Below are 53579 nucleotides of genomic sequence, written 5' to 3'. Positions count from 1 at the left end.
GTCGGCAGCGCGCCCTTTCGGCGCATTCGCGCCATTGCCTCACTCGGAGGATTGCTGCTCTGACGCCTCGTCCTCTGCGGCGCCGCTTGCATCGAGGTCGTTGCTCTCGGTCGAGCCTTCGACGGTACCGGTGTCGTTGCCGCCGGGCTCGTAGCCCTCTTCCTCGTAACCCTCGAGCGCCTCTTCGGTCTCCATACCTTCCTCGACCGTCTGGACGGTGTCGTCGCCACCGGGCTCTCCGGTATCTTCCTCGCCGCTGGCGAAGACCCAGACGATGAGACCCAGGAGCAGGATCGCCGCATAGATCAGGGACGCCCGGATGCCGAGCAGGGCCGGACGGTGACGCTTTTCTTCCTTCTCGGTGTTGGTATCGGGTGCAGACATTGAAACTGGCCTTCCTTCGCTTGCGTCGTGCCGCATGGGGCACGTTGCAATACGTTGCGACCCGGCGGCAGGTTGCATAACACGGTAGGCCAGAGCGCCCCCACGGCAACCGGACCGGCGCGGGGCCGCCGAACCATCGGAGCGAAGGAGCCGACGCCCGTGAAGGATGCGAGCCCGCAGACCGTCTACCTCAAGGATTACACGCCGTTCGGCTTTGTCGTGGAGCGCGTGGAGCTGACATTCCGGCTCTCGCCGCTGGCCACGCGGGTCGTCAGCCGCATCCGCTTTGCCCCCAACCCGGACGCATCCGACCGCACGTTTTTCCTGCACGGGGAGGACGTGGCGCTGCTCTGGGCGCGGATCGACGGCGCCGAGGTCACGCCGGACGTGACCGACAAGGGGCTGACCTGCGAGGTGCCGGACGCGCCCTTCACCTGGGAGGCGGAGGTGGAGATCGCACCAGCGCGGAATACCGCGCTCGAAGGGCTCTACATGTCGCCGCTTGCCGCCGATGTCGGCGACGCGTTGCCCGAGGGCGCGATGTTCTGCACCCAGTGCGAGGCCGAGGGCTTTCGCAAGATCACCTATTATCCTGACCGCCCCGACGTGATGGCGCCGTTCGACGTGCGCATCGAATCGGACCTGCCGGTGCTTCTGTCCAACGGCAATCCCGGCGCGCGGGGCGAGGGGTTCGCCGAATGGCACGATCCCTGGCCGAAACCCGCCTACCTCTTCGCGCTCGTCGCCGGGGAGCTCGAGGCGCGCTCGGACCGCTTCACCACCCGCTCGGGGCGCGACGTGGTCCTCAACCTCTGGGTCCGGCCCGGCGATCTGAACAAGACCGAATGGGGCCTAGAGGCGCTGGTGAAATCCATGCGCTGGGACGAAGAGGTCTATGGCCGCGAATACGATCTCGACGTGTTCAACATCGTCGCGGTGGACGATTTCAACATGGGCGCGATGGAGAACAAGGGGCTGAACATCTTCAACTCCTCGGCCGTGCTCGCCTCGCCCGAAACCTCGACCGACGCCAATTTCGAGCGCATCGAGGCGATCATCGCGCACGAGTATTTCCACAACTGGACCGGCAACCGGATCACCTGCCGCGACTGGTTCCAGCTGTGCCTGAAGGAGGGGCTGACGGTCTTCCGCGACAGCCAGTTCACCGCCGACATGCGCTCTGCCCCGGTCAAGCGGATCTCGGACGTGATCGACCTGCGCGGGCGCCAGTTCCCGGAGGACCAGGGCCCGCTGGCGCACCCCGTGCGGCCCGAAAGCTTCCAGGAGATCAACAACTTCTACACCGCCACCGTCTACGAGAAAGGCGCCGAGGTGATCGGCATGCTCAAGCGGCTGGTTGGGGACGAGGCCTATGCCAAGGCGCTCGACCTCTACTTCGAGCGGCATGACGGAGAGGCCTGCACGATCGAGGACTGGCTGCGCGTCTTCGAGGATGCGACCGGCCGCGACCTGTCGCAGTTCAAGCGCTGGTACAGCCAGTCCGGCACCCCGCGCCTGACGCTTGAGGAAAGCTTCGCGGATGGCACCTACACGATGACCTTCCGCCAGCACACGCCGGCGACGCCTGGGCAGGACGACAAGGCGCCGCAGGTGCTGCCCATCGCCGTGGGCCTTCTGTCGCCCAACGGCGACGAGGTGGTGCCGACGACGCTTCTGGAGATGACCGAGGCCGAGCAGAGCTTCACCTTCGAGGGGCTCGCATCGCAGCCGGTGCCGTCGATCCTGCGCGGCTTCTCGGCGCCCGTGGTGCTCGACCGCGACGGCGGGCCGGAGGAGCGCGCGTTCCTTCTGGCCCACGACACCGACCCGTTCTGCCGCTGGGAGGCCGGGCGCAGCCTCGCCCGCGCGTCGCTGATGGCGACCGTGACAAACGGGGCCGCGCCGGATACCGCCTATCTCGACGGGCTGAAGCGGCTGGTCACGGACCCGTCGCTCGACCCCGCCTTCCGGGCGCTGATGATCGGCCTGCCCTCGCAATCGGAGATCGCGCAGGCGCTCCACGAGGCCGGCACGACGCCCGACCCCGACGCCATCCACGCCGCGCAGGAAGGTCTGTCGCAGACGATGGCCGAGCGCTGGCAGGACGTCCTTCCCGACCTGGCCCATCAGGCCAGCGTCGACGCCCCCTATGCCCCCGATGCCGAGCAGTCGGGGCGCCGCGCGCTCGGCGGGGCGGTGCTGCGGCTGCAGACGCATCTCGACGGCGGCGCGGCGGCGCGCGCGCAGTTCGCGGACGCGGACAACATGACCCTGTCGCTGTCGGCGCTCGGATGCCTCGTGCGGGCGGACGCGGCGGAGGACGCGCTGGCCGCCTTCGAGGCGCGCTGGCGCGGCGACCGGCTGGTGATGGACAAGTGGTTCGGCATCCAACTGATGCTCTGCCCCCCGGACAAGGCGGTGGACCGGGCCGAGGCGCTGACCGCGCATTCGTCCTTCGACTGGACCAACCCAAACCGCTTCCGCGCGCTGATGGGCGGGTTCACCGCCAACCATGCCGGGTTTCACCGCGCCGACGGGGCGGGCTACCGCTTCCTCGCCGGGTGGCTGGCGCGGCTCGACGCCAAGAACCCCCAGACGGCGGCGCGCATGGCGACGCCCTTCCAGACCTGGCGGCGCTATGACGATGCCCGCCAGCGCCATATCCGCGCGGCCCTGCAGGATCTGGCGGCGCAGCGTGATCTGTCGGGCGACATGGCCGAGATGGTCGGCCGGATGCTGGGATGAGCGGGCCCCCAAATGGTGATCGGGGGGAACCGGGACGACACCCGGGCGTTGACACGTATCCCTCAGTGCGCCACGTCAAGAGGTGCCGAGGCAAGGCCACGACCTGCCGTTCCCGCGATCGCGGGGGCAGCGCGTCATGGGACTTTTACGAAACCGTGACTTGAGTGCCGGACATGAAAGATCGCATCGACCCGCTCATCGCCGAACGCGCGCCGTGGCTTTTTTCCAACCGCCTCTTCACGGTGAAGGCGCGGCGCGTGCTCAATGCGATGCTGGGCTACGAGCGGACGCTCGAACTGGCGGAGACGTTCCGTGATGCGCCCTCCTCCGAGATCATGTCGACCATGGGATCGCTCCTGGCCCGCGACGTGGAAATCAAGGGCCTCGACCGGATTCCGCGCAACGGACCGGCGCTGGTGGTGGCCAACCATCCCACCGGGATCGCCGACGGGATCATCCTGCACCACCTGCTGTCGCCGCTGCGTCCCGATGCTTACTACTTCGCCAATCACGACATCCTGCGCGTCGTGCCGCAGATGGAAGACATGATCGCCCCTGTCGAGTGGCGCCCCGAGAAGCGCAGCCACGGCAAGACGCGCGAGACCATGGCGTACACCCGCCGCGCGGTCGACGAGGGGCGGCTCGGCGTGATCTTCCCCGCGGGGCGGCTGGCCAAGCGCCGCGGGCTCAGCCTGCACGAACGGCCCTGGATGGCCTCGGCCGCGATGATCGCGCGCAAGTTCGAGCTTCCGGTGATCCCGGTGAACATCCGCGCGCGCAACTCGGCGCTGTTCTACCTCTTCGACTTCATCCACCCGACGCTGCGCGACATCACGCTGTTCCACGAGACGCTGAACAAGGCGCGCCAGCCCTACCGGGTGACGGTGGGCGAACCGATCTCGGCCTCCGCCCTGCCCAAGACCTCCGAAGAGGGGATAGAGCTTCTCCGCCGCGCGACGCTCGCGCTCGGCGGGCGCCGGGCGCCGGCGGTGTCGCTGATCGACAATTCGCGCCGGCCGTCCTGGCTGAAGGCGATGTGAGGGCGGCGCGCAGCGGCTTTCCAGAGCAATCCGGTGGACCAACGCGCCCGCTTCAGCGGGCGTAATAGCGTCCTTGCGTGCTCAGCACCGGCCCGTCCGGAGCCGGGTGATGCGGCGCGCGGGCCATGACCGGCGCCTCCCAGCGGTCGGGCCGCAGCTCCGGACGAGTCCCCGGCACGACCTTGCAGAACGCCTGGTTGCGCGTGTAGGCCATCATGTCCGCCCGCTTGGTGCGTGAATGGAACGGCCCCCAATCGGCGGCGACGCCACGCATTCCGGCCGACACGACCCCGTCACGGCGCACTGTCTTGGCCATGATCCTGAGCCCGCAGGACAGGTTCGGCGGCCCCGACAACAGCGCCGATCCGCTCTGCGCCCGGCACCCGTATAGCCGCGCGGTCGACGGCAGGATCTGCAGGAGGCCGTGCCAACGCCCGCCGCCGCCGACGACCGTCGGGCGCCACGTGCTTTCGTGCTTGGCGAGCGACGAGACGAGACCGACCCAGAACGCCTCGCGCAGGCGGTCGTTGTTCTGCCGATAGGCCGGGCACCAGTCGTCGATGTCGCGCGGGACCGTGTCGACCAGCGGTTCGGCGTGTCCGCGCAGCGCGGTCACCACCGCGCGAGTCCATTGCACACCGCGCACGCTGTCGCCCCAGCGTGCCTTCGGCAGGCGGTCGTCGCGCATCTGCGGGCGCAGCGACACCTCGACCGCCTGAGGCGAGGTGTCGACGGCGACCTCCGGTAGCTTCGGCGTGAATTCCGTCAGGGTCTGCGCGCCAGCCGATGCTCCGACCGCGATGATCGAGAGAGTCAGAGCGGCCGCGCTGGCGCGGACCCGCAACGCCGCGCCCGGCATCTTGCACTTCAACATCGACATTGTCCCAAGTCCGATCTGGCTCGGTCATCCGTGATTCAGACGCCACATGGCAACCTGTCGGACCTGACATGCGCGAAATACTGCCGGCCTACTGACGCCGGAATGGCGGTGCGGCGCCTATTCGCAGGGTTCTGGAAAGGCCAGAAAGAAGTCCCGGAGGTGATGGGCCGCCGCCATGATTGTGCCCAGAACGCCCGCGATATCCCTGATCATGCTGACGATGTCTCGCGCCTTCCTCCGCCGGGCCGCCCTGCCCCCCCGATTGCAGCCCCTGTTCGGCGGCAGGCAGGAGGCGCCCGAGGCGCAACCGGCGCCGCGCACCATATCCGGCAGGATCGAGGTGCCGGTGGTGACGAAGAGCGACGAGGATCGCGTCTCGGGTCAGGTCTTCGCGCAGGGCCGCCACCTTGCCCGGCAACAGGATTGGGCCGCGCTCGGAGAGCTGGTACGCGGCTACGATTCCGCCCGCGCGCAGAGTCCCGGGGGCCGGCCTCTGGCCGAGATCCTCGCCGCAGGCGCCCGGTCCGACGCGGTGGAGGCGGGCAGCGCCGCCGCCCGCCGGGGGGACGCGGCGGCCGCCCAGCGCGCGGTCGCACAGCTGGAAGAGGAGTTCGCGGCGCTTTGCTGCGACCACGGCGTGGCGCTCGTCGTGGCCCACGCGCATATCGACATCGGCCTCGCCTGGCACGGATCGACGCGCCGCGCCGACCTGCCGCCGGAGGCTCGCGCCGCCTTTCACGCGCATTTCCGCGCCGCCGGCCGCCTGCTCGACCGGTTCGACGCCTGCGAAGCCGAGGCGCCCTCGCTCGCCGCTGCCCGGTGCGCACTGCTGGTCGCCGCCGACCGCCCCGCCGCCCGCGTCGCCGACGATTTCGCCGACCTGATCGAGCTCGACCCCGCCACGCCCGGACACATGCGGGCGCTCGGCCGGAACCTGCTGCCGCGATGGTTCGGCGACTACGCCCTGCTGGAGGAAGGCGCGCGCCGCACCGCGGCGGACACCGCCGACATCTGGGGCGCCGGGGGGTATGTCTGGGTCTACCTTGATGCGATGGCGCTCGATCCCGCCGCCTTCGCCTCGGTAGACCCGGCGCTCTTTGGTGAGGGACTGCACGACATCCTCGGCAAGCGGCCCGACCAGGAGATGGCGAACCTGCTGGCCGCCTTCACCGGTTTCACGCTGAGCGCCGGCCCCTCTGCCCCCAAGACCGAGCGCAAGATCGCCCGCGCCTTCGGCTGGATCGTCCACGACCACCTGCGCGCGGTGCATGCCTCCACCTGGGCGGCGGCCCATGCCCGGTCCGGCCCGATAGCGGGCCGCGCCTGCCTGTCCGGCGACATCGCCGAACGCGGCCAGGCCCGCGCGCTGTCCAGCCTCGGCCAGCTTTTTGCCGCGGACCTCGCGGCCGGGCGCGTCGTACAGGTCGGCGCGAACGGCTGGCACAGCGCCTGAGCGCGCCCGCCTCCCCTTGCCGCCCGCGCGCCGCTGACCTAAACCGGCCAAACCCACACGCGAGGAGAGCGCAGATGCTGGATCTTGCCTACGAGGCGCCGACACCGAAGGTCATCGCCGGCGCCAAGCACGATTGGGAACTGGTGATCGGCATGGAGGTCCATGCCCAGATCGCCACGCGCGCCAAGCTCTTCTCGGGCGCCTCGACGCAATTCGGGGCGGAGCCCAATTCCAACGTGTCCTTCGTCGACGCGGCGATGCCGGGCATGTTGCCGGTGATCAACGAGTTCTGCATCGAACAGGCGGTGCGCACCGGTCTGGGGCTGAAGGCGCATATCAACCTGCGCTCGGCCTTCGACCGCAAGAACTACTTCTATCCGGACCTGCCGCAGGGCTACCAGATTTCCCAGCTCTACCATCCGCTCGTCGGCGAGGGCGAGATCCTCGTGGACATGGAGCCGGGCATCGCCCGGCTCGTGCGGATCGAGCGTATCCATGTCGAGCAGGACGCCGGCAAGTCGATCCACGACATGGACCCGGCGATGTCCTTCGTGGACCTCAACCGCACCGGCGTCGCGCTGATGGAGATCGTCTCGCGCCCCGACATCCGGGGGCCCGAGGAGGCCGCGGCGTATGTCGCCAAGCTGCGGCAGATCCTGCGCTATCTCGGCACCTGCGACGGCAACATGCAGAACGGCAACCTGCGCGCCGACGTGAACGTGTCGGTCTGCCGCCCCGGTCAGTACGAGAAGTACCAGGAGACGCAGGATTTCAGCCATCTCGGCACGCGCTGCGAGATCAAGAACATGAACTCCATGCGCTTCATCCAGCAGGCCATCGACTACGAGGCGCGGCGCCAGATCGCCATCGTCGAGGCCGGCGGCGCGGTGGAGCAGGAAACCCGTCTTTACGATCCCGACAAGGGCGAGACGCGGTCGATGCGCTCCAAGGAGGAGGCGCACGATTACCGCTATTTCCCCGATCCCGACCTTCTGCCGCTCGAACTTGAGCAGGACTGGATCGACGGCATCGAAGCCAGCCTGCCGGAGCTGCCCGACGAGAAGAAGGCGCGCTTCGTCAAGGAGTTCGGGCTGAGCGAGTATGACGCCAACGTGCTGACCGCCGAGGTCGCCAACGCCGCCTATTTCGAAGAGGTCGCGGCCGGTGCCGGCGACGGCAAGATGGCGGCGAACTGGGTCATCAATGAGCTGTTCGGCCGCCTCAAGAAGGACGACCGCGACATTACCGACAGCCCCGTCGCGCCGGCGCAGCTTGCCGGGCTGGTAAAGCTGATCAAGGCCGGCGACATCTCCGGCAAGATCGCCAAGGACGTATTCGAGACCGTCTACACCGAGGGCGGCGACCCCGCGCAGATCGTCGAGGACAAGGGCCTGAAACAGGTCACCGACACCGGCGAGATCGAGAAGGCGGTGGACGAGGTCATCGCCGCCAACCCCGCCCAGGTGGAGAAGGCGCAGGCCAACCCCAAGCTCGCCGGCTGGTTCGTCGGCCAGGTGATGAAGGCCACCGGCGGCAAGGCCAACCCCAAGGCGGTGAACGAGATCGTGTCGGCCAAGCTGGGGCTCTAAGCGGGGGCGAGGGAGGTCTTCGCCGAGGGTGGCGAAGGCTTTTCCTAAAGATCGCAGACAACGACGCGCTCGCGGTGACCGCTGCGCTGCGGGGTGAGTGTATCGGGCCCACACGCAATTCACGCGTGTGCCGGGAAAATGTGGTATCGTCGCAGGCATTGCCTTTTCGATCACGAATTTTCCCGGAGCCGTCTCATGGATACCGACCTCGGCGCCATTGCCGCCGCGCTTGCCATCATTTTTCTAGTCGCCGTCGCCAGCGAAATCCTCATGGAGACCCTGCGCGGCGCCGTCGCCGCCCTTTTCGGCGGCGTCTTCAACAGCCCCTTTTTCGCCAAGACCTCGACGTTCAAGACCGCCCTCGCTTCTGTGCAGGACCTACTGCCGGCCGAGAACGAGGACGCCGCGCTCATGCTCGCCCGCCTCCGGCAGGCCGAGGCGCAGGCCCGCGCCATCGCCAGTGACAAGACAGCCGAGATCGAAACGCTCGTCGCCGCGGCCGACAGCGCGGCGGCGTCCTTCGGCATCACCGGCGTCAAGAAGGAAGTCAGCAACGCCCTGCCCGGCATTCTCGCCAGCGTCGATGTGCAGGAACGCCGCCGCGCCGTCTTCATCAAGATCTGCGCGGCGGCGATCGGCGTCGGCCTGTGCACCTCTGCGGAGCTCAACGCCTTCGCGCCGCTGATCGAAGCGAAGTCGGGCGATTGGGGCCAGGTTCTGACCGGCATCGCCGCGGCGGGCGGATCGACCTTCTGGCATGAACAGATCGAGCGCGTGCGCGGCATCCGTACCACCGTTCAGGCCGCCCGCGACGTGGTCGCCCTGCCGAAGAAGGCCGAGATCACGCTCTCGCGGCCCGGCGCGCCCCTCAGCGGATCGTCAGCCGCAGGGTGAATTGCTCCGCGCCGGGGCTGCGGAACAGTTGATGCACGTCGATCCGGTAGCCCCCCGCCCGCGTGCGAAAGCTGTAATCGTCCTGACAGTCGATCACCCCGGCGACGTTGAAACAGGTGTTGTCGCTGCCGAAAAGCTGGACGCGCGCGGTCTGCCCCGCACCGGCCCCGAAGGTGAAGCACATCGGCGCGCCCTCCCCGACGCGGCCCGAAACGTCGCCGGAGACCGCGCCGCGCGCGAACCGGATCTCGGAACAGCTTTGCGCCGCCACCACGCCGGCAGAGAGGGCGAGACAGGCGGCCAGGACGATCGTGCGGATCATGGCTGGAAATTCCTTTTTTGCAATCGGGTTGAGCGTTATGTGCAACAAGGTGCCCCGCCGCGCGGCCCCGCGCAAGCGCGCCATGCCGGCGCGACCTGCGGGGGACTGGCGCTCCTGCCGCCGGATGATAGGATCCGAGGACCCAGAGCAGAAAGACGGAACCGATGCCCGGCTATGAATACAAGGTCGTGCCCGCGCCCACGCGGGGCGAGAAGGCAAAAGGCGTGAAGGGCAACGAGGCCCGCTTCGCCCTCGCCGTGGAACGGCTGATGAACGACATGGCCGAGACCGGGTGGGACTACCAGCGGGCCGAGACGCTCCCGTCCGAGGAGCGCTCCGGCCTGACGGCGTCGGTCACGGTCTGGCGCACGATGCTGGTCTTCCGCCGCGCCCGCGCAGGCGAAACCGAGGCGCTGCAGCCACGACTCCTGGAAGCGCCGGGCACGCAGGAGCCGGCGCCGCTCCGTCCTGCGGCCGGCCCCGCCGCGCCGGGTCCGACACGCGGCGCGCCGAAGGTCGGCGCCGCGGCCCCCGCGGTCGCGGCCCCGATGGTTCCACAGGCCTCGGGCGACTCCGAACCCGCCACCGCCATGACCCAAGCCGAAGGCGACTCGGCCGCCGAGCCGGAAACGGCGCCCGAACCGCCGGAGGCGGAGGGAGAAGCCGGACGGGTGGAGGAGATCCCCACTCTCCGTCCTGGCCCGGCACCGGACAAGCCTGCCGCCGAGGCCTCAGGCGACAATGGCGAGCCGACCGAAGACGCGGACGATCTGTCGGCGGTTCAGCGCGCACGCGCCGGGGGTTCGGACGACACCTGACGCGCGCACCTTTCTGACCCCGCGCTTCGGGTGATACGATACTGCATCGGCGCTGCCCGAAAGCTCAGGGCGTGCCGAGGTCGAGCGACAGCGCGTGAATCGCCCCCATGAGCTCCGGACCGATCGCCGCGTGCACCGCGCGGTGGCGTGCAATGCGGCTTTGGCCCTCGAAGGCGGCGGAGCGGATCACCACATGAAAGTGGGATTCGCCGCCTTCCTGAAAGCCCGCGTGGCCGCGATGGGCCTCGCTGTCGTCGTGCACGACCAGTTCGGTCGGCGCCAGCGCCGCACGCAGCCGTGTCTCGATTTCACTGGTTCTCGTCGTTTTTTCCACCTTCGCCCCCTACACTCTGCCGGGGTTTTGTCTAAACTCCGGCGTCCGAGTCGAAAAGAGGTGCCCCTCATGACCAAATCCGACCCCTTCGGTTTCGACATGTCCGTCTCTTCGGCCAAGAAGAAGAACCCGCGCGGCCGCCGGGGGATGTCGGGCGAGAGCGAGACATCGACCCGCGTGTGCGATCATGAGGGCTGCGACAAGCCCGGCAAGTTCCGCGCACCCAAGGCGCCGGACGTGCTCGACGACTTCTACTGGTTCTGCAAGGACCATGTCCGCGAATACAACCTGAAGTGGGACTTCTTCCACGGCAAGACCGAGGCGGAGCTGAATGCGCAATCCAGCGCCGACAAGGTCTGGGACCGCCAGACCAAGGATTGGCGCGACCCCGAGGCGCGCGCCTGGGCCCGGCTGGGCATCGAGGATCCGCACCAGGTGCTGGGCGACAACGCCACGCGCAACCCCGGCAAGAAGGCCGGCGGCAGCGGCGGACGCCGCCTGCCCCCGACCGAGCGGCGCGCAATCGAGATCCTCGACGTCGGCGAAAACGCTTCCAAGACCGACGTGCGGAAGGCCTACAAGGCGCTCATCAAGGTGCTGCACCCCGACATGAACGGCGGCGACCGCAGCCAGGAAGAGCAGCTGCAGGAAGTCATGTGGGCGTGGGAGCAGGTCAAGGACAGCCGCCACTTCAAGTGATCGGCGGCCTCCCGCGCAGGTTGTACGGGATTCCCCTTAGGCGGGACACAAAGCGCTAGACACAACCCCCTTAGGTTGCATAGCCTGACAGAAGCGTACCGATTGACGGAGCGGCCGATCCCTACCGCTTCCGGTCTCGCACTCACGGACGGCGGGTGTCCGATTATCCCCTGTCGGATGCTCGCCGACGTGACCAGGAGGACTCGTCTTCCCCCAGACGGGCACGGGCGGGCGCCGGCGATGCCGGGCTCGCCCGCTTTTCTGCCTGCCGGCCGGGCCGCTTTGTCAGGCCTCGCGGAATGTCAGCGACACGCCGTTGATGCAGTGGCGCTTGCCGGTGGGCTCGGGGCCGTCATCGAAGATATGCCCGAGATGGGAACCACAGCGCGAACAATGCACCTCCGTGCGTACCGTGAAGAACGATCGATCGGGCTTGGTGCCCACGGCGCCGTCCGCCACCGGCTTCCAGAACGACGGCCAGCCGGTGCCGGAATCGAACTTGTGCTCGGAAGAATAGAGCGCCTGGTCGCAGCCGCGGCAAAGATACGTCCCTTGCGTCTTCAGATCGTGCAGGGGCGAGGTAAAGGCGCGCTCGGTCCCTTCTTCCCGCATCACGCGGAATTCGGCCTCCGACAGCATGTCGCGCCATTCGGCTTCGGTGCGGGTAACCTCGAAGGGGCCGTCGGCGGCCCGGGCGCCGGTGGCGGCGCCGGCGAGGCCCAGCGCGGCGGCGCTGCGGGTGAGGAAGTCGCGTCTCATCATCGGGTCGGTCCTCCGTCAGGTGAAGGTCCGGACCGGCGGAGCGCACGGGCCGGACAGGGGGCCAGGACTGCCGCCCCGCCGCGAGGGATCCGGCGGGGCGGCACCGGGTGCCATTCGCTTGACGATATAGGAACAGCGCCCCCCGGTCTCAAAGGCGCCCGTCTCAGCCGGCCTGGCCGCCCGGCAGGAGCACACGGTCGATCACGTGGATGACACCGTTCGACTGATCGACGTCGGCGATGGTGACGGTCGCCTCGCGGCCGTTCTCGTCGGTCAGCGTGATGGTGTCGCCGGACATCTCGGCCTGCAGCGTGCAGCCGCCCACGGTCGGCACCGGGTGCATGCCGCCGTCATCGGCAATCATCCCGGCGATGGCACCGGACATCGCCTCGGTGGCGACCACGTGACAGGTGAGGATCTGCGCGAGCTGGTCGCGGTTCTCATCCATCATCAGCGCGTTGAGGCTTTCCTCGGACAGCATGCCGAAGGCGTCATCGGTCGGCGCGAACACGGTGAAGGGGCCTTCGCCGTTCAGCGTGTCCACGAGACCCGCCTGCTGGACGGCGGCGACGAGCGTGGTGTGAATGGGCGAGTTCACCGCATTCTCGACGATGGTACGGTCGGCGAACATGTCGGCGCCGCCGACCTGCGGGTTATCCTGGGCGAACGCGGCGCCGGCGGTCAGTGCGGTGCCGGCAAGCGCGGCGGCTAGGGTCTTGAGGGTCATGTGTTGGCCTCCTCCGTTAGAGTCATGGGTCGTGGGCCCGTCGTGGATCGACGAGAGCAAAGGAATCCACGGCCTGCCGGAGCCACGGGTTTCGCGGCTCCGCCCGGGCCCGATAAAGATCACGTGAACGATATGTTGCAATCGGCCGCCCGCCACGCTTCAAGCGGACGCGACTGCATGTGAACCGGCGCTGCCGGCCTGCTGCTTCTTTGGGCTTTCAAATACTCCGGGGGGTCCGGGGGGCAGCGCCCCCCGGCGGGTCGGATCGGCCAGCGGCCGATCCGACCCGCCGCCTTCACAACGTTTCAGTGAACCGTGATCGGTGCCGTGCCGAGTATCGGCCCGGTGGGCGCCCCGGTGGGCGAGCCGCCGGGCGGCTCCTGGCTGACGGCGAGCATGGCCTCCGGCAGCCGTTCGGCCACCGAGGCCGGCAGGCCATAGCGGAGGCGATCCCCCTGCCCGGCATCCGGCACAAGCCCGAGCGACACCGGCGCCTCGTCGCCGGCGACGACCCAGAGTTCGAGGTCCGATCCCGCCGGTACGTTGCCGGATTCGCGGATCACCAGCAGTTCGCCCGCCTCCGCGAACCAGCCGGCATGGATGGCGAGGTCGCTGTCCTCGACCGCGATGTCGGCCACGAGGGCCGGCCGCTCGCCTTGCGGCCCGAGCAGGCCGAAGGTGAAGGCGGCCCAGGCGAGCACGGCGGCCAGCACCGCGCCGGCCCCGTACGGCATGAGCATCCGCCAGAGCGGCGCGCGGCGGCGGCCCGGCGCGTCGCCGAAGGCGGCGGCCTCGATGCGCCGCTTGACCGCCGCGGCCGGCGCTGTCCCGGTCACGTCGCCGGCGAGATGCGCGAAATACTCGGTCCAGACGACCACCTCGCGTTCGAGCTCCGGCTCTTTCGCGAGACGTGCCTCGAAGGCGCGCGCCTCGGCGTCGGGCATGAGGCCAAGGACGTATTCCGCCGCGAGGGCGGTATCGCCCCCGTTCGGCAGATCGTCCATGTCACCCTCGCCGGTCATCGTGCCAGACACTCCCTGAGCTGGATCAACGACCGCCGCAGCCAGGTGCGCACGGTGTTGAGCTTGGTGCCGGTGGCCTCCGCGAGTTCGGCGTACGTATCGCCGTCGAGATAGACCCGGCGGACCATCGCCGCGCGGTCCTCGGGCAGTTCACGCAGGCACTGGTGCAAACGCTCGGCCTCAGACCGCTCGGCCGCCTGCGCCTCCGGGCCGGGGCCGGAATCGGCCATCGTTTCGGCCAGGTCGAGCCCCTCGGCGGGCCGCGCCGGACGCTTGCGCCGCCGGTCGATGGCGATGTTGCGGGTCAGCGTGATCAGCCATGTCATCGGCGAGAAGCCGTTCACCCGGTACGCCTCGGCACGATTCCAGATGCGCACATAGGCTTCCTGAAGGGCCTCCTCGGCCTCAGCCCGGTCGCCGAGGATGCGCAGGCAAATCCCGAAGAGCTTGGCGGAGGTCCGGTCGTAGAGCGAAGAGAACGCCTCTCGGTCGCCCATCGCGATCCGGGCGAGCAGGTCCTCGACCTCTTCCTGCGGCGTCTTCTGCGGCATCTGGCCCTGTCGTCGGGACCGGGCCGGCACGGGCCGGGTCCGCCCCGTTATTGCGTCTTGGTCTATCGTTCCTTTTGCATGTAGGGCCGGGCCGGCACGCTGTCGATCCTTCCCCTTGCCCCTTGCCACGATATGTTGCATCCCGGACGCCAATTGCCGGGCCAGGCCCGGCCAGACGTGCTTGAGAGGACGAAATTGTCATGGCCGACGGCGCGATCGACATCGACGCGAAACCGACCGAGGAGATCTCGGTGCGCGAGGTATTCGGGATCGAGACCGACATGGTGGTGCACGGCTTCGCCGAGAAGACCGACCGTGTGCCGGACCTGGATTCCACCTACAAGTTCGACCCGGACACGACGCTGGCGATCCTCGCCGGCTTCGCCCACAATCGCCGGGTGATGATCCAGGGCTATCACGGCACCGGGAAGTCGACGCATATCGAACAGGTGGCGGCGCGGCTGAACTGGCCCTGCGTGCGGGTGAACCTCGACAGCCATATCAGCCGGATCGACCTGATCGGCAAGGACGCCATCAAGCTCAAGAACGGTGTTCAGGTCACCGAGTTCCAGGAGGGCATCCTGCCCTGGGCGCTGCGCAACCCGACCGCGATCGTCTTCGACGAATACGATGCGGGCCGGGCCGACGTGATGTTCGTGATCCAGCGCGTGCTGGAGGTCGACGGCAAGCTGACGCTGCTCGACCAGAACGAGGTGCTGCATCCGCACCCGTTCTTCCGCATCTTCGCGACGGCGAACACGGTGGGCCTCGGGGACACGACCGGTCTCTATCACGGCACGCAGCAGATCAACCAGGGCCAGATGGACCGCTGGAGCCTGGTGGCGACGCTCAACTACCTGTCGATCGACGCCGAGGCGGCGATCGTGCTGTCGAAGTGCCCGCACTACAATACCGAGAAGGGGCGCCGCCAGATCCGCCAGATGGTCACCGTCGCGGACCTGTCGCGCACGGCCTTCATGAACGGCGACCTGTCGACGGTGATGAGCCCGCGGACGGTGATTTCCTGGGCCCAGAACGCGGAGATCTTCCGCGACACCGGCTACGCCTTCCGGGTGTCGTTCCTCAACAAGTGCGACGAGCTGGAGCGGCAGACGGTGGCGGAGTTCTACCAGCGCTGCTTCGACGAGGAACTGCCCGAAAGCGCGGCGCGCGTCGCGGTGAAGTGATCTGCCGCCGGGCGCGGCAGCTCCTCGGGCCGTTGCCGGCCCTCCTCGCCGGGGCCGCTGCGGCGGACGTGTCGGATAACCCGGCGGCGCGCTGCGCGGCGCTCTGGCAGGGATATGCGCAATATGCTGAAATCTCGACCTATCTGAGCGGCGCGGAGGAGGCGCGGACGGAGGCGGCCCGGTTCCGCGACGTCGCCGTGCGCGAGACGGGCGATCCGGCAGCGGTCGAGGAGTGGATCGCGCGCGAGGCGCCCCGGCGGGCGCGGATGGTCGAGGCTTACGTGTACGCGAGCGACCGGCAGAGCCAAGAGGTCTTCGAGCGGGCAATGTCCGCCTGCCGGTGACGCGCCATGGGCGCGTGCGAGAGGCGCTGCCTCTCGCGCTCTCCGGAGTATTTCTGCCCGAAGAAGCAGAGGTCAGGCCTCGATCATCTCGCGCAGTTCGCGGATCCGGGTCTGCGGGGCCGGGTGAGTGGCGAGGATCTCCGGCGGCTGGTTGCCGCGCGCCTGCTGCATCGCCTCCCACAGACGGATGGAGGCCGCAGGGTCGAAACCGGCCTGCCGCATGAGGTCGAGGCCGAGGCGGTCGGCCTCCAGTTCCTGCCGGCGGCCGTAGGGCAGCGCCAGCCCGTATTGCAGGCCGAGGCCCAGCGCCGCCATGATCTCCTCGTCGAGCTCGATCTCCGACTGGCGCAGCACGAAGGCGACGACGCGTTGGAGCGCGTTGGAGGCGCGGGCATTGCCCATGCGCTCGCGGGCGTGGTCGGCCTGCAGGTGGCCGATTTCGTGGCCGATCACGGCGGCCAGCTCGTCCGGGGAACCGGCCAGCTCGTAGAGGCCGCGGTAGACGCCGATCCGCCCGCCGGGCAGCGCGAAGGCGTTGGCCTGGGCTGAGTCGAAGGCGACGACCTGCCACTCGGACGGCTGTCCGCCCGCGGCAGTGATGAGTTCGTGCGACAGCTGCGCGACCGTGTCACGGAAGGCCGGGTCGTCGCTTTGTGGCGTCTCGGACCGGATCTGCTGCCAGGCCTCGGCGCCGAGGCGGGCGGCCTCGTCCTCCGACACCAGGACCGAGGCCCGGTCGCAGGCCGGCAGCGTCGTCAGCGGCAGCGTGGCCGCACCGGCCAGAATGCGGCGGCGGGTGAAGGTCTGGCAGGTGCAGGGCATGGCGATCTCCGGTGAGGGTCAAACTGGAAGCGCCGCGGGGCTGGCCGGGTTCCGTGTTGCAAGCCTCGGCATGGGCGATATGCCCGTGGGTCTTTCGCGCTCAGCCGCCGGGTCGGTCAGCCGCCGCCGCCCCGCTTGGTGCGCAGGGTGGGGTCGGCCTCCCGCGGGTTTTCCGGCCAGGGGTGCTTGGGATAGCGCGCGCGCATGTCCTTGCGCACGTCGGCATAGGAGCCGTCCCAGAACCCCGGCAGGTCGGTGGTGGTCTGCACCGGACGCCCGGCCGGGGACAGCAGCGTCACCCGCAGCTTCGTGTCGCCCACCACTGGATGCGTGCGTTGGCCGAACATTTCCTGCAGGCGCAGCGATATTTCCGGCGCCTCGCCGGAATAGTCGATCGGGATCGACCGGCCGAGCGGCGTGGTGAAGGCCCCCGGCACCGCGTTATCGAGCGCCTGGCGCTGCGGCCAGTCGAGCCGCGCCTCGAGCGCCTCGGTCGGATCGAAGCGCCGCCAGTCCTCGGCCGAGCGCACGCCGGACAGGAACGGCAGCAACCACTCCTCCAGCGTCGCCATCAACGCCTCTTCGTCCATCTCCGGCAGGTCGAGCCCCGCCGCACGCCCCAGTGCCACGCGCGCCGCGAAGCGCCGGGCCCGGGCGGTCAGCGCCAGCCCGATCTCGCGCACGCCGTCCAGCATCGCGCGGGCGACCAGATCCTCGGGCACGTCGCGCCAGATCCGGTCGTCAAGGACAAGTGCGCCAAACCGCTCCTGCTGGCGCGCCACCACGCGGCGGTCGCGCCGCGACCAGGCGCAGACGTCCTCCCACGCGATCCGGTCCGAGAAGAGAGCGCGCAGCTCGGCCTCTTCCAGCCGCGCGGCCTGGCGGATGCGCGCCTCGCGCGGGTTGCCGTCGGTGTCGGTTGCCACGATCAGGTGCGCCTCGCCCATCGCGTCATCCTCGGGCATCACCGCGCCCTTGCCGCCCGACAGGATGTAGCGAGACGAATCCCCGCGCCGGCGCAGGCCGATCCGGTCGGGATAGGCCAGCGCCGCCATCGCGGCCGGGCGCAGGTCCTCGGTGCCCGTCGGCGCCTCGCGGGTCAGCCGCTTCGCCTCGTCCTGGATCGACTTGAGGGCCGCGCGACGCACCTCGTAGGGCCGCGCGGCGGAGAACCCCTTGGGATCGCGCAGCGCCTCCAGCCGCAGGGTGATGTCCGCCGGCGCGCCCTTCAGCGGATCGCGCGCGGCCAGAAGCGCCGCGAGCGGCGCGGCGTCCTTGCCGGCGATCGCCACCATGTGCGCGAGCCGCGGATGCAGCGGCAGACGGGCGAGCGCCTTGCCGTGCGGGGTGACGCGCCGCTCGGAATCGAGTGCGCCGAGGAGTTGCAGAAGCTCCTGCGCCTCCGCGTAGGTCGCGGCGGGGGGCGGCGTCAGGAACGGCAGCGCCTCGGGCGCCGCGCCCCAGAGCGCGAGATCGAGCGCGAGCCCGGCAAGGTCCGCCGCCTCGATCTCCGCCGGGGGATGGGGGACGAGAGCGCCCTCCTCGCCGCGGGTCCAGAGCCGGTAGGCGACGCCCGGCGCGACGCGCCCCGCACGGCCGGCGCGCTGCGTGGCCTCGGCGCGGGTGACGCGCTCTGTCACCAGCCGCGACATGCCGGAGCCGGGATCGAAGCGCGCGCGGCGGGCACGGCCGGCATCGACGACGACGCGCACGTCCTCGATGGTCAGCGAGGTTTCGGCGATGGCGGTGGCGAGGACGACCTTGCGCCCCGAGGGCTCGGGCCGGATCGCCGCGCGCTGCTCGTCCGGGGGAAGCGCGCCGTAGAGCGGGCGCAGCACCGCGTCCGGCGGCAGGCGGGACTTGAGACGCGCGGCGGTGCGCCGGATCTCGCCCTCGCCCGGAAGGAAGACGAGCACGCCGCCCTCGGTCTCGCCGAGGGCGGTCGCGACGAGGTCGGCGGTGCCGTCCTCAAGCCGCGTGCCCTTGGGCAGCGGGCGGTCGAGCCAGCGCGTCTCCACTGGGTAGCTGCGCCCTTCGGAGGTGACCACGGGCGCCGCCATCAGGTCTGCGATGGGGCCGGCTTCGAGCGTCGCGGACATCGCCAGGAGGCGCAGATCCTCGCGCAGCGCGCCGGCGATCTCGAGGCAGAGCGCGAGGCCGAGATCGGCGTTGAGGGACCGTTCGTGGATCTCGTCGAAGATCACGGCGCCGACGCCGGTCAGTTCGGGGTCCGATTGCAGGCGGCGCGTCAGGATGCCTTCGGTGACGACCTCGATCCGGGTGGCGGCGGAGACCTTGGCCTCGCCGCGAATGCGGTAGCCGACGGTCTTGCCGACCGGCTCGCCCAGTGTTTCGGCCATGCGCTCCGCCGCCGCGCGGGCGGCCAGGCGGCGGGGTTCGAGCATGACGAGCGTGCCGTCGAAGGCGCCGGCCTCGAGGAGGGCGAGTGGCACGCGCGTTGTCTTGCCCGCGCCCGGCGGCGCCTGCAACACGGCGCGGCCGGTCCGGCGCACCGCCGAGAGCAGGTCCGGCAGCGCGTCCTCGATGGGCAGGCGGGGCATGACGTCCTCCTTGCGCGCGGCGTCCGGGGTCGGCTCGCACGATCTTAGATAAGATCGTGCGCAGGATTTTAGATAAAATCCTGCGCGCTCAGGCGCCGACGCACCAGCGCATGACGGCCTTCTGCGCGTGCAGGCGGTTCTCGGCCTCGTCCCAGACGACCGAGTGCGGGCCGTCCATCACCTCGCTGGTGACCTCTTCCTCGCGGTGCGCGGGGAGGCAATGCATGAAGAGCGCGTCTGGTTTCGCCTTCGCCATCAGATCGCGGTTCACCTGGTAGGGGCGCAGCATGTTGTGGCGCCGCTCGCGCGCCGATTGCGCGTCGTGCATCGACACCCAGGTGTCGGTGATCACGAGATCGGCGCCGTCCACCGCGCGCATCGGGTCGCGCTCGATCGTGACCTGCACGCCGGCCTGACGCGCGAGGCCGACGAACTCCATCTCCGGGTCGAGTTGCACCGGGCCGGTGAAGGTGAAGTCGAAGCCCATCTGCGCCGCCGCGTGCAGCCAGGAGGCGCAGACATTGTTGCCGTCGCCGGACCAGACCACCTTGCGGCCCTGGATGGCGCCGCGATGTTCCTCGTAGGTCATCAGATCGGCCATGATCTGGCACGGGTGGGAGCGGTCGGTGAGCCCGTTGATCACCGGCACGGTGGCGTGCTCGGCCATCTCGGTCAGCACGCTTTCGTCGAAGGTGCGGATCATGATGAGATCGACGTAGCGGCTCATCACACGGGCGGTGTCGGCGATGGTCTCGCCGTGGCCGAGCTGCATGTCCGCGCCCGAGAGCACCATCGTCTCTCCGCCCATCTGGCGCACGCCGACATCGAAGGACACGCGGGTGCGGGTCGAGGGCTTCTCGAAGATCAGCGCGACCATGTGGTTGGCGAGCGGCTGCTCGGAATCGGGCGTGGCCTTGGGGGCGCCGTTGCGGGCCGACTTCATCGTGGCGGCCTGCGACAGGATCGCCTTGAGTTCGGCGGGGTCGGTCTTGTGGATGTCGAGGAAATGGTTCATCGGATCATGCTTTTATCGGCCGACGGCCGGGGGCGCCTGCCCCCGGACCCCCGGGAGTATTTGTGACGAGAAGAAGATCAGGCCGGGGCCTTGGCCTTCAGCGACGCCGCTGTGGCGGCGCGGTCGAGGCGGGAGACGGCCTCCGCGATGTCGCTGTCGGAGAGCGTCAGCGGCGGCAGGAGGCGCATCACGTTGTCGGCGGCCGGGATGGTGATCAACTCGTGCGCGAAGCCGGCCTCCACCACGTCGGCGGCCGGCAGGCGGCATTTGAGGCCGAGCATCAGGCCGACGCCGCGCACCTCTTCGAAGACGTCGGCATGGGTGGCGACGATGCTTTCGATCCGTTGGCGCAGGAGCGCCGCCTTGCGGCGGACCTCCGCGAGGAAATCGGGGTCGGAGACGTGGCGCATCACGGCGAGGCCCACGGCGCAGGCCAGCGGGTTGCCGCCATAGGTCGAGCCGTGGGTGCCGGCGGTCATGCCCGCGGCGGCGTCCTCGGTGGCGAGCACCGCGCCGAGCGGGAAGCCGCCGCCGATGCCCTTGGCGACCATCATGATGTCGGGTGTGATGCCGGCCCATTCGTGCGCGAAGAGGCGGCCGGTGCGGCCCATGCCGCATTGCACCTCGTCGAGGATCATGAGGATCCCCTTCTCGTCGCAAAGCTCGCGCAGGCCCTTCAGGCACTGGTCCGGCAGCGGGCGGATGCCGCCCTCGCCCTGCACGGGTTCGATCAGGATCGCGCCGATATGCTCGTCGATCGCAGAGTGCAGCGCGTCGTGATCGCCCCAGGGGACGTGGACGAAGCCGGGCAGGACCGGGCCGAAGCCGCCGATCATCTTGTCGGTGCCGGACGCCGCGATGGCCGCCGAGGACCGGCCGTGGAAGTTGCCGGAGAAGCTGATGAGGCCGGTCTTTTCCGGGTGGCCTTTCGCGGCCCAGTGCTTGCGCGCCATCTTCACCGCCAGCTCGCACGCTTCGGTGCCCGAATTGGTGAAGAAGACGCTGTCGGCAAAGGTCGCGTCGACCAGCGCGTCGGCCAGCGCCTGCTGCTCGGGGATCTGGTAGAGATTCGAGACATGCCAGAGCTTGCCGGCCTGCGCGGTCAGCGCCTCGATCAGCGCGGGATGCGCGTGGCCGAGCACGTTCACGGCGATCCCCGCCCCCATGTCGAGGAAGCGTCGACCGTCCTCGGCCACCAGCCAGGCGCCTTCGCCGTGCGTGAAGCTCAGGGGCACGCGATTATAGGTCGGCAGGACGGACGGGATCATCGGATCGCTCCTTCGCGGGAAGAGCCCAAGAGGTGCCAAGGGCCTTCGGTCAAGTCAAGTTTCATGGGAATATGACGGACGAGGACACCCGCCCGTTGATCGGGCGGGAGGAAACGGAGGCTCAGCGGCCTCGTCGGATGCGGATCGTCGCGGTCATGCGGGCGCTGAACCACGGCCGCGTCCGGATGGCAAGAAAATTCCGCCGCGCGGAGGGTTTTCTTTCACGAATTGCCGGTTATAGTCGCGGCCATGACGAGTCAGGCACATATCGCGATGCGCGCCCGCCCCATGGCGGCGCTTCCGCTCGGCCTGCTGCTCCTTACCCGCCTCTGAGCGCGGCCTTCTCGGCGCGACCGCTCAGAGGACCCCGTTTCCCGCGCCGAGACAGATCAGCCGCCCTTCCGAGGAGCCACCATGACATCCCTGCCCCTTACCGCCTCCCGGCAATCCGGACCCCGCACGGGTCCGCATGCGCCGGTCGGTGCGGCACGGGCTGGGACGAACAGCTGCGAAGAGCACACCCATACCGGCACCACAGGGCACGTCCCGACGCCGAAACCGACGATTTGATCCGAGAGACCGGACCCATGAGCGATACACACAAGGACCGCGTGGCGATCTTCGACACCACGCTGCGCGATGGCGAACAAAGCCCCGGCGCGACCATGACCCATGCCGAAAAGCTGGAGATCGCCGAGCTTCTCGACGACATGGGCGTCGATATCATCGAGGCGGGCTTTCCCATCGCCTCGGAAGGCGATTTCCGCGCCGTGAAGGAGATCGCGGAGCGCTCCAAGCAGTCGGTGATCTGCGGTCTGGCGCGCGCCAACCCCACCGACATCGACCGCTGCTGGGACGCGGTGCGCCATTCGGAGCGGCCGCGCATCCACACCTTCATCGGCACCTCGCCGCTGCACCGGGCGATCCCGAACCTCGACAAGGACCAGATGGCAGAGCGGATCGAGCAGACGGTGAGCCATGCGCGCAACCTCTGCGACAACGTGCAATGGTCGCCGATGGACGCCACGCGAACCGAGTGGGATTATCTCTGCCGGGTGGTGGAGATCGCCATCCGCTCGGGCGCGACGACGATCAACATCCCCGACACCGTCGGCTACACCGCCCCGCGCGAGAGCGCCGACCTGATCCGGCGCCTGATCGAGACTGTGCCGGGTGCGGACGAGATCGTCTTCGCCACCCATTGCCACAACGATCTGGGCATGGCGACGGCGAACACGCTGGCCGCGGTCGAGGGCGGCGCGCGGCAGATCGAGTGCACGATCAACGGCCTTGGCGAGCGCGCGGGCAACACCGCGCTCGAGGAGGTGGTGATGGCGCTGCGGGTGCGCGGCGACATCATGCCCTTCGACACCCGCATCGACACCAAGAAGATCATGCACATCTCGCGCCGCGTCGCGACGGTGTCGGGCTTCCCGGTGCAGTACAACAAGGCGATCGTGGGCAAGAACGCCTTCGCGCATGAAAGCGGCATCCACCAGGACGGCATGCTCAAGAACGCCGAGACGTTCGAGATCATGCGCCCCGAGGATGTGGGCCTCGCCGCGACGAACCTCGTCATGGGCAAGCATTCGGGCCGCGCCGCGCTGCGCGCCAAGCTGTCGGAACTGGGCGTCGAGGTGGGGGACAACCAGCTCAAGGATCTCTTCGTGCGGTTCAAGGAACTCGCCGACCGCAAGAAGGAGGTCTACGACGAGGACATCCTCGCGCTGGTCACGGCGACGACGACCGACGGCATGGCCGACCGGCTGCAGATCGTGAACCTGTCCGTGACCTGCGGCACCGGCGGACCGGCGCGCGCCGAGCTGGAGATGGAGATCGACGGCAAGGAGGAGGCCACCAGCGCCGAGGGTGACGGGCCGGTGGACGCCACGTTCAAGGCGGTGCGCGCGCTCCATCCGAACGACGCGCGGCTGCAACTCTACCAGGTGCACGCGGTGACCGAGGGCACCGATGCGCAGGCCACGGTCAGCGTGCGGCTGGAAGAGAACGGCATGATCGCGACCGGCCAGTCGGCCGACACCGACACGGTTGTCGCTTCGGCCAAGGCCTATGTGAACGCGCTCAACCGCCTCCTGGTGCGGCGCGACAAGACCGGGCCGGGCTCGGACGCGAAAGAGATCAGCTACAAGGATGTTGGCTGATCGCGAGCGGGGGCACGGCGCATGCCGCGCCCCCGTCTTCGTCCGGCTTCGGCGGTCGCCACCGCCCCTGCCCCGGAGCCGCCCGCGACATCGCTCCTCTGGCGCACGCGCGCCGGGTCAGGGCGCGCGGCGGCGCAGGATCCAGAGCGCGGCGGCCACGACCGCGAGCGGCAGGATCAGGGCCTCCAGCAACAGAAGCCCGATGATGGTGAGCGAGGTCGACAGGATCGTGTCGGCCTCTTCCAGGAAATAGGCGACGCTGTCGCGGTAGACGCCGATCGTCTCCAGGATGTCCGCGACGCCGTTGGTCAAGCTGTCGAAGAAGGAGGAGTCGCCCGTCTCCGGCAGCGCCCTTTCCTCGCTGATGCCCCGGGCGCGGTCGGCGATGTCCGACAACTCGGCGCGGGCAGCGACCATGCGCGGCTCGGTCAGCACGTCGGCGATGCCCGCCCCGGCCCAGAACAGCGCCGGCAGCACGAAGGCGAGCGCCGTGCCGCCGACCAGCGCGCGGTCGCAGACGTGGCTGGCGCGCCCGCGCCGCGGTCCGATCAGCAGCCACGGAAGCAGCGCGCCCAGCAGGATCGCGGCGCCGAGCACCGAAAGCGGTTCGGCCGCCACCGACAGGGTCGCGGCGACAACGGAGACTGCAAAGACCGTGGAGGCCACCCGCTCCACCGTGTCGTCGATGGGCTCCAGTACCTTGATGGGTTGCGCGCTTGCGGACACCACAGCCGAGCCGCCAAGCTCGATCTCCTGCGCCACCGACAGCGTCGCGTTGATCGCGCGGAGCGACACGTAGACCGCCCCCGCCGCGACCGCGATCCGGCTGGCCGCGCGTTCCGCCCCGTCGACGGCGGGGTTCTGCACCATCAGCGCGGCCAGCGCCGCGAGCCCCAGAACCGCCGCCAGCAGGATGCGCCGGAGGCGCCTCACAGCATCGACGGGACGACCTGATCCGGCGGGCGGTGGCCGTCGGCGAAGGTCTTGACGTTGATGATGACCTTCTCGCCCATCTCCAGCCGCCCCTCCACGGTGGCCGAACCCATATGCGGCAGAAGCACCACGTTCGGCAGATCGCGCAGCTCCGGGCTGACGTCGGTGCCGCGTTCGTAGACGTCGAGGCCCGCACCGGCGAGATCGCCCGCGCGCAGCCGCCGGGCCAGCGCGTTCTCGTCGATCACCTCGCCGCGCGAGGTATTCACGATCACCGCCGAGGGCTTCATCAGCTTCAGCCGCCTCGCGTTCATCAGGTGGAAGGTCGCCGGGGTATGCGGGCAATTGACCGACACCACGTCCATCCGCGCGAGCATCTGGTCGAGGCTGTCCCAGTACGTCGCCTCGAGCGCGGCCTCGGTCTCTTCGCGCAGGCGGCGGCGATTGTGGTAGTGGACCTGCATGCCGAAGGCGCGGGCACGGCGGGCGACGGCCTGGCCGATCCGGCCCATGCCGAGGATGCCGAGCCGCTTGCCCCCGATGCGGTAGCCGGTGAAGGCGGTGGGCGCCCAGCCGGTCCATTCGCCGGCCTGCATCACCGCAAGCCCCTCCGGGATTCGGCGCGTAACGCCGAGCATGAGCGCCATGACCATGTCGGCGGTGTCCTCGGTCACCACACCGGGGGTGTTCGACACAAGGATGCCGCGCGCGCGCGCGGTGTCGACGTCGATGTGATCGACCCCGGCCCCGTAATTGGCGATCAGCTTCAGCCGCTCGCCGGCCTGGCCGATCAGCCCGGCGTCGATCTCGTCGGTGAGCGTCGGCACCAGCACGTCCGCCGACTGCATCGCGTCGAGCAGTTGGCCGCGGGTCATCGGCGTGTCGCTGTCGTTCAGCGAGACGTCGAAAAGCTCCTTCAGCCGGGTCTCGACCGCCTCGGGCAGGCGTCGCGTGACGACAACACTCAGGCGCTTTGATGCCATGCTCGGGCCCCCGATCTTTCAAGCAACTTTCTTTCGGGGCAGAGTGTCGCAAGACGGATCGGGGCACAAGAACCCCGGCCGGGAAAACCGAGCAGGACATGACATCCATGACGAGACGAGCGAGGGGCGTGGCGCTGGCCATCGCCGTGACGCTGATGGCGGCCGGTGCGGCGGGCGCGGCCGAAGGGGAACGCGGGCCGGTGACCAACCTGCCGCTGCCGCGATACGTGTCGCTGAAGACATCCGAGGGCAACGTGCGGCGCGGCCCGTCGCTGACGCACCGGATCGACTGGGTCTACGTGCGCCGCGACATGCCCCTGGAGGTCACCGCGGAGTTCGGCCACTGGCGCCGCGTGCGCGACCGCGACGGCGCCGGCGGCTGGGTGCATTATTCGCTGCTGTCGGGCGTGCGCACGGTGATCGTGACGGAAGACCTTCTGCCGGTCTACACGCGCCCCGCGGAGGGTTCCCAGATAGTCGCCAAGCTGGGGATCGGAGTGATCGCGCGGCTGGGCGAGTGCCTGGCGATCTGGTGCGAGGTCGAGGCCGGCGGTCAGCACGGCTGGACGCGCAAGACCGCGCTCTGGGGCGTCGCGCCGGACGAGCTGCGCGACTGAGCGGGCCGGGGCACCCTTTAGGGTGGGCAATCCGCCCACCCGGCGCCAAGGCACTCCGGCCGGCTCTCCCCCTTGCGGACTCATCGCCGCCGGCCGCACGCGACGTGCCGACACTTGCCCAAGTTTCTTGACAAGTGTCAAATAACCTCCATGTCTGGCGCCATGGACAAGCGCAGCCTCCGCTCACGCCTTCGCCTGCATCGCGCCCTGCGCGATCTGATGGTCGACACGCCGCCCGACTCGATCTCCGTCGAGGCGCTGGCGCGCCACGCCGGCGTGACGCGGCAGACGTTCTATGCCCATTACAGCGGCATCCCGCAGCTGATCGAGGAACATCTCGACACGATGCTGGACGAAATCGCCGCCCGCCATCGGGCTACCTTCCGCGATGCCGACGCCGCCGTGGACCCCGACCGGCTGCGGCAGTTGATGGCGTCGGTCTTCGCCGACCTGGACCCCGATGATCCGCGGCTGATCGCGCTGCTGAACGGCGCCGTCGGGACCGAGCCAGAGACACGCTTCGGCGCGCTGCTGGAACGGTTCCTGGCGGAAGGCGATCCCGAGGGCAGCGCAGCGCTCGCGCCCGGCGCGCAGGCGATGCATGCCCGCTTCTTCGCCGCCGGTTTCGTGGGCGTCCTGCGCCACTGGGTCGCGCTCGGACCGGGCCGCCCTGACCCCGAGCTCATGGCCGAACGGCTCGCCGATCTCTGCCTCTACGGCCGCAAAGGCCTGTGTCCCTTCACCTGACGGAGCCCCCGCCCATGCTGCGCCTCATCGCCTCCGCCCTGCCGATGCTGCTCGCCCTGTCCTCGCTCGCCATGGCGCAGGAGACCGAGCAGGCGTCGTCCCCGCCGCCGCGGCCGGCCAAGCTGATGACGCTGGATGCCGGCCAGGGCACGGTGGAGCGGCAGTTCTTCGGCCGCGTCGAGGCGAACGAGACGGTCGACCTCGCCTTCCAGGTGGGCGGGCAGATCGTGCGGCTGCCGGCGACCGAGGGCGCGCCGATCCCCGAGGGCGGGCTGGTCGCGCGCCTCGACCTCGACCCGTTCGAACGCCAGCTCGAAGAGGCCCGCGTGAACCTCGACAAGGCCGAGCGCGATCTCGACCGGCTGGAGCAGCTGTCGGGCAACGCGGCCTCCGAGGTCCAGATCCAGGATGCGCGCACGCAGGCGCGGCTGGCCCAGATCGCCGTCGACGACGCCGAGGATCAGCTCGAGGATGCCACCCTCGAGGCGCCGTTCGATGCGCTGGTGGCGCGGCGCATGATGGCGAACTTCTCGACCGTGCAGGCCGGCACCCCTGTCGTTCGCCTGCACGACATGTCAGTCAAGAAGGTGGCGATCGACGTGCCCGAGGTGCTGTTCCGGCGTGCCACGGACGACCGCGACAAGATCGAGGTGAGCGCCAGCTTCCCCGAAAGCGAACAAAGCTACCCGCTGGTCTTCAGCGAGTTCGAGGCCGAGACCGCCGAGGTCGGCCAGACCTACCGCCTGACGCTCGCCTTTGCCGAGGATCCGGGCGAGGGCGTGCTGCCGGGATCGTCGACCACGGTCACGGTGCAGATGCCGCTCGGCGCGTCCTCCGGCATCCTGCTGCCCGAGACCGCGCTGGTCTACGACCCTGAACGCAACCCCTCGGTTATGGTCTTCGCCCCGTCGGGCGAGGATCCCGACCGCGGAGAGGTGCACCGCACCCCGGTCGACATCGAGGTGCGCCCGGACGGGCGCATCGCGCTGCTGGACGGGCCCGAGCCCGGCACGGAGATCGTGATGACCGGCGCCGCCCAGCTCGAGGACGGCCAGTCCGTCCGCCGCTTCACCGGCATCGGGGAGTAACCCAATGCAGATCGCCCGTGGCGCCATCGACCGCGCGCTCATCACCTGGCTTCTGATGCTCGGCTGCCTGCTTGGCGGGATCTGGGGCTTCGCCACCATCGGCCGGCTCGAGGATCCGGCCTTCACCATCAAGAACGCCATCGTCTTCACCCAGTATCCCGGCGCCTCGGCCGAGGACGTGGCGCGCGAGGTGTCCGAACCGCTGGAAAGTGCGATCCAGCAGATGGCCGAGGTCGACACCATCACGTCGTCCAACAAGCCGGGCGTCAGCCGGATCGAGGTGGAGGTGGAGTCCACCTATGGCGGCGACGAGCTGCCGCAGATCTGGGACAAGCTGCGCAACCGGGTGAACGACGCGCAGGGCGACCTGCCGGAGGGCGCCGGGCCCTCCATCGTCAACGACACGTTCGGGGACGTCTTCGGCATTTTCTACGCCGTCTCCACCCCCGGCTTCACCGACGCGGAGACCCACGAGCTGGCCGCCTTCATCCGGCGCGAGCTTCTGGCGGTGGAGGGCGTCGCCGACGTGGAGGTCGCCGGCCTGCCCGAAGAGGCGGTGTTCGTGGAGCCCGAACCGGCGGTGATCGCAAATCTCGGCGTGCCGCCCAACGCGATCATCGGTGCCATCCAGTCGGCGAACTCCGTCACCGATGCCGGGTCGGTCGACCAGAACGGACAGAGCATCCGCATTGCCCCGCCCGTCGGCTCGGACAGCGTCGAGCAGATCCAGAACCTGACCGTCGGCGTCCAGGGCGAGGTGGTGAACCTCACCGACATCGGCACCGTCTACCGCGGCCGGGTCGAAAGCCCCGACACCGTCATCCGCTTCGACGGGCAGGAGGCGTTCACCGTCGGCGTGTCGGGCAAGTCCGACCTCAACATCGTGGACATCGGCAAGGCGGTGGATGCCCGGCTCGACCGGCTGATGAACGACATTCCCTACGGCGTGGAATTCAACCCGGTCTACCAGCAGCACGTGGTGGTCGAGGACTCCTCCAACGCCTTCCTGGTCAACCTCGCCATGTCGGTGGCGATCGTGGTTGTGGTGCTCGCGCTCTTCATGGGCTGGCGGGCGGCGATCGTCGTCGGCACGACGCTGCTGCTGACCGTGGTCGGCACGATGTTCTTCATGGCGGTCTTCGGGATCGAGCTGCAGCGCATCTCTCTCGGGGCGCTGATCATCGCGATGGGGATGCTCGTCGACAACGCCATCGTCGTCGCGGAGGGGATGCAGGGCGAAATGGCCGAGGGCAAATCCTCGCGCGAGAGCGCGGCGGAGGTCGCCGGCAAGACGCAGATCCCGCTTCTGGGCGCGACGGTCATCGGCATCATGGCCTTCGCGGGGATCGGCCTGTCGCCGGATGCGACGGGGGAGTTCCTGTTCTCCCTCTTTGCCGTCATCGGCATCTCGCTGCTCTTGTCGTGGGTGCTGGCGATCACCGCGACGCCGCTTCTGGGTCACTACTTCTTCAAGCGCGGCGGGGTGGAGGCCGGCTCGGCCTATGACGGTCCGGTCTTCCGCGCCTACGCGGCGATCCTCCGGGTGGCGCTGAAACTGCGCTGGCTGGTGGTCATCGCGCTGATCGGGATCACCGTGGTGTGCTACATCGGCTTCGGCCAGGTGAAGCAACAGTTCTTTCCCGACAGCAACACGCCGCTGTTCTACGTCCATTACAAGCTGCCGCAGGGCGCGGACATCATGCGCACGGCAGGCGACATGGAAGTGCTGGAGGACTGGCTGGCCGAGCAGGACGAGGTGTCCTCGGTCGCGACCTTCGTCGGCGGCGGCGCGACGCGCTTCATGCTGACCTACGCGCCCGAAGAGGCATTGCCGACCTACGGCCACCTCATCATCCGCACCGAGACGCTGGAGCAGATCCCGTCGCTGCGCGCCCGTCTGGAGGAGTTCGGCCGCACGGCCCTGCCCGCCGGCGAATTCCGCACCGAGCGGCTGGCCTTCGGCCCCGGCGGTGGCGCACCGGTCGCGGTGCGGTTCTCGGGCTCCGACCCCAACGTGCTGCGCGCGCTGGCCGAGGATGCCGCCGCACGCATGACCGAAGCGTCGGACCGTCTGCAGGACCTGCGCACCGACTGGCGCGAGCGCGAACTCGTGTTGATGCCGCGCTATGCCGACGAGCGGGCCCAGACGGCCGGCATTGCCCGCGAGGACGTGGCCACCGCGCTCGCCAGCGCGACCGACGGCATCCGCGCTGGCGTCTACCGCGAGGACGACCGGCTCATCCCCATCGTCGTGCGCGATCCCGAGGCGTCGTCTGGCGGCGCCGGGCACCTGATCGACCGGCCGGTCTGGTCCGACACCGCGGGCACCTTCGTACCCCTGGAACAGGTGGTCGACGGCTTCGGCTACGAGGTGCACGACACGCTCTACCAGCGCCGCAACCGGCTGCCGACCATCGCGGTGGAGGCCGGCGTGCCCGCGGGCGTGAACGCCATGGACGTCTTCAACGAAGTGCGCGGCCCGATCGAGGCGATGGAACTGCCCGAAGGCTATGCGATGGAATGGGGCGGCGAATACGAAAGCTCCACCGAGGCGCAGGAGAGCCTGGGCCAGCAGCTGCCGATCTCGCTGCTGGTGATGGTGCTGATCTCCATCCTGCTGTTCGGCAAGCTGCGCCAGCCGCTGATCATCTGGCTGCTGGTGCCGATGTCGGTGAACGGGGTGGCGATCGGGCTCCTGGGCACAGGGCTGCCGTTCTCCTTCACCGCGCTCCTGGGCCTTCTGTCGCTCTCGGGCATGCTGATCAAGAACGGCATCGTGCTGGTGGAGGAAATCGACCTCACGCGCGAGGCCGGCGTGCCCTTCCGCGAGGCGGTGGTGCGGGCCTCGACATCGCGCCTGCGGCCGGTGGTGCTGGCGGCGGGGACGACGATTCTCGGCATGACGCCGCTCCTGTCGGATGCCTTCTTCGCTTCCATGGCGGTGACGATCATGGGCGGGCTCGGTTTCGCCTCTGTGCTGACGCTGATCGCCGCGCCGGTTCTCTACGTCATTTTCTTCCCGCGGGCGTGGAAGGCGGACGCGCCGGGGAAGAACTGAGCGGAGGGTGCGAGGGGCGGTCTGCGCCGAAAGCGCGACTTTTTGCGCTGGTGCCCGCGGCCGGACTCGAACCGGCACGCCATGTGGCTAGGGATTTTAAGTCCCCTGTGTCTACCGTTCCACCACGCGGGCCCGCAGCATCGGACCATATGCGGCGGACGAGGCGAGGGAAAGTGTCAGAGTTCGCTGCCCGGCGGGTCCCCCAGCAGGCGCGGCGACAAGGCCGGCCGCACGGGCACGGCATATGCGCCGGGCCGCCGGCGCACCGGTCACGTCACCTCCGCGACACCGTCCTCCTTGACCGCCTGCATCGCGACATAGGTGGAGGTGGAGGAGATATGCGGGAGGGTCGAGATATGGTCGGCCAGCACCTGCCGGTAGCTGCGCATGTCGGTGGTGCGCACCTTCAGCAGATAGTCGAAACTGCCGGCGATGAGATGCGCCTGCTCGATCTCGGGAATGCCGGCCACGGCATCGTTGAACGCGGCGAGCGCCGCCTCGCGCGTGTCCGAAAGGCGCACCTCCACGAAGGCGACGTGATCGAGGCCGAGCTGGATCGGATCGAGGATCGCGCGGTAGCCGCGGATCGCGCCGACCTCTTCCAGCCGCCGCAGCCGCGCCTGGGTGGGCGATTTCGACAGGCCGATCCGGCGCGCAAGCTCGGTGACGGAGCAGCGCCCGTCCTCTGCAAGCACCTTGAGGATCGCCCGGTCGAAGCTGTCGAGATCGAGAATGTCGGTTCGCATGGCGCGCCCCCGCAAAAGAAGTCGGATCGGATCGCGATCCCCGTCACTTCAGGACATATCACTGCAAAAAGCGGCATAAGCTAGAAAAAATCTGCGGAGGTACATCATGCCCAGAGACGTCACGACCGACCTGCGACGCAATATCGACGCCCAGACCTACGCCGACGAGGCGCGCACGGTGGAGGCGCTGGCCACCACGGCCGAGTTGTCCGAAGCCGACCGCCGCGCGATCTGCGAGCGCGGCGCGCAGCTTGTCCGGGACATCCGCGGCTCCGCCAGCCCGGGGCTGATGGAGGTGTTCCTGGCCGAATACGGCCTGTCGACGGAGGAAGGCATCGCGCTGATGTGCCTGGCCGAGGCGCTTCTTCGGGTGCCGGACGCCGAAACCATCGACGCGCTGATCGAGGACAAGATCGCCCCGTCCGACTGGGGCAAGCACATGGGGCACTCGGCCTCGCCGCTGGTGAATGCCTCGACCTGGGCGCTGATGCTCACCGGGAACGTCTTGAAGGATCGGGACCCGGGCATCGCGTCGCACCTGCGCGGCGCCGTGCGGCGTCTGGGCGAGCCGGTGATCCGCCGCGCCGTGGGTCAGGCGATGCGGGTGATGGGCCAGCAATTCGTGCTGGGCGAGACCATCGAGGCCGCGATGAAGCGCGCCGCCAAGCAGGAGGCGCGCGGCTACACCTATTCCTACGACATGCTGGGCGAGGCCGCACGCACCGAGGACGACGCGCGCCGCTATCACCTGTCCTACAGCCGCGCGATCAACGCCATCGCCGGCGCCGCGAAATCCAAGAAGACGCGCGACAATCCCGGCATCTCGGTCAAGCTGTCGGCGCTGCATCCGCGCTACGACGATCTGCAGGCCGACCTTGTCTTCGACTACGTGGTGCCGCGGCTGCGCACGCTCTGCCAGCTTGCCCGCTCGGCCGGGATCGGGCTCAACATCGACGCCGAGGAAATGGACCGGCTCGCGATCTCGCTCGACGTGATCGAGGAGGTGCTGTCGGAACCCTCGCTCCAGGGCTGGGACGGCTTCGGCGTGGTGGTGCAGGCCTACGGCAAGCGCGCGGCGCCGGTGCTCGACTGGCTGCACGATCTCGCAACGCGGCTCGACCGGCGGATCATGGTGCGGCTGGTCAAGGGTGCCTATTGGGACACGGAGATCAAGCGCGCGCAGGTGGCGGGGCTCGAGAGCTTCCCGGTCTTCACCTCGAAGCCGGCGTCGGACGTGAGCTACATCGCCAATGCGCGCAAGCTTCTCCGGATGACCGACCGGATCTATCCGCAATTCGCCACCCACAACGCGCACACGACCATGGCCGTGCTGCACATGGCCGAGGCGATGGAGGTGCCCAAGGAGCACTGGGAGTTCCAGCGCCTCCACGGGATGGGAGAGACGCTCTACGACATCCTGATGAAGAACGAGGGCGTGCGCTGCCGGATCTACGCTCCGGTGGGCCAGCACAAGGACCTGCTCGCCTACCTCGTGCGGCGACTGCTGGAAAACGGGGCCAACTCGTCCTTCGTCAACCAGATCGTCGATGAAAACGTCCCGCCGGAGACCGTCGCGGCCGATCCGTTCCCTCAGGTTCATGACAGCGGCCTGACCACCGGGCCGGACCTCTTCGCGCCCGAGCGGAAGAACTCCATGGGCTGGGATTTGCGCCACCGCCCGACGCTGGCGGCGATCGAAGAGGCCCGCGGCCCCTTCGAGCGTCACACATGGGCCGCGGGCCCGATCACCGCCGAGGAGGCGCCGCACGGGGCCGAGGAGGCGGTGGTGAACCCCGCACGCCCGCGCGACCAGGTTGGCACGGTCACCTGGGCCACGCCGGACACCGTCGCGGCGGCGGCCCGTGTTGCACAGCCATGGGACGCCCCGCCGGAGGAACGCGGCAAGGTCCTGAACCGCATCGCCGACCTCTACGAAGAGCATTACGGAGAGCTTTTCGCGATCCTCCACCGCGAGGCCGGCAAGTCGCTCAATGACGCCGTGGCCGAGGTGCGCGAGGCGGTCGACTTCCTGCGCTATTACGGCGCGCGCACCGCGGGCGACCCGCCGGTTGGTGTCTTCGCCTGCATCAGCCCCTGGAACTTCCCGCTGGCGATCTTCACCGGACAGATCGCCGCCGCGCTTGCCGCCGGCAACGCGGTCCTGTCGAAACCGGCCGAACAGACGCCGCTGATCGCGCACCGGGCCGCGCAGCTCATGCTCGAGGCCGGCGTGCCGGCGACGGCGCTCCAGCTCCTGCCCGGCGCGGCGGAGGTGGGCGGCGCGCTGACCTCCGATGCCCGCGTCGGCGGCGTGGCCTTCACCGGCTCCACCGAGACGGCACAGATCATCCACAAGTCGATGGCCGAGCATCTCGACCCCGGCGCGCCGCTGATCGCGGAGACCGGCGGGCTCAACGCGATGATCGTCGATTCCACCGCCCTGCCCGAACAGGCCGTCGCGGCGATCGTGGAATCGGCGTTCCAGTCGGCCGGCCAGCGCTGCTCCGCCCTGCGCTGCCTCTACGTGCAGGAGGACATTGTCGACAGCTTCACCGAGATGCTCACCGGCGCGATGGACGCGATGCGCATCGGCCGCGGCTGGGAGGTGTCGACCGACGTCGGCCCGGTGATCGACGCCGAGGCGAAAGCGGGGATCGCCGATTACGTCGCGGCGGCGGAGGACGAGGGGCGCGTGATCAAGACCTGCGACACGCCAGATGCCGGGCATTTCGTGGCGCCGACCCTGATCCGCGTGAAGGGGATCGACGATCTGGAGCGCGAGATCTTCGGCCCGGTCCTGCACCTCGCCACGTTCAAGGCCGACGAGATCGAGGCGGTGATCGACGCGATCAACGGGCGCGGCTACGGGCTGACCTTCGGGCTGATGACGCGGATCGACGACCGGGTGCAGCACGTCTCCGAGCGCATCGCGGCGGGCAACGTCTACGTCAACCGCAACCAGATCGGCGCCATCGTCGGCTCCCAGCCTTTCGGCGGCGAGGGGCTTTCGGGCACCGGTCCCAAGGCGGGCGGCCCGGACTACCTGGACCGCTTCCGCCAGCACCCGGCCGGGCAGTCCGCCGGCAAATGGTCCAAGGATGACGATCCGGCGCATATCGAGAAAGCCGCGAAGAAGGCGGCGCAGGACAGGGTGGTCGACCGGACCGAACTGCCCGGCCCGACGGGCGAGTCCAACATGCTCTCCACCCTGCCGCGTCCCGCCGTGCTCTGCCTCGGGCCGGGGGCGGAGGCGGCGCGGGTCCAGGCGCAGGCGATCCGCGATCTCGGCGGCGTCGCCGTGGAGGCGGAGGGGCGCGTGGCCCCCGAGGCGCTGGAGACGCTCGGCGGCATCTCCGGCGCGATCTGGTGGGGCGACGCGGAGGCCGCGCGCAGCTATCGCGCGGCCCTTGCGCGGTTCGACGGGCCGATCCGCTTCCTGGTGACCGGCACGCCCGACCGCGGCCACGCGCTCCTCGAACGCCACGTCTGCGTCGATACCACCGCAGCCGGCGGCAATGCCAAGCTCCTCGCCGGGGTGTCGTGACCGGGTGCGGCCGGGCGCCGCACAATCTTCATCAAGATTGTGCCCAGGTTCTTGTCCAAGAACCTGGGTCCCGGCCCCGCGGGCTTGACCCCGGGCGCCGGCGGTCCAAGCTCAGCCCATGTTTCCGATCCGCGATCACAACCCGTCGGGCTCCGTCCCCGTCGTCACCTACGCGCTGATCGCGGCGAACGTGGTGATCTTTCTCAACTACTGGTCGCTCTTTCAGAACGACCTGGCGCTCAACCGCTTCTTCTGGGACTGGGCGCTGATCCCGGCGCGCGTGACCGCGGGCGACGGATTCGGCGGTATCGTCACCTCGATGTTCCTGCATGGCGGGGTCCTGCACCTCGCCGGCAACATGCTGTTCCTGTTCATCTTCGGCGACAATGTCGAGGACGAGATGGGCCATGTCGGCTACCTCCTCTTCTACCTCGCCTCCGGCGTCGGCGCGGCGCTGGCGCAGTACATCACCGCGCCGTTTAGCCAGGTGCCCATGGTGGGCGCGTCGGGCGCCATCGCCGGAGTGATGGGCGCCTACCTGCTGCTGTTTCCCCGCGCCCGCGTCGACATCCTGATCATCCTGATCGTGATCTTTCGCATCGTCACCATTCCCGCGTGGATCCTGCTCGCGCTCTGGCTGGCGATGCAGGCCTTCGGCGGCATCGGCACGCCGGCGGATGCCGGCGGCACCGCCTACTGGGCGCATGTGGGCGGCTTCGTAATCGGCGTGGTGCTCACGATACCGCTCTGGCTCAGGCGCGGCGGGCCGGCCTTCTGGCGCCGCTCGCTGGGCGCTCCGCGCCACCCGGCGGCAGAGTACCGCCTGACCGCGACGGACGTGCCGCGCGCCGGACGCCGGCGCACCCGCCGCGGCCCCTGGAGCCGCTGACCATGGAGGAGACCCGCGAATGACCGAAAGACGCGCCACCTGCCATTGCGGCGCCGTGGAGCTGCGCGTGACGCTGTCGGCCCCTCTGGAGAGCGCCGCGCGCTGCGACTGCTCCTTCTGCCGGCGCCGAGCCGCGCCCAACGTCTCGGCCCGGCGCGAGAACGTGCATGTCGTCCGCGGCGCGGAGACGCTGACCCGCTACGGCTTCGGCACCGACACCGCACAGCATTACTTCTGCCGGATCTGCGGGATCTACATGTACCACGTCCGCCGCTCCGATCCGTCGGAATGCGGCGTCAATCTCGGCACGCTAGAGGGCGTGAACCCGGCCGAGTACGAACCGATGCGCTGGAACGACGGGGTCAATCACCCCTCGGACCGGTGATCACGCCTCGCGAATGACCCGCGCGAACTGGTCGAAGAGGTTGCCGTTGGCGCACAGGATCGTGCCGTCCTCGAGAGGCGTCTGCCCCTCGCGCACGCCCCCCACCAGCGCCCCGGCCTCGAGCGCGATCAGGCTCCCCGCCGCGAGATCCCAGATCTGCAGCTCGCGTTCCCAGTAGCCGTCGTAGCGGCCCGCGGCCACATAGGCGAGGTCGAGCGACGCCGCCCCCCAGCGCCGCACGCCCGCGCATTGCGGCATCAGCCGCGCAAGATCGGTGAGCGTCGCCGGCAGCGTCCGCTTGGCGCCGAAGGGCACGCCGGTGGCGAACAGCGCCTCGGACATGCGGGCGCGGCCCGACACGCGCAGGCGCTTGGAATCGTTCAGCCAGGCGCCCTGCCCGCGCTCGGCATAGAACATCTCGTCCTTCGCCGCGTCGTAGACCACGGCCGAGACGATCGACCCCTTGTGCTCCAGCGCGATGGAGATGGCCCAATGCGGCATGCCGTGCAGGAAGTTCGTCGTCCCGTCGAGCGGATCGACGATCCAGCGGCGCGTCGGGTCCTCGCCCGGCGTCTCGCCGCTTTCCTCGGCCAGCCAGCCATAGGTGCCGCGCGCGCCCATCAGTTCTTCGCGCAGGATCTTCTCGGCGGCGAGGTCGGCGCGGCTGACGAAGTCGCCGGCGCCCTTCATCGAGACCTGCAGGTTCTCGACCTCGCGGAAATCCTTGACGAGCGACCGTCCGGCCTTCCGCGCCGCCTTCATCATGATGTTGAGATTGGCGCTGCCCTGCATCGGCCCGGCCCTTCCTGTAGGTTCAGGCCGGGCGTATACGCGCGCCCATAAGGGATGTGAAGGGGCCGCGCCTCAGCGCTAGACGATGCCTTTCGCGCCAACCACGATGCCCTTGCCGCCGTCAGTGTCATCGGTGCGGTGCACCCGCTTCGGCGCAAGGGTGCGCGCACCGGCGCGGTTTTCGTACGGACCTGCATGCGGCGCGCCGCAGGAGATGACCCCGTTCAATGAGGTCGGCCGCAGGCCCGCAGGGCAGTAATTCGTCGCGCCCGGTCAACTGTGCACGAGGACGTCGGAACCGGCAACGTTCGTGGCGTCACCTCGGTAGGGCGTCGTTCCATGCGAGGGCCGTTTCGCTCGAACAGAATAGCGCGGCCGCCGCCAAAAAGCCCTGCGCATATGCCTTTTTCGCGGATTCCAAATGTTTCGGAGATCGAACGGCCGGGGCCGCGCAAGTCGAATTCTTCCAGCGCGGACAGGTTGCTTCAGACCCTTCGCGGTCAGGTCGGATCGTGCTCGTCCCAGTGGCGCCCCATAGCGACGATGCAGGACCGCCCCGACGCGTAGGTCATCACCAGGGTCCAGTCGCCGTCCTCCGCGCGCCAGAGTTCCATCACCTCGTCTGGAGAGCGCAGGCCCGTGGCATGACGCTTGGCTCCGTATTGGCGGGTCAGCTTGTCGGACATCCGGTCTTTCGGGGCGCAGATCACCTCTGCGATCGGGCTCTGCCCCGTCGCGGGAGCCGCCAGCGCGGCAAACAGGATGACAGCAAGGAAACGCATCCCTTGAATGTAACAGAGAGATGACAAATGCCTACAAAAAAGGGCCGGAGCAGGCTCCGGCCCGATATCCCCGCGCCCGGGCGCGGGGGACGATGCGCAAGCTGCGCTTCAGAACCGGTAGTTGAGGTTCACGCCGACCGTGGTCGCTTCGGCTTCGAGATCCCCGGCGTCGAAGTCGGAGAACTCGTGGTAGTTCACTTCGGCACCGGCGGTGACGTTCTCGGTCAGGAACGTCTCGGTGCCGAGGCCGACGTAGTAGCCGTCAGAGTCGCCAACCGAGTCAGAGTCGGTGTATGCCTTGGCGTAGCCGCCTTGGCCGAACACCATCGTGCGCCCGAAGTCGTAACCGAAGCGCGGGCCGACGCGCAGCAGACCGTCGGTGGTGGCAACACCGTCAACGTCGATATCGGCGAAATCATACTGCACCCCGCCGCCGAGGATGAAGTTGCCGAAGTCGTAATCGTAGTTGGCGCGCAGGCCGTACACGCCACCTTCGCCATCGCTGTCAGGGCTGTCGGTGTCGATGTCGCCATAGCCGAGTTGACCACCGAACGAGAAGCCCGAGAAGTCATAGAGCGGCGCGGGCGCTGCCGGGGTCACCGGCTGCTGAACGACCGGCTCTTGCGGCGTCGGGGTCGGGCCAGCGGCGAAGGCGACGCTGGCTGCGGTCGCGGCTGCGGCGGTGGTGATGAGGAAAACGCGTTTCATGCTCGGGTCTCCGTGCTCCGTTGCGTGTGGCGGGTCTTTTGCCCGTCGGTGGTGCAGCAGAAATGGTTAATGCCGCGACTTCGTTCCACCGATGCCGGATCACGGATCCGTGCCGGCACTCCGTCACGAAGTCGTGTTGTTTCAGGATCTTGCGGCCTCAGGCCGTGCTTTGCCGATGACCCGGGGTGCAAAGCTCACAACCTGAAACATGCCGGCACCTCCAATCACGCCGGGAGCGATTATTCGCTCAATCCCGCGCCTCAAGCGCATATCTGGCATTCTATATTTGCATACCAAATCGTGCACCTCATGTCCTGCGGGCGTTGCTTCCAACCTGCGGTAACGGCTCGACCCCGCGAAGGCCATTGACGCCACGCCGGAAGAAGACTAGCTGCTTCCCTGCGCCAGCCCTGCCGCGTGAGCAGGTGACGCCCGACACATGGCCGACGCGGCCCGGGGCGCAGCGCAATCATCACCACCCAGGTTCCCAATTCACGCGGGGGTCCGATGCTGCCGAACGGCGCGACGGGCAATGCGGCCCCGCGCGAGTCTTCGGCGGCAAACCCGAACGCGATCGCCCTGTCCGCCTTGCGGGACCGGGGCTCTCTTTCCGACGGCGCGCGCTGCGCCGCGACATGACAGGACACCACCTTTGGATTTCGACATGCTGGGGCTGCCGCCCCGCCTCGCCCAGAACCTCTCCGAAATGGGCATCACCGACCCGACCCCGATCCAGGCCCGCGCCATTCCCGAGGCCATGAACGGCCGTGACGTGATGGGCCTTGCCCAGACCGGCACCGGCAAGACCGCGGCCTTCGGGTTGCCGCTCGTTTCCGCCATCGCGCGGATGGAAGGCCGGCCCGATCCCAAGACGGTACGCGGGCTCGTCCTTGCGCCGACGCGCGAACTGGCCAAGCAGATCCTCGACAACCTCCGCGCCTATGCCGCCGGCACCAGCGTTCGGGTCGAACTCGTGGTCGGCGGCGCCGCCCCGCGCCCGCAGGAAAACAAGCTGGCACGCGGCGTCGACATCCTCGTCGCGACACCAGGCCGGCTGATCGACCATCTCGACCGCAAGGCCGTACGGCTGAGCGAGACCGGGTTCCTGGTCCTGGACGAGGCCGATCAGATGCTCGATCTCGGCTTCATCCACGCGCTTCGCAAGATCGCCCCGCTTCTGCCGGCAGAGCGCCAGACCATGCTGTTCTCGGCCACCATGCCCAAGCAGATGACCGAGATCGCGCAGGCCTTCCTCACAGATCCGGTGCGGATCGAGACCGCGCCGCCGGGCAAGCCGGTCGACAAGATCTCGCAGAGCGTCCACTTCGTCGAGCAGTCCGAAAAGACCGGCCTGTTGATCGACATGCTGAGCGCCCACCGCGACGAGGCCGCACTGGTCTTCGCGCGCACCAAGCACGGCGCTGAGCGTCTGATGAAGACGCTCGACAAGGCCGGCTTCGCCGCCGCCTCTGTCCACGGCAACAAGAGCCAGGGCCAGCGCGAACGGGCTCTGAAAGGCTTCCGGTCGGGTGAGCTGACGGTGCTGGTGGCAACGGACGTTGCCGCCCGCGGCATCGACGTGCCCGAGGTGCGTCACGTCTACAACTTCGATCTGCCGAACGTGGCGGACAACTATGTCCACCGCATCGGTCGCACGGCCCGCGCGGGCCGCGACGGCGCCGCGATCGCGTTCTGCGCGCCGGCCGAGATGGGTGAGTTGCGCGACATCCAGAAGGTGATGGGCCGCGACATCCCCGTCGCCGGCGGCACACCTTGGTCGGCACCGCGCGGCGAGGCCCCGAAAAAACGCCGTGGCGGCGGTGGTGGCAAAGGCTTCGGCGGCGGTGGCGATGGCGCCCGCAAGCCGCAATCGCGGCGCCCGCGTCAGTCCCGCCCGCGCAAGGCGGCCTGAGCCGCTCCGGCAGCCGAATTCCCCAGGCAGTAGGAACGACGCCTCCCGGTTCTCCGGGAGGCGTCTTTCGTTCAGGCCCCGGCCGGCCAGGTGAAGTCGGGGCGCAGCCCTTCGTGCACCGGGCGACCGTCATCCGGCTTCGGATACGGCTTCGAGCTGTCGTAGAAGGCGTGATAGGTGGCATCCGGGAAGGCCCCGGTATCGTAGCCCATCACGTTCGGCACCGCGACGCGGATCCGCCCCTGCTTGTCGTCCAGCATCAACGGCGCGCCACACTCGGAGCAGGTGCACAGCTCGAGCGGCCCGTCGGGGTTGTCGGCGTTGAACGGCTGGCGGGCGATCTTCTCGGGATGGTCCACCTCGATGTCGGAGTGGTTGAAGAACGCCACATGCGTGGTCTGCTGACCGGTCACGTTCTTGCAGACGTTGCAGTGGCAGACGTGGTTGTCGATCGGCTCGGCCGTGGCCGTCACGTGGACATGCGCGCAGCCGCCTTCATAGTGGGTGGTCATCGGTGTCTCTCCTCCATTTGGACGCGCGCTCTTGGCGGCGCGCGTGGACACAGTGTCGCGCCGAACGGGCCCACCGGGCGAGAGAGTCTTTCGGCGGTGTTCCAGACGGCGCCGGTCCCGGCGCCGGAAACGAAAACACCCTCCGGCCGGGGCCGGAGGGTGCCGTGGGCGCACAATCGGCGCCCCCTGTCTCATGTCGCGGCGCGGGTCAGCCGCGCTCTTCGACGATTTCCACCAGATGCGGGATCTTGCGGATCATGCCGCGGATCGAAGGCGTGTCCTCGAGCTCGCGGGTCTTGTGCATCTTGTTGAGGCCGAGCCCGATGAGCGTCTTGCGCTGGATCTCGGGGCGGCGGATCGGGGAACCGATCTGCTTGACGACGATGGTCTTTGCCATGGGTTACGCCTCCTCCGACACGCGGACGTGGTCGCCTTCCGCCTGCGGGTTGTTCTCTTCCCGCTTGGGCAGGATGTCCGACACCTTCTTGCCGCGGCGCTGCGCGACGTGACGGGGCGACTGCTGACGCGACAGGCCTTCGAGCGTGGCGCGGATCATGTTGTACGGGTTCTGCGAGCCGTTCGACTTCGCGACGACGTCCTGGATGCCGAGCATTTCGAACACAGCGCGCATCGGACCACCGGCGATGATCCCGGTACCCTGCGGGGCGGTGCGCATGATCACGCGGCCCGCGCCGTGGCGCCCTTCGAGGTCGTGGTGCAGGGTGCGGCCTTCGCGCAGCGGCACGCGCATCATCTTGCGCTTGGCCTGCTCGGTCGCCTTGCGGATCGCCTCGGGGACCTCTTTGGCCTTGCCCTTGCCGAAGCCGACGCGGCCCTTCTGGTCACCGACAACCACGAGCGCGGCGAAGCCGAAGCGCTTGCCGCCCTTCACGGTCTTGGAGACACGGTTGATCGCCACCAGGCGATCGGCGAATTCGGGGGCCTCGTCGCGGTCGCGGCGGCCGCCCCGTCTGTTGTCACGTTCTGCCATGCAAGGCATTCCTTTCGTACTGGGCCGCGCGGCCCGTATCGTCCAATCGAAGTGGCCCGAGCGCCGGGCCCCCGATCATCGAGGCGGCCTGAACCGCCTGCGCATGGTGCGACGGCCGGGGCCGCCAGACGGATGGGGCGGGCCGAAGCCCGCCACATCTTCAGATCTTCAGACCGGCCTCGCGGGCCGCGTCGGCCACGGCCTTGACCTTGCCGTGAAAGAGGAAACCGCCGCGGTCGAAATACGCTTCTTCCACGCCGGCCTTCTTCGCACGCTCGGCAATCGCGGCGCCGACCTTCTGGGCGGCTTCCACGTTGTTCTTGCCGAGAACGCCGAGATCCTTCTCGAGCGTCGAGGCCGCCGCCACGGTCACGCCGTTGACGTCGTCGATCAGCTGCACGCTGATGTTCTTGTTGGAGCGGTGGACCGAAAGGCGCATCCGCCCCTCGTTCACCGCGCGCAACTTGTTCCGGACGCGCAGACGGCGCTTCAGGAACTGCACTCGCTTGTCGTATGCCATGTTCGCCGTCCTTACTTCTTCTTGCCTTCCTTCTGGAAGATGTACTCACCCTTGTAGCGGATGCCTTTGCCCTTGTAGGGTTCGGGCCGCCGCCAGTCGCGGATGTTCGAGGCCACCTGACCCACCTGCTGAAGGTCGTGGCCTTCGACGGTGAGTTCGGTCGGCTTCGCCGCGGTAATGGTGATCCCTTCCGGAATCGGGAAATCGACGTCGTGCGACAGGCCGAGGTTCAGTTTCAGGACCTGGCCCTGAACCTGCGCCCGGTAACCAACGCCTTGGATCTCCAGCTCCTTCTTGAAGGTGTTCTGGACCCCATGGACGAGGTTGGCGATGATGGTGCGGGTCATGCCCCACTGCTGGCGCGCGCGCTTGGACTTGCCGCGCGGCTCCACCGTCACGGCATCGTCGCCCACCGTGATGGTCACGTCGTCAGTTGCGGTGAAGCTTTTGGTGCCCTTGGGGCCCTTCACCTCGATCGTCTGCCCCGACAGGGATGCGGAGACACCCGAGGGCAGCTCGACCGGTCTTTTGCCAATACGAGACATTGTCAGGCCTCCTTAGAATACCGTGCAGAGCACTTCGCCGCCGACGTTCTGGGCGCGGGCGGAGTGATCGCTCATCACGCCCTTGGACGTGGAGACGATCGAGATGCCCAGGCCCTGACGCACCTGCGGAATGGTGTCGACGCCGAGATAGACGCGGCGGCCCGGCTTGGACACGCGCTTCAGCTCGCGGATCACCGGCTCGCCCTCATAGTACTTGAGCGAGATTTCCAGCGCCGCATGGCCGTTCTTGTCGGTCGTCCGTTCGTAGCCGCGGATGTAGCCTTCGTCCGCGAGCACATCGAGAACCCAGGCGCGCAGCTTGGACGCGGGCGTCGACACCGTCGACTTGCCGCGCATGCCGGCGTTGCGGATACGGGTGAGCATATCACCGATAGGATCGTTCATGTGTCAGCCCTCCCTTACCAGCTCGACTTGACCATGCCGGGCAGCAGGCCCTTGTTGCCGAGGTCGCGCAGCATGATCCGGCTGATCTTCAGCTTGCGGTAATAGGCGTGCGGACGCCCCGTCAGCTGGCAGCGGTTGTTGAGGCGCGTGGGCGAGGAATTGCGGGGTAGCTCGGCCAGCTTGAGCCGGGCCTTGAACCGCTCTTCCATCGGCTTGGATTCGTCTTTCGCGGTCGCTTTCAGCGAAGCGCGCTTGGCGGCGTATTGTGCCACGAGCCGCTCACGCTTCTTCTGACGTTCGACCATGGATTTCTTAGCCATGTCTGTATTCCCTCAGCTCGTGAACGGCATGTTGAACTGCTTCAGCAGCGACTTCGCCTCGGCATCGGTCTTCGCCGTGGTGGCGATGATGATGTCCATGCCCCAGACCTCGTCGACCTTGTCGAAATCGATCTCGGGGAAGACGATGTGCTCCTTGAGGCCCATCGCGAAGTTGCCACGGCCATCGAAGCTGGGCTTCACGCCGCGGAAGTCGCGGATGCGGGGCATCGCGATGGTGACCAGCCGGTCGAGGAATTCGTACATCCGGTCGCCGCGCAGCGTGACCTTCGCACCGAGCGGCATGTCCTCGCGGACACGGAAGCCGGCGATCGACTTCTTCGCCTTGGTGACGACAGCGTGCTGGCCGGCGATCTTCGACAGGTCTTCCTGCGCCGACTTGGCCTTCTTGGAGTCGCGCACCGCCTCGGCACCGCAGCCGATGTTCAGGACGATCTTGTCCAGACGCGGGATCTGCATGTCGTTCTTGTAGCCGAACTCCTCACGGAGCGCGGGGCGGATCGTCTCGCGGAACTGCTGGCGCAGGCGCGGGGTGTAGTTCGCCGTATCAAGCATCGATCGCATCCCCCGTGGTCTTGGCGAAGCGGACCTTCTTGTCGCCCTCGACGCGGAAGCCGACGCGGGTCGGTTTGCCATTGGCGTCGACGAAAGCCAGGTTCGACAGGTCGATCGGCATCGCCTTGGGCTGGCGGCCGCCCTGGTTGGTCTGGCTCTGGCGCTGGTGACGCACGGCCATGTTCAGGCCCTCGACCACCGCCTTGTTCTCTTTGGGCATCACCGTGGTGATGGTGCCCTGCTTGCCGCGGTCCTTGCCGGCAAGCACGACGACCTTGTCGCCCTTCTTGAGTTTCGCAGCCATCAGAGCACCTCCGGAGCGAGCGAGATGATCTTCATGAAGTTCTTCGCGCGGAGCTCACGCACCACGGGGCCGAAGATACGGGTGCCGATGGGCTCGCCCGAATTGTTGAGGATCACCGCGGCGTTGCGGTCGAAGCGGATGGCGGTGCCGTCTTCGCGACGAACCTCCTTGGCGGTGCGCACGACGACGGCCTTGCGGACATCGCCCTTCTTCACGCGGCCGCGCGGGATGGCTTCCTTGACGGAGACGACGATGATGTCGCCTACCGACGCATACTTGCGCTTGGAGCCACCCAGGACCTTGATGCACTGAACTTTTCGGGCACCCGAATTGTCAGCGACATCCAGATTGGTCTGCATCTGGATCATGGCGTTTCTCCCGACCTTCCGGAGCTGTTCTGGTTAACTCTCCGGGGTTTCGATTGTCATGTGCCGGGCCCGCGCGGGGCCCGGGGTCGTTCTACTGGGCGCTTTCGGCCTCGGCCTTCTGGGCCTCCCACCGCTCGCGCTCGATCCGGGCAAGCTCGGCGTGGTGGGCCTTCTGCTCCTCGATCATCTCGGCGGTCATCACTTCCCACCGCTTGGTCTTGGACTTCGGCGCGCATTCGCGGATCATCACGAAATCGCCGACCTTGAAGGACTGGGCCTCGTCGTGGGCGCGGTACTTCTTGGATTTCTTGATCGTCTTCTGAAGCACCGGGTGCTTGAAGCGACGCTCGACCGAGACCGTCACCGTCTGCGCGTTGGCGGTCGAGGTCACGGTGCCTTGCAGGATTCGCTTGGGCATGTCGCGGGTCCTCTTACTCGGTCGTGGCGGCCGCGGCCGCCTTTTCGTTGAGAACGGTCATCACGCGCGCAGTGTCGCGCTTGACGGTGCGCATGCGCGCGGTGTTCTCCATCTGGCCGGTCGCCTGCTGGAAGCGCAGGTTGAAGGCCTCTTTCTTGAGCTGGACAAGCTGGTCCCGGAGTTCGTCCGGGGTCTTGTCACGGAGTTCGCTGGCGTTCATGGCGCCCCTTTCATTCAACATCACCGGAAGGCCCCTGCCTGCGTTGGCGCGCAGGGTCACCCTGATTCCGGTGGAGTCCGTGGATGAGGCTCGCGCCTACCATCAAGCCGTGCACAACGCAAGCGGCGATTGGTTCAGCGCAGGTAGTTGCCGGTATTGGCCGTCCATCGACGCTCGGCGAGCATTTCGTCCCCGCACTTGTCGCCCTGGATATCGTAGGTGGCCTGCCAGCGCCCCCCCGCCCCGAGCACAAGATCCCAGGACCGGGTCGCGATCCGCACGGTCACGAAACGCGGATCGCTGAGCGCCGCCTTATCCTTCACCAGCGGGACGGCGAACGGCAGGAAGTGATTGCAGATCCCGTGGATGATGTGGGCCTTCGACATCTTGTCGGTGACCTGGTCCACGCGCAGGCGGAGTTCGAGGCCCTCCTCGCCTTCGCCCCTGATCGCGATGGTGTTGGTCCACTCGACGTTCTGCGCCCCTGCGGGCAGCGGCACCAGGGTGAGGAAGGCGAACGTCGCCGTGCCGAACATTACTGCGATCGCTTTGGTCATGGCCCTTCGTACCCTGCAAATCGTTACGCCCGAGTGAATCGAAGCGTAATCGGACTTGCCGGCTGCGCAAAACGCGCTAAGGGCCATCAGGCCCGATTTGTTCGGAGGTGCCCGATTTTTATTCCCACTTGTAGTTGAAGCTGACGCTGATGCGGTCGTCCTCGGCCATGTTCATCGGCACCTCGTGCCGCAGCCAGGATTCCCACAGCATCACGTCGCCGACCTCGGGCGCCACGTAGACGAAGCTCTTCAGCTCCTCGCGGCACTCCTTCGTGCGCGTCGGCGCAGCCATCATCATCGGCAGGCGCGGATCCTCGAGCTTGAGCGCCGAGGTCCCGTCGGGCATCGCCACATAGGTCGTCCCCGAGATCACCGAATGGGGGTGGATGTGCGAACCGTGGGAGCCGCCCTCGGGCAGCACGTTGATCCAGATATCCTCCAGCACCAGCCCCTTGTCGCCAAGATCGAACTGCAGGTCCTCCGCGAAGGCGGCGACATGGGCGTCGAGCGCCTTCACCAGGTCGGCGAAGATCGGGAAGCGCCACGGCAGGTCGGTGAGCGAGGCATAGGAGGTGTACCCGGGATAGCCTTCGCGCTCGCACCAGTCCTGCCCGGCCTCGTCATCGTCGGCGATGGAGTAGCAGGAGGCTTCGAGTTCGCCCGGATCGATCTGCGGATCGAAGGCCGAGAGGCGCGCGCGGTACAGGCGTGTCGCGAAGAGGGAGCGAGTGTCGGCCATGGGGGCTCTCCGGGGTCTGGCTGGCGGTTGCCGCCTCCCTATCCCACGACAGCACCGAACGGAACGGGGCCCGTCACGCCGCCGGGACGAAGGTGAAGCCCGAAACTCCGCGGTCGGCAAACGGGGCCCGAAGGGACGACACCTTGCCAAGCTCGGTCACCGCGAGATCCGGCAGGGCACCGCCTGCCCGGACCCGTAGACCCCGCGCCGTCCATTCCCGGTAGACATCGAGCCGGGCCCTTGCCTCGGCCGCATCCTCGTCGCTCGCGTCGAGCGTGACGGAGACGACAACCGGCGCGCGAGCCCCTCTGGCGACGTCAGGCTGACCCCGTGACCTTCGAATTGAACGGAATAAACCGGCATTGTCACATTCCTCGGACGCAGAAGGCCCCCAGCGTTTCCACTGGGGGCCCATGAGGCGAACGCGGGGTCCGCCCCCTTGTCTTACCAGTCCTCGCGCGCAACGATGCGCGTCTTGATCGGCAGCTTCATCGACGCAAGGCGCAGAGCCTCGCGGGCAATTTCCTCGCCGACGCCGTCGATCTCGAACATCACCCGGCCGGGCTTGACCTTGCAGGCCCAGCGGTCGACCGACCCCTTGCCTTTACCCATCCGGACCTCGATCGGCTTGGCCGACACGGGCACATCCGGGAAAATGCGGATCCAGACACGGCCCTGACGCTTCATGTGGCGCGTCATGGCACGGCGGGCCGCCTCGATCTGGCGCGCGGTCACGCGCTCGGGCTGCGTGGCCTTCAGGCCGAAGGAGCCGAAGTTAAGGTCGGAGCCGCCCTTGGCCTCGCCCTTGATGCGACCCTTCTGCTGCTTGCGGTACTTGGTACGCTTGGGTTGAAGCATGTCCTATCCTCCTCAGCGCCGGCCGCCGCCGGCACCGCGCGGTGCAGGTCCGTCCTGGATTTCCTGCGTGCGGCGGTCGCGGGCTTGGGGATCGTGCTCCATGATCTCGCCTTTGAAGATCCAGACCTTGATCCCGATGATGCCGTAAGGCGTTTCCGCCTCGACGCTGGCATGGTCGATATCGGCACGCAGGGTGTGCAGCGGAACGCGGCCCTCGCGGTACCATTCCGTCCGCGCGATCTCCGCGCCGCCGAGACGGCCCGAGACGTTCACCCGGATGCCCTGTGCGCCCATGCGCATGGCGTTCTGCACCGCGCGCTTCATGGCTCGGCGGAACGACACCCGGCGTTCGAGCTGCTGGGCGATGCTTTCACCCACCAGGCGCGCGTCCAGTTCCGGCTTGCGCACCTCGACGATGTTGAGGTGCAGCTCGGACGCGGTCATGCGGCCCAGCTTCTTGCGCAGGGTCTCGATGTCGGCGCCCTTCTTGCCGATGATGACGCCCGGACGCGCGGCATGGATCGTCACGCGGCACTTCTTGTGCGGACGCTCGATGATGATGCGCGCGACGCCGGCCTGCTTGCACTCATCGTGGATGAACTCGCGGATCTTGAGATCCTCGAGCAGCAGGTTGCCGTAGTCCTTGGTGTCGGCGTACCAGCGGCTGTCCCAGGTGCGGTTCACCTGCAGGCGCATGCCGATCGGATTGGTCTTGTTACCCATTAGGCTTGCTCCTCGACCTGACGCACCTTGATGGTGATTTCCGAGAACGGCTTCAGAATGCGCCCGAACCGGCCACGGGCCCGCGGACGACCGCGCTTCATGATCAGGTTCTTGCCCACATACGCTTCGGCGACGACGAGGTCGTCGACGTCGAGGCCGTGGTTGTTCTCGGCGTTGGCGATGGCCGACTGAAGGCACTTCTTCACGTCTTCGGCGATGCGCTTCTTGGAGAAGGTCAGGTCCGTGAGGGCCTTGTCGACCTTCTTGCCGCGAATGAGCGCCGCGACGAGGTTCAGCTTCTGCGGCGAGGTGCGCAGCATGCGCAGCTTGGCCATCGCCTCGTTGTCCGCCACGCGGCGGGGATTCTTATCCTTGCCCATGGCTTATTTCCTCTTCGCTTTCTTGTCGGCCGAGTGCCCGTAATAGGTGCGGGTGGGCGAGTATTCGCCGAACTTCTGTCCGATCATGTCCTCGGAGACGTTCACCGGCACATGCTTGTGGCCGTTGTAGACGCCGAAGGTGAGGCCGACGAACTGCGGCAGGATGGTGGAACGACGCGACCAGATCTTGATCACTTCGTTGCGGCCCGATTCGCGCGCTGCCTCGGCCTTCTTCAGGACGTAGGCGTCGACGAACGGACCTTTCCAGACGGAACGTGTCATGTGTTAGCGACCCTTCTTCCGAGCGTGACGCGAGCGAATGATGAGCTTCTGCGACGCCTTGTTGGTGTCGCGCGTGCGATGGCCCTTGGTCGGCTTGCCCCAGGGGCTGACCGGGTGACGGCCGCCCGAGGTGCGGCCCTCGCCGCCACCATGCGGGTGGTCGATCGGGTTCATCACGACGCCGCGGACGCTCGGGCGCTTGCCCATGTGGCGCGACCGGCCGGCCTTGCCGAAGTTCTGGTTGCTGTTGTCGGGGTTCGACACCGCGCCCACGGTGGCCATGCATTCCTGCCGGACCATCCGAAGCTCGCCCGACGACAGGCGGATCTGCGCGTAGCCGCCGTCACGGCCGACGAACTGCGCGTAGGTGCCGGCGGCGCGTGCGATCTGCCCGCCCTTGCCCGGCTTCAGCTCGATATTGTGGACGATCGTGCCGATCGGCATGCCCGAGAACGGCATCGCGTTGCCCGGCTTGATGTCGGCCTTGGCACCCGACAGAACGCGGTCGCCGATGGCGAGGCGCTGGGGCGCGAGGATGTAGGCCTGCTCGCCGTCATCGTACTGGATCAGCGCGATGAAGGCGGTCCGGTTGGGGTCGTATTCGATCCGGGCGACGGTGCCCTGGACGTCGAACTTGCGACGCTTGAAGTCCACGATCCGGTAAAGGCGCTTTGCGCCCCCGCCGCGGCGGCGCATCGTGATCCGTCCGGTGTTGTTGCGACCGCCCTTCTTCGTCAGACCCTCGGTGAGGCTCTTGACGGGGCGTCCCTTGTACAGCTCCGAACGGTCGATCAGCACCAGCCCGCGCTGGCCCGGCGTCGTCGGCTTGTACGACTTGAGTGCCATGCTTTCTGTCTTCCGTTATCAGCGGCCCGGATTCCCCGCTCGGGTCTCCGCGCCTATGTGTCGGCCGGGTCCAGATCGGCTGGCTCCGGCGTCGGATGTAGGGCCCCGAAGGTCCCCGGTGATGGCCGCAACGGTGGGCGGAGTGCCCACCCTACGGACGCCGGGCGATGCCGCGGCGTATCGCGGGGCGGCAGGTCGGGTGGGCAATCCGCCCACCGCCGGCCCCCGCAAATGCGACGTGGCCCCGGGTTCGGCCCCGGGGCCACGTCACGATTCGCAGCCTCTTATCAGAGGCCCGTGGTCACGTCGATGGTGTTGCCCTCTTCGAGCGTGACATAGGCCTTCTTGGTGTCGGCGCGGCGGCCCTTCTGGCCGCGGAAGCGCTTCACCTTGCCCTTGTGGATCGCGGTGTTCACCGCCTTCACCTTGACGCCGAAGACAGCCTCGATCGCGTCGCGGATCTGCGGCTTGGTGGCGTCCATCGCCACCTCGAAGACGACGGCGTTGTTCTCGGACGCCATCGTGGACTTCTCGGTGATGATCGGCTTTCGGATCACGTCGTAGTGCTGTGCGGTCGCGCTCATTTCAGGCGTGCCTCCAGTGCTTCGATCCCCGCGCGGGTGATCACCAGGGTGTCCCGCTTGAGGATGTCGTAGACGTTCGCGCCCATCGACGGCAGCACATCGAGCCCGTCGATATTCGCCGCGGCACGGGCGAATTCGCCGTTCACCTCGGCGCCGTCGATGACGAGCGCACGCTTCCAGCCCAGATCCTTGACCGCCTTGGCGAGGGTCTTGGTCTTGCCGTCGGTCTCCGCGCTCTCGAGGATCACGAGATTGCCCTCGCGCGCCTTCGCCGACAGCGCGTGCATCAGGCCCAGCTTGCGGACCTTCTTGGGGAGCTCATGCGCATGGCTGCGCGGCTTGGGCCCCTTGTAGATGCCACCCTTGCGGAAGATCGGTGCGCCGCGGTCGCCGTGGCGTGCGCCGCCGGTGCCCTTCTGGCGATAGATCTTCTTGGTGGAGTAGCTGACTTCCGAGCGGCCGAGCGTCGAATGGGTGCCCTGCATCGCCTTGTTGCGCTGCCAGCGCACGACACGGTGCAGGATGTCGGCGCGCGGCTCGAGATCGTAGATCTCGTCCGCGAGATCCACCGACCCGGCGGTGCCGCCGTCCAGCTTGATCACGTCGAGTTTCATTCCTGACCGTCCTTCTTCTCGGCGTCCGACTTGTCGGTCTCGGCCGACTCCTCGGAAATTTCGGCCTCGGCTTCCTTGAGGGCGGCCTCCTGCTGGGCGGCCTCCTCTGCAAGGCGGGCCTCCTCGGCGGCGCGGGCCTCTTCCTCGGCCTGCTTGGCGGCTTCTTCCGCCACGCGCTTGGCCTCCTCGGCTGCCGACTTCAGCGCCGCGGGCAGGATGATGTTCTCGGGCGTCGGTTTCTTGACCGCGTCCTTGATCGTCACCCAGCCGCCCTTGGCGCCCGGCACCGCGCCCTTGATCATGATCAGGCCGCGCTCGGCGTCCGTCTTCACGACCTGCAGGTTCTGCGTGGTCACGCGCACCGCGCCCATGTGGCCGGCCATCTTCTTGCCCTTGAACACCTTGCCGGGGTCCTGGCACTGGCCGGTGGAGCCGTGCGAGCGGTGGCTGATCGACACGCCGTGCGTGGCCTCGAGACCACGGAAGTTGTGCCGCTTCATGCCGCCGGCAAAGCCCTTGCCGATCGAGGTGCCGCAGACGTCCACGAACTGGCCCTCGAAATAGTGATCGGCGGTGATTTCCTCACCCACGTCGATCAGGTTCTCCGGCGCGACGCGGAATTCCGCGACCTTGCGCTTGGGCTCCACCTTGGCGACGGCGAAGTGGCCACGCATCGGCTTGGAGACGTTCTTGGCACGGATCGTGCCGCAGCCGAGCTGAACGGCGGAATAGCCGTGCGCCTCGGTGGTGCGCTGCGCCACGACCTGCAGCTTGTCGAGTTGCAGGACGGTCACGGGGATTTGCTTCCCGTCGTCCTGGAAGATCCGGGTCATCCCGACCTTCTTTGCGATGATTCCAGAGCGCATCTGTCGTTGCCCTCCTTACACCTTGATTTCGACGTCGACGCCGGCGGCGAGGTCGAGCTTCATCAGCGCGTCCACGGTCTGCGGGGTCGGATCGACGATGTCGAGAAGACGCTTGTGGGTGCGGATCTCCCACTGGTCGCGCGACTTCTTGTTGACGTGGGGCCCGCGCAGGACGGTGAACCGCTCGATCTTGTTCGGCAGCGGGATCGGCCCGCGCACGTCGGCACCGGTCCGCTTGGCGGTGTTCACGATCTCCTGCGTGCTGGCATCCAGCACGCGGTAGTCGAACGCCTTGAGCCGGATCCGAATGTTCTGGCTTTGCATGTGTCTTGCCTTCGTAGGCTTGGTGAGAGCCCGAGAGGAGGGGGCAGGACCACCCTGCCGCCTCATCGCGCCCGCGTCGGACCGTCGGAGCGGCGCGGCCCCGGAGACGCTCCGGGGCCTTGCCGGGCCCGCAGCCCGATTGTCTTGTCTGCCCTCAGCGCCCCGGTACCGGACCGGCGCGCTTCGAGCGTCGCGTGCGAGCGCCCTGCCGGGCGCCCTGGCGGCGATCAGCCGCCGATCACTCGATGATCTTGGCGACGACGCCGGAGCCGACGGTGCGACCGCCTTCGCGGATGGCGAAGCGCAGGCCGTCTTCCATCGCGATCGGCGCGATCAGCTCCACGCCGAACTTCAGGTTGTCGCCCGGCATCACCATCTCGGTGCCTTCCGGCAGCGTCACCGTCCCGGTCACGTCCGTCGTGCGGAAGTAGAACTGCGGGCGGTAGTTCGCGAAGAACGGCGTGTGGCGGCCGCCCTCTTCCTTGGTCAGGATGTAGACCTCGGCCTCGAACTTGGTGTGCGGCGTCACCGATTTCGGCTTGCACAGCACCTGGCCGCGCTCGACGCCGTCACGGTCGATGCCGCGCAGCAGCGCGCCGATGTTGTCGCCCGCCTCGCCGCGGTCGAGCAGCTTGCGGAACATCTCGACGCCCGTGCAGGTCGTCTTGCGGGTGTCCTTCAGGCCGACGATCTCGAGCTCGTCGCCGACATTCACCACCCCGCGCTCGACCCGGCCGGTGACCACCGTGCCGCGGCCCGAGATCGAGAACACGTCCTCGATCGGCATCAGGAACGGCTGGTCCACGGCGCGTGCCGGCTGCGGGATGTAATCGTCGACCGCCGCCATCAGCTCCTTGATCTTCTCTT

Annotated in this window: 61 protein-coding genes and 1 tRNA gene (1 of these 62 running past the window's edge); 18 read left to right on the top strand and 44 right to left on the bottom strand. The window is 68.2% G+C overall.

What is annotated here, in order from left to right; all coding sequences use genetic code 11:
* Both F3H57_RS17400 and F3H57_RS17395 read right to left on the bottom strand, forming a co-directional pair.
* Positions 1-26, bottom strand: the beginning of a protein-coding gene (locus tag F3H57_RS17400; protein WP_188129729.1) for a DUF2256 domain-containing protein. 145 nt of this gene lie to the left of the window's left edge; only the first 26 of its 171 coding nucleotides appear in the window; it begins with the start codon at positions 24-26; the stop codon falls past the left edge of the window.
* Positions 27-39: 13 nt separating this feature from the next.
* On the bottom strand, positions 40-384 hold the full coding sequence (locus tag F3H57_RS17395; protein ID WP_149757379.1) for a hypothetical protein: 345 nt from the start codon (positions 382-384) through the stop codon (positions 40-42).
* A 159-nt stretch (positions 385-543) separates the two neighbouring features.
* Between F3H57_RS17395 and pepN the strand changes: the two genes are divergently transcribed.
* Both pepN and F3H57_RS17385 read left to right on the top strand, forming a co-directional pair.
* Entirely contained in the window at positions 544-3129 is a 2586-nt protein-coding gene (pepN, locus tag F3H57_RS17390; RefSeq protein ID WP_149757377.1) for an aminopeptidase N, read from the top strand.
* A gap of 173 nt (positions 3130-3302) precedes the next feature.
* Positions 3303-4169 (top strand): lysophospholipid acyltransferase family protein, encoded by an 867-nt coding sequence (locus tag F3H57_RS17385; protein WP_149757375.1) that lies wholly within the window; start codon positions 3303-3305, stop codon positions 4167-4169.
* 52 nt (positions 4170-4221) lie between these two features.
* Here F3H57_RS17385 and F3H57_RS17380 read toward each other — a convergent pair whose 3' ends face one another.
* Entirely contained in the window at positions 4222-5043 is an 822-nt protein-coding gene (locus F3H57_RS17380) for a transglycosylase SLT domain-containing protein (protein ID WP_223163120.1), read from the bottom strand.
* Positions 5044-5260: 217 nt separating this feature from the next.
* Between F3H57_RS17380 and F3H57_RS17375 the strand changes: the two genes are divergently transcribed.
* The 3 genes from F3H57_RS17375 (at position 5261) to F3H57_RS17365 (ending at position 8985) form a co-directional block, all read left to right on the top strand.
* Entirely contained in the window at positions 5261-6502 is a 1242-nt protein-coding gene (locus tag F3H57_RS17375; protein ID WP_188129728.1) for a hypothetical protein, read from the top strand.
* Positions 6503-6576: 74 nt separating this feature from the next.
* A complete protein-coding gene (gene gatB, locus F3H57_RS17370; RefSeq protein WP_149757371.1) occupies positions 6577-8091 on the top strand; it encodes an Asp-tRNA(Asn)/Glu-tRNA(Gln) amidotransferase subunit GatB in 1515 nt (504 codons plus the stop codon).
* A gap of 195 nt (positions 8092-8286) precedes the next feature.
* The gene (locus tag F3H57_RS17365; protein ID WP_149757369.1) at positions 8287-8985 is read left to right on the top strand and encodes a hypothetical protein; all 699 of its coding nucleotides are present in this window, start codon (positions 8287-8289) and stop codon (positions 8983-8985) included.
* Here the strand turns inward: F3H57_RS17365 and F3H57_RS17360 are convergent.
* Positions 8960-9307 (bottom strand): hypothetical protein, encoded by a 348-nt coding sequence (locus F3H57_RS17360; RefSeq protein ID WP_149757367.1) that lies wholly within the window; start codon positions 9305-9307, stop codon positions 8960-8962. The two genes, F3H57_RS17365 and F3H57_RS17360, sit on opposite strands and share 26 nt — an antisense overlap.
* A 164-nt stretch (positions 9308-9471) precedes the next feature.
* Between F3H57_RS17360 and F3H57_RS22320 the strand changes: the two genes are divergently transcribed.
* Positions 9472-10125 (top strand): DUF4177 domain-containing protein, encoded by a 654-nt coding sequence (locus F3H57_RS22320; protein WP_188129727.1) that lies wholly within the window; start codon positions 9472-9474, stop codon positions 10123-10125.
* 64 nt (positions 10126-10189) lie between these two features.
* Here the strand turns inward: F3H57_RS22320 and F3H57_RS17350 are convergent, their stop codons facing one another.
* Positions 10190-10459, bottom strand: a complete 270-nt coding sequence (locus F3H57_RS17350; RefSeq protein ID WP_149757366.1) for a BolA family protein — start codon at positions 10457-10459, stop codon at positions 10190-10192.
* 69 nt (positions 10460-10528) lie between these two features.
* Here F3H57_RS17350 and F3H57_RS17345 point away from each other — a divergent pair, with 69 nt between their 5' ends.
* Entirely contained in the window at positions 10529-11158 is a 630-nt protein-coding gene (locus F3H57_RS17345; RefSeq protein ID WP_149757364.1) for a DnaJ domain-containing protein, read from the top strand.
* 285 nt (positions 11159-11443) lie between these two features.
* Here F3H57_RS17345 and msrB read toward each other — a convergent pair whose 3' ends face one another.
* From msrB to F3H57_RS17325, 4 genes are all read right to left on the bottom strand, one after another.
* Positions 11444-11920: a peptide-methionine (R)-S-oxide reductase MsrB gene (gene msrB, locus F3H57_RS17340; RefSeq protein ID WP_149757362.1), complete on the bottom strand. Its 477-nt coding sequence runs from the start codon at positions 11918-11920 to the stop codon at positions 11444-11446.
* Between the two features lie 163 nt (positions 11921-12083).
* Complete coding sequence (locus F3H57_RS17335; protein ID WP_149757360.1) at positions 12084-12647, bottom strand: fasciclin domain-containing protein; 564 nt, start codon at positions 12645-12647, stop codon at positions 12084-12086.
* A gap of 305 nt (positions 12648-12952) precedes the next feature.
* A complete protein-coding gene (locus F3H57_RS17330) occupies positions 12953-13669 on the bottom strand; it encodes an anti-sigma factor (protein WP_149757358.1) in 717 nt (238 codons plus the stop codon).
* Entirely contained in the window at positions 13666-14220 is a 555-nt protein-coding gene (locus tag F3H57_RS17325) for a sigma-70 family RNA polymerase sigma factor (protein ID WP_149757356.1), read from the bottom strand. The genes F3H57_RS17330 and F3H57_RS17325 overlap by 4 nt, the downstream gene beginning before the upstream one ends.
* A gap of 200 nt (positions 14221-14420) precedes the next feature.
* Between F3H57_RS17325 and cobS the strand changes: the two genes are divergently transcribed.
* Together cobS and F3H57_RS17315 are read left to right on the top strand one after the other, a co-directional pair.
* A complete protein-coding gene (cobS, locus tag F3H57_RS17320) occupies positions 14421-15407 on the top strand; it encodes a cobaltochelatase subunit CobS (protein WP_149757354.1) in 987 nt (328 codons plus the stop codon).
* A 32-nt stretch (positions 15408-15439) separates the two neighbouring features.
* Positions 15440-15751, top strand: coding sequence for a hypothetical protein (locus tag F3H57_RS17315; RefSeq protein WP_149757352.1), 312 nt, complete (start codon positions 15440-15442; stop codon positions 15749-15751).
* Between the two features lie 72 nt (positions 15752-15823).
* Here the strand turns inward: F3H57_RS17315 and F3H57_RS17310 are convergent, their stop codons facing one another.
* The 4 genes from F3H57_RS17310 to F3H57_RS17295 form a co-directional block, all read right to left on the bottom strand.
* Positions 15824-16573: a M48 family metallopeptidase gene (locus F3H57_RS17310; protein WP_149757350.1), complete on the bottom strand. Its 750-nt coding sequence runs from the start codon at positions 16571-16573 to the stop codon at positions 15824-15826.
* 116 nt (positions 16574-16689) lie between these two features.
* Positions 16690-19134: an ATP-dependent helicase HrpB gene (gene hrpB / locus F3H57_RS17305; protein ID WP_149757348.1), complete on the bottom strand. Its 2445-nt coding sequence runs from the start codon at positions 19132-19134 to the stop codon at positions 16690-16692.
* A gap of 88 nt (positions 19135-19222) precedes the next feature.
* On the bottom strand, positions 19223-20149 hold the full coding sequence (gene argF / locus F3H57_RS17300; RefSeq protein WP_149757346.1) for an ornithine carbamoyltransferase: 927 nt from the start codon (positions 20147-20149) through the stop codon (positions 19223-19225).
* Positions 20150-20226: 77 nt separating this feature from the next.
* A complete protein-coding gene (locus F3H57_RS17295) occupies positions 20227-21417 on the bottom strand; it encodes an aspartate aminotransferase family protein (protein WP_149757344.1) in 1191 nt (396 codons plus the stop codon).
* Positions 21418-22004: 587 nt separating this feature from the next.
* Between F3H57_RS17295 and F3H57_RS17290 the strand changes: the two genes are divergently transcribed.
* Entirely contained in the window at positions 22005-23579 is a 1575-nt protein-coding gene (locus F3H57_RS17290; RefSeq protein ID WP_149757342.1) for a 2-isopropylmalate synthase, read from the top strand.
* Positions 23580-23696: 117 nt separating this feature from the next.
* Here the strand turns inward: F3H57_RS17290 and F3H57_RS17285 are convergent, their stop codons facing one another.
* Both F3H57_RS17285 and F3H57_RS17280 read right to left on the bottom strand, forming a co-directional pair.
* Positions 23697-24512 (bottom strand): hypothetical protein, encoded by an 816-nt coding sequence (locus tag F3H57_RS17285; protein WP_149757340.1) that lies wholly within the window; start codon positions 24510-24512, stop codon positions 23697-23699.
* On the bottom strand, positions 24509-25495 hold the full coding sequence (locus F3H57_RS17280; RefSeq protein ID WP_149757338.1) for a 2-hydroxyacid dehydrogenase: 987 nt from the start codon (positions 25493-25495) through the stop codon (positions 24509-24511). The genes F3H57_RS17285 and F3H57_RS17280 overlap by 4 nt, the downstream gene beginning before the upstream one ends.
* Positions 25496-25602: 107 nt before the next feature.
* On the opposite strand from F3H57_RS17280, the gene F3H57_RS17275 reads away from it, so the two are divergent.
* From F3H57_RS17275 to F3H57_RS17260, 4 genes are all read left to right on the top strand, one after another.
* A complete protein-coding gene (locus F3H57_RS17275) occupies positions 25603-26112 on the top strand; it encodes an SH3 domain-containing protein (protein WP_394349843.1) in 510 nt (169 codons plus the stop codon).
* A 150-nt stretch (positions 26113-26262) separates the two neighbouring features.
* A complete protein-coding gene (locus F3H57_RS17270; RefSeq protein ID WP_149757334.1) occupies positions 26263-26859 on the top strand; it encodes a TetR/AcrR family transcriptional regulator in 597 nt (198 codons plus the stop codon).
* A gap of 14 nt (positions 26860-26873) precedes the next feature.
* Complete coding sequence (locus F3H57_RS17265; RefSeq protein WP_149757332.1) at positions 26874-27947, top strand: efflux RND transporter periplasmic adaptor subunit; 1074 nt, start codon at positions 26874-26876, stop codon at positions 27945-27947.
* Between the two features lie 4 nt (positions 27948-27951).
* Complete coding sequence (locus F3H57_RS17260) at positions 27952-31005, top strand: efflux RND transporter permease subunit (protein WP_149757330.1); 3054 nt, start codon at positions 27952-27954, stop codon at positions 31003-31005.
* A gap of 48 nt (positions 31006-31053) precedes the next feature.
* Here the strand turns inward: F3H57_RS17260 and F3H57_RS17255 are convergent.
* Together F3H57_RS17255 and F3H57_RS17250 are read right to left on the bottom strand one after the other, a co-directional pair.
* A tRNA-Leu gene (locus tag F3H57_RS17255) sits at positions 31054-31137 on the bottom strand.
* A 137-nt stretch (positions 31138-31274) separates the two neighbouring features.
* Positions 31275-31751: an Lrp/AsnC family transcriptional regulator gene (locus tag F3H57_RS17250; protein WP_149757328.1), complete on the bottom strand. Its 477-nt coding sequence runs from the start codon at positions 31749-31751 to the stop codon at positions 31275-31277.
* A 106-nt stretch (positions 31752-31857) separates the two neighbouring features.
* On the opposite strand from F3H57_RS17250, the gene putA reads away from it, so the two are divergent.
* The 3 genes from putA (at position 31858) to F3H57_RS17235 (ending at position 36569) form a co-directional block, all read left to right on the top strand.
* Positions 31858-35295: a bifunctional proline dehydrogenase/L-glutamate gamma-semialdehyde dehydrogenase PutA gene (putA, locus tag F3H57_RS17245; RefSeq protein ID WP_149757326.1), complete on the top strand. Its 3438-nt coding sequence runs from the start codon at positions 31858-31860 to the stop codon at positions 35293-35295.
* A 118-nt stretch (positions 35296-35413) separates the two neighbouring features.
* Entirely contained in the window at positions 35414-36184 is a 771-nt protein-coding gene (locus F3H57_RS17240; protein ID WP_149757324.1) for a rhomboid family intramembrane serine protease, read from the top strand.
* Positions 36185-36203: 19 nt separating this feature from the next.
* The gene (locus F3H57_RS17235) at positions 36204-36569 is read left to right on the top strand and encodes a GFA family protein (RefSeq protein ID WP_149757322.1); all 366 of its coding nucleotides are present in this window, start codon (positions 36204-36206) and stop codon (positions 36567-36569) included.
* Here the strand turns inward: F3H57_RS17235 and F3H57_RS17230 are convergent, their stop codons facing one another.
* The 3 genes from F3H57_RS17230 to F3H57_RS17220 form a co-directional block, all read right to left on the bottom strand.
* Positions 36570-37361 (bottom strand): inositol monophosphatase family protein, encoded by a 792-nt coding sequence (locus F3H57_RS17230; RefSeq protein WP_149757320.1) that lies wholly within the window; start codon positions 37359-37361, stop codon positions 36570-36572. It lies immediately after the preceding gene.
* 500 nt (positions 37362-37861) lie between these two features.
* On the bottom strand, positions 37862-38143 hold the full coding sequence (locus F3H57_RS17225) for a hypothetical protein (protein ID WP_149757318.1): 282 nt from the start codon (positions 38141-38143) through the stop codon (positions 37862-37864).
* A 108-nt stretch (positions 38144-38251) separates the two neighbouring features.
* Positions 38252-38851: an outer membrane protein gene (locus F3H57_RS17220; protein WP_149757316.1), complete on the bottom strand. Its 600-nt coding sequence runs from the start codon at positions 38849-38851 to the stop codon at positions 38252-38254.
* Positions 38852-39503: 652 nt separating this feature from the next.
* On the opposite strand from F3H57_RS17220, the gene F3H57_RS17215 reads away from it, so the two are divergent.
* A complete protein-coding gene (locus tag F3H57_RS17215) occupies positions 39504-40763 on the top strand; it encodes a DEAD/DEAH box helicase (RefSeq protein WP_223163119.1) in 1260 nt (419 codons plus the stop codon).
* Positions 40764-40834: 71 nt separating this feature from the next.
* Here F3H57_RS17215 and F3H57_RS17210 read toward each other — a convergent pair whose 3' ends face one another.
* The 24 genes from F3H57_RS17210 to F3H57_RS17095 all read right to left on the bottom strand — a co-directional run.
* Positions 40835-41275, bottom strand: coding sequence for a GFA family protein (locus F3H57_RS17210; RefSeq protein ID WP_149757314.1), 441 nt, complete (start codon positions 41273-41275; stop codon positions 40835-40837).
* Positions 41276-41483: 208 nt separating this feature from the next.
* A complete protein-coding gene (gene rpmD, locus F3H57_RS17205; protein WP_149757312.1) occupies positions 41484-41672 on the bottom strand; it encodes a 50S ribosomal protein L30 in 189 nt (62 codons plus the stop codon).
* A 3-nt stretch (positions 41673-41675) separates the two neighbouring features.
* Positions 41676-42266 (bottom strand): 30S ribosomal protein S5, encoded by a 591-nt coding sequence (gene rpsE / locus F3H57_RS17200; RefSeq protein WP_149757310.1) that lies wholly within the window; start codon positions 42264-42266, stop codon positions 41676-41678.
* A 160-nt stretch (positions 42267-42426) separates the two neighbouring features.
* The gene (gene rplR, locus F3H57_RS17195) at positions 42427-42786 is read right to left on the bottom strand and encodes a 50S ribosomal protein L18 (RefSeq protein WP_149757308.1); all 360 of its coding nucleotides are present in this window, start codon (positions 42784-42786) and stop codon (positions 42427-42429) included.
* An 11-nt stretch (positions 42787-42797) separates the two neighbouring features.
* Positions 42798-43331 (bottom strand): 50S ribosomal protein L6, encoded by a 534-nt coding sequence (gene rplF / locus F3H57_RS17190; protein ID WP_149757306.1) that lies wholly within the window; start codon positions 43329-43331, stop codon positions 42798-42800.
* A 12-nt stretch (positions 43332-43343) separates the two neighbouring features.
* The gene (rpsH, locus tag F3H57_RS17185; protein WP_149757304.1) at positions 43344-43736 is read right to left on the bottom strand and encodes a 30S ribosomal protein S8; all 393 of its coding nucleotides are present in this window, start codon (positions 43734-43736) and stop codon (positions 43344-43346) included.
* A gap of 14 nt (positions 43737-43750) precedes the next feature.
* Entirely contained in the window at positions 43751-44056 is a 306-nt protein-coding gene (rpsN, locus tag F3H57_RS17180; RefSeq protein WP_149757302.1) for a 30S ribosomal protein S14, read from the bottom strand.
* A gap of 12 nt (positions 44057-44068) precedes the next feature.
* Complete coding sequence (gene rplE, locus F3H57_RS17175; protein WP_149757300.1) at positions 44069-44629, bottom strand: 50S ribosomal protein L5; 561 nt, start codon at positions 44627-44629, stop codon at positions 44069-44071.
* Positions 44622-44933, bottom strand: coding sequence for a 50S ribosomal protein L24 (rplX, locus tag F3H57_RS17170; protein WP_149757298.1), 312 nt, complete (start codon positions 44931-44933; stop codon positions 44622-44624). The genes rplE and rplX overlap by 8 nt, the downstream gene beginning before the upstream one ends.
* Positions 44933-45301 carry a 50S ribosomal protein L14 gene (rplN, locus tag F3H57_RS17165; RefSeq protein WP_149757296.1) on the bottom strand — a complete coding sequence of 123 codons (369 nt, stop codon included), beginning with the start codon at positions 45299-45301 and terminating at the stop codon, positions 44933-44935. The genes rplX and rplN overlap by 1 nt, the downstream gene beginning before the upstream one ends.
* Before the next feature lie 91 nt (positions 45302-45392).
* Positions 45393-45719 carry a 30S ribosomal protein S17 gene (gene rpsQ / locus F3H57_RS17160; RefSeq protein ID WP_149757294.1) on the bottom strand — a complete coding sequence of 109 codons (327 nt, stop codon included), beginning with the start codon at positions 45717-45719 and terminating at the stop codon, positions 45393-45395.
* Positions 45720-45732: 13 nt separating this feature from the next.
* Entirely contained in the window at positions 45733-45939 is a 207-nt protein-coding gene (rpmC, locus tag F3H57_RS17155) for a 50S ribosomal protein L29 (protein WP_149757522.1), read from the bottom strand.
* Positions 45940-46073: 134 nt separating this feature from the next.
* Positions 46074-46496, bottom strand: coding sequence for a hypothetical protein (locus F3H57_RS17150; RefSeq protein WP_149757292.1), 423 nt, complete (start codon positions 46494-46496; stop codon positions 46074-46076).
* A gap of 118 nt (positions 46497-46614) precedes the next feature.
* The gene (locus tag F3H57_RS17145) at positions 46615-47235 is read right to left on the bottom strand and encodes a TIGR02466 family protein (RefSeq protein WP_149757290.1); all 621 of its coding nucleotides are present in this window, start codon (positions 47233-47235) and stop codon (positions 46615-46617) included.
* Positions 47236-47679: 444 nt separating this feature from the next.
* Positions 47680-48093, bottom strand: a complete 414-nt coding sequence (gene rplP / locus F3H57_RS17140) for a 50S ribosomal protein L16 (protein WP_149757288.1) — start codon at positions 48091-48093, stop codon at positions 47680-47682.
* Between the two features lie 12 nt (positions 48094-48105).
* The gene (gene rpsC, locus F3H57_RS17135) at positions 48106-48816 is read right to left on the bottom strand and encodes a 30S ribosomal protein S3 (protein ID WP_149757286.1); all 711 of its coding nucleotides are present in this window, start codon (positions 48814-48816) and stop codon (positions 48106-48108) included.
* On the bottom strand, positions 48816-49196 hold the full coding sequence (gene rplV / locus F3H57_RS17130; RefSeq protein ID WP_149757284.1) for a 50S ribosomal protein L22: 381 nt from the start codon (positions 49194-49196) through the stop codon (positions 48816-48818). The genes rpsC and rplV overlap by 1 nt, the downstream gene beginning before the upstream one ends.
* A 3-nt stretch (positions 49197-49199) precedes the next feature.
* Positions 49200-49478, bottom strand: a complete 279-nt coding sequence (rpsS, locus tag F3H57_RS17125; RefSeq protein ID WP_037263239.1) for a 30S ribosomal protein S19 — start codon at positions 49476-49478, stop codon at positions 49200-49202.
* Between the two features lie 3 nt (positions 49479-49481).
* Entirely contained in the window at positions 49482-50324 is an 843-nt protein-coding gene (rplB, locus tag F3H57_RS17120; protein WP_149757282.1) for a 50S ribosomal protein L2, read from the bottom strand.
* A gap of 287 nt (positions 50325-50611) precedes the next feature.
* On the bottom strand, positions 50612-50908 hold the full coding sequence (locus F3H57_RS17115; protein WP_149757280.1) for a 50S ribosomal protein L23: 297 nt from the start codon (positions 50906-50908) through the stop codon (positions 50612-50614).
* On the bottom strand, positions 50905-51522 hold the full coding sequence (gene rplD, locus F3H57_RS17110; protein WP_149757278.1) for a 50S ribosomal protein L4: 618 nt from the start codon (positions 51520-51522) through the stop codon (positions 50905-50907). The genes F3H57_RS17115 and rplD overlap by 4 nt, the downstream gene beginning before the upstream one ends.
* Positions 51519-52388 carry a 50S ribosomal protein L3 gene (rplC, locus tag F3H57_RS17105; RefSeq protein WP_149757276.1) on the bottom strand — a complete coding sequence of 290 codons (870 nt, stop codon included), beginning with the start codon at positions 52386-52388 and terminating at the stop codon, positions 51519-51521. The genes rplD and rplC overlap by 4 nt, the downstream gene beginning before the upstream one ends.
* Before the next feature lie 15 nt (positions 52389-52403).
* Positions 52404-52712, bottom strand: a complete 309-nt coding sequence (rpsJ, locus tag F3H57_RS17100; protein ID WP_043773807.1) for a 30S ribosomal protein S10 — start codon at positions 52710-52712, stop codon at positions 52404-52406.
* Positions 52713-52950: 238 nt separating this feature from the next.
* Positions 52951-53579 (bottom strand): EF-Tu C-terminal domain-related protein (locus F3H57_RS17095; RefSeq protein WP_262504523.1); only part of this gene is annotated, 629 nt, incomplete at its 5' end.

It is taken from the genome of Roseivivax sediminis (assembly GCF_900112685.1).
Classification (GTDB): Bacteria; Pseudomonadota; Alphaproteobacteria; order Rhodobacterales; family Rhodobacteraceae; genus Roseivivax; species Roseivivax sediminis.
Note: the sequence above shows the minus strand (reverse complement) of the source record. Positions and strands in the feature narration are given on the sequence as shown.

What these genes read in the sequence shown, in the direction of transcription:
- F3H57_RS17395 (WP_149757379.1), bottom strand. Translation starts at nt 384, where the DNA reads ATGTCTGCACCCGATACCAACACCGAGAAGGAAGAAAAGCGTCACCGT.
- F3H57_RS17385 (WP_149757375.1), top strand. Translation starts at nt 3,303, where the DNA reads ATGAAAGATCGCATCGACCCGCTCATCGCCGAACGCGCGCCGTGGCTT.
- F3H57_RS17380 (WP_223163120.1), bottom strand. Translation starts at nt 5,043, where the DNA reads ATGTTGAAGTGCAAGATGCCGGGCGCGGCGTTGCGGGTCCGCGCCAGC.
- F3H57_RS17375 (WP_188129728.1), top strand. Translation starts at nt 5,261, where the DNA reads ATGCTGACGATGTCTCGCGCCTTCCTCCGCCGGGCCGCCCTGCCCCCC.
- gatB (WP_149757371.1), top strand. Translation starts at nt 6,577, where the DNA reads ATGCTGGATCTTGCCTACGAGGCGCCGACACCGAAGGTCATCGCCGGC.
- F3H57_RS17365 (WP_149757369.1), top strand. Translation starts at nt 8,287, where the DNA reads ATGGATACCGACCTCGGCGCCATTGCCGCCGCGCTTGCCATCATTTTT.
- F3H57_RS17360 (WP_149757367.1), bottom strand. Translation starts at nt 9,307, where the DNA reads ATGATCCGCACGATCGTCCTGGCCGCCTGTCTCGCCCTCTCTGCCGGC.
- F3H57_RS22320 (WP_188129727.1), top strand. Translation starts at nt 9,472, where the DNA reads ATGCCCGGCTATGAATACAAGGTCGTGCCCGCGCCCACGCGGGGCGAG.
- F3H57_RS17345 (WP_149757364.1), top strand. Translation starts at nt 10,529, where the DNA reads ATGACCAAATCCGACCCCTTCGGTTTCGACATGTCCGTCTCTTCGGCC.
- msrB (WP_149757362.1), bottom strand. Translation starts at nt 11,920, where the DNA reads ATGATGAGACGCGACTTCCTCACCCGCAGCGCCGCCGCGCTGGGCCTC.
- F3H57_RS17335 (WP_149757360.1), bottom strand. Translation starts at nt 12,647, where the DNA reads ATGACCCTCAAGACCCTAGCCGCCGCGCTTGCCGGCACCGCACTGACC.
- F3H57_RS17330 (WP_149757358.1), bottom strand. Translation starts at nt 13,669, where the DNA reads ATGACCGGCGAGGGTGACATGGACGATCTGCCGAACGGGGGCGATACC.
- F3H57_RS17325 (WP_149757356.1), bottom strand. Translation starts at nt 14,220, where the DNA reads ATGCCGCAGAAGACGCCGCAGGAAGAGGTCGAGGACCTGCTCGCCCGG.
- cobS (WP_149757354.1), top strand. Translation starts at nt 14,421, where the DNA reads ATGGCCGACGGCGCGATCGACATCGACGCGAAACCGACCGAGGAGATC.
- F3H57_RS17310 (WP_149757350.1), bottom strand. Translation starts at nt 16,573, where the DNA reads ATGCCCTGCACCTGCCAGACCTTCACCCGCCGCCGCATTCTGGCCGGT.
- hrpB (WP_149757348.1), bottom strand. Translation starts at nt 19,134, where the DNA reads ATGCCCCGCCTGCCCATCGAGGACGCGCTGCCGGACCTGCTCTCGGCG.
- argF (WP_149757346.1), bottom strand. Translation starts at nt 20,149, where the DNA reads ATGAACCATTTCCTCGACATCCACAAGACCGACCCCGCCGAACTCAAG.
- F3H57_RS17295 (WP_149757344.1), bottom strand. Translation starts at nt 21,417, where the DNA reads ATGATCCCGTCCGTCCTGCCGACCTATAATCGCGTGCCCCTGAGCTTC.
- F3H57_RS17290 (WP_149757342.1), top strand. Translation starts at nt 22,005, where the DNA reads ATGAGCGATACACACAAGGACCGCGTGGCGATCTTCGACACCACGCTG.
- F3H57_RS17280 (WP_149757338.1), bottom strand. Translation starts at nt 25,495, where the DNA reads ATGGCATCAAAGCGCCTGAGTGTTGTCGTCACGCGACGCCTGCCCGAG.
- F3H57_RS17275 (WP_394349843.1), top strand. Translation starts at nt 25,603, where the DNA reads ATGACGAGACGAGCGAGGGGCGTGGCGCTGGCCATCGCCGTGACGCTG.
- F3H57_RS17270 (WP_149757334.1), top strand. Translation starts at nt 26,263, where the DNA reads ATGTCTGGCGCCATGGACAAGCGCAGCCTCCGCTCACGCCTTCGCCTG.
- F3H57_RS17265 (WP_149757332.1), top strand. Translation starts at nt 26,874, where the DNA reads ATGCTGCGCCTCATCGCCTCCGCCCTGCCGATGCTGCTCGCCCTGTCC.
- F3H57_RS17260 (WP_149757330.1), top strand. Translation starts at nt 27,952, where the DNA reads ATGCAGATCGCCCGTGGCGCCATCGACCGCGCGCTCATCACCTGGCTT.
- F3H57_RS17250 (WP_149757328.1), bottom strand. Translation starts at nt 31,751, where the DNA reads ATGCGAACCGACATTCTCGATCTCGACAGCTTCGACCGGGCGATCCTC.
- putA (WP_149757326.1), top strand. Translation starts at nt 31,858, where the DNA reads ATGCCCAGAGACGTCACGACCGACCTGCGACGCAATATCGACGCCCAG.
- F3H57_RS17240 (WP_149757324.1), top strand. Translation starts at nt 35,414, where the DNA reads ATGTTTCCGATCCGCGATCACAACCCGTCGGGCTCCGTCCCCGTCGTC.
- F3H57_RS17235 (WP_149757322.1), top strand. Translation starts at nt 36,204, where the DNA reads ATGACCGAAAGACGCGCCACCTGCCATTGCGGCGCCGTGGAGCTGCGC.
- F3H57_RS17230 (WP_149757320.1), bottom strand. Translation starts at nt 37,361, where the DNA reads ATGCAGGGCAGCGCCAATCTCAACATCATGATGAAGGCGGCGCGGAAG.
- F3H57_RS17225 (WP_149757318.1), bottom strand. Translation starts at nt 38,143, where the DNA reads ATGCGTTTCCTTGCTGTCATCCTGTTTGCCGCGCTGGCGGCTCCCGCG.
- F3H57_RS17220 (WP_149757316.1), bottom strand. Translation starts at nt 38,851, where the DNA reads ATGAAACGCGTTTTCCTCATCACCACCGCCGCAGCCGCGACCGCAGCC.
- F3H57_RS17210 (WP_149757314.1), bottom strand. Translation starts at nt 41,275, where the DNA reads ATGACCACCCACTATGAAGGCGGCTGCGCGCATGTCCACGTGACGGCC.
- rpmD (WP_149757312.1), bottom strand. Translation starts at nt 41,672, where the DNA reads ATGGCAAAGACCATCGTCGTCAAGCAGATCGGTTCCCCGATCCGCCGC.
- rpsE (WP_149757310.1), bottom strand. Translation starts at nt 42,266, where the DNA reads ATGGCAGAACGTGACAACAGACGGGGCGGCCGCCGCGACCGCGACGAG.
- rplR (WP_149757308.1), bottom strand. Translation starts at nt 42,786, where the DNA reads ATGGCATACGACAAGCGAGTGCAGTTCCTGAAGCGCCGTCTGCGCGTC.
- rplF (WP_149757306.1), bottom strand. Translation starts at nt 43,331, where the DNA reads ATGTCTCGTATTGGCAAAAGACCGGTCGAGCTGCCCTCGGGTGTCTCC.
- rpsH (WP_149757304.1), bottom strand. Translation starts at nt 43,736, where the DNA reads ATGAACGATCCTATCGGTGATATGCTCACCCGTATCCGCAACGCCGGC.
- rpsN (WP_149757302.1), bottom strand. Translation starts at nt 44,056, where the DNA reads ATGGCTAAGAAATCCATGGTCGAACGTCAGAAGAAGCGTGAGCGGCTC.
- rplE (WP_149757300.1), bottom strand. Translation starts at nt 44,629, where the DNA reads ATGCTTGATACGGCGAACTACACCCCGCGCCTGCGCCAGCAGTTCCGC.
- rplX (WP_149757298.1), bottom strand. Translation starts at nt 44,933, where the DNA reads ATGGCTGCGAAACTCAAGAAGGGCGACAAGGTCGTCGTGCTTGCCGGC.
- rplN (WP_149757296.1), bottom strand. Translation starts at nt 45,301, where the DNA reads ATGATCCAGATGCAGACCAATCTGGATGTCGCTGACAATTCGGGTGCC.
- rpsQ (WP_149757294.1), bottom strand. Translation starts at nt 45,719, where the DNA reads ATGCCCAAGCGAATCCTGCAAGGCACCGTGACCTCGACCGCCAACGCG.
- rpmC (WP_149757522.1), bottom strand. Translation starts at nt 45,939, where the DNA reads ATGAACGCCAGCGAACTCCGTGACAAGACCCCGGACGAACTCCGGGAC.
- F3H57_RS17150 (WP_149757292.1), bottom strand. Translation starts at nt 46,496, where the DNA reads ATGACCAAAGCGATCGCAGTAATGTTCGGCACGGCGACGTTCGCCTTC.
- F3H57_RS17145 (WP_149757290.1), bottom strand. Translation starts at nt 47,235, where the DNA reads ATGGCCGACACTCGCTCCCTCTTCGCGACACGCCTGTACCGCGCGCGC.
- rplP (WP_149757288.1), bottom strand. Translation starts at nt 48,093, where the DNA reads ATGCTTCAACCCAAGCGTACCAAGTACCGCAAGCAGCAGAAGGGTCGC.
- rpsC (WP_149757286.1), bottom strand. Translation starts at nt 48,816, where the DNA reads ATGGGTAACAAGACCAATCCGATCGGCATGCGCCTGCAGGTGAACCGC.
- rplV (WP_149757284.1), bottom strand. Translation starts at nt 49,196, where the DNA reads ATGGGCAAGGATAAGAATCCCCGCCGCGTGGCGGACAACGAGGCGATG.
- rpsS (WP_037263239.1), bottom strand. Translation starts at nt 49,478, where the DNA reads ATGACACGTTCCGTCTGGAAAGGTCCGTTCGTCGACGCCTACGTCCTG.
- rplB (WP_149757282.1), bottom strand. Translation starts at nt 50,324, where the DNA reads ATGGCACTCAAGTCGTACAAGCCGACGACGCCGGGCCAGCGCGGGCTG.
- F3H57_RS17115 (WP_149757280.1), bottom strand. Translation starts at nt 50,908, where the DNA reads ATGAGCGCGACCGCACAGCACTACGACGTGATCCGAAAGCCGATCATC.
- rplD (WP_149757278.1), bottom strand. Translation starts at nt 51,522, where the DNA reads ATGAAACTCGACGTGATCAAGCTGGACGGCGGCACCGCCGGGTCGGTG.
- rplC (WP_149757276.1), bottom strand. Translation starts at nt 52,388, where the DNA reads ATGCGCTCTGGAATCATCGCAAAGAAGGTCGGGATGACCCGGATCTTC.
- rpsJ (WP_043773807.1), bottom strand. Translation starts at nt 52,712, where the DNA reads ATGCAAAGCCAGAACATTCGGATCCGGCTCAAGGCGTTCGACTACCGC.